This is a genomic window from Chryseobacterium sp. W4I1 (assembly GCF_030816115.1).
Classification (GTDB): Bacteria; Bacteroidota; Bacteroidia; order Flavobacteriales; family Weeksellaceae; genus Chryseobacterium.
The window spans coordinates 1,672,476-1,730,146 of sequence record NZ_JAUSXQ010000001.1 but is presented as its reverse complement, the minus strand read 5'-3'; the positions used below and the strand labels follow the sequence as shown (position 1 = coordinate 1,730,146).

At 37.2% G+C, this 57,671-nt stretch carries 58 protein-coding genes (2 of these 58 cut by a window edge); 24 read left to right on the top strand and 34 right to left on the bottom strand.

Translation table 11 applies throughout. The annotated features are described in order from the left end of the window. The 3 genes from QF044_RS07975 to pdeM all read left to right on the top strand — a co-directional run. Positions 1-671 carry the 3' end of an ATP-dependent DNA ligase gene (locus tag QF044_RS07975; RefSeq protein WP_307265735.1) on the top strand. 910 nt of this gene lie to the left of the window's left edge, so the window shows 671 of its 1,581 coding nt (coding positions 911-1,581); its start codon lies off the left edge, out of view; it ends in the stop codon at positions 669-671. Between the two features lies 1 nt (position 672). Continuing rightward, positions 673-3,123 carry a ligase-associated DNA damage response DEXH box helicase gene (locus QF044_RS07970; protein ID WP_307265734.1) on the top strand — a complete coding sequence of 817 codons (2,451 nt, stop codon included), beginning with the start codon at positions 673-675 and terminating at the stop codon, positions 3,121-3,123. Positions 3,124-3,409: 286 nt separating this feature from the next. Continuing rightward, the gene (gene pdeM / locus QF044_RS07965; protein ID WP_307265733.1) at positions 3,410-4,054 is read left to right on the top strand and encodes a ligase-associated DNA damage response endonuclease PdeM; all 645 of its coding nucleotides are present in this window, start codon (positions 3,410-3,412) and stop codon (positions 4,052-4,054) included. An 85-nt stretch (positions 4,055-4,139) separates the two neighbouring features. Here the strand turns inward: pdeM and QF044_RS07960 are convergent, their stop codons facing one another. From QF044_RS07960 to QF044_RS07950, 3 genes are all read right to left on the bottom strand, one after another. Next, positions 4,140-4,556, bottom strand: coding sequence for a darcynin family protein (locus tag QF044_RS07960; RefSeq protein WP_307265732.1), 417 nt, complete (start codon positions 4,554-4,556; stop codon positions 4,140-4,142). A gap of 67 nt (positions 4,557-4,623) precedes the next feature. After that, the gene (locus QF044_RS07955; protein WP_307265731.1) at positions 4,624-5,199 is read right to left on the bottom strand and encodes a Crp/Fnr family transcriptional regulator; all 576 of its coding nucleotides are present in this window, start codon (positions 5,197-5,199) and stop codon (positions 4,624-4,626) included. 49 nt (positions 5,200-5,248) lie between these two features. Further along, positions 5,249-6,463, bottom strand: coding sequence for an MFS transporter (locus QF044_RS07950; RefSeq protein ID WP_307265730.1), 1,215 nt, complete (start codon positions 6,461-6,463; stop codon positions 5,249-5,251). A gap of 150 nt (positions 6,464-6,613) precedes the next feature. Here QF044_RS07950 and QF044_RS07945 point away from each other — a divergent pair, with 150 nt between their 5' ends. Beyond that, on the top strand, positions 6,614-7,204 hold the full coding sequence (locus QF044_RS07945) for a TetR/AcrR family transcriptional regulator (protein ID WP_307265728.1): 591 nt from the start codon (positions 6,614-6,616) through the stop codon (positions 7,202-7,204). Positions 7,205-7,272: 68 nt separating this feature from the next. Then, positions 7,273-8,037, top strand: coding sequence for a DUF3817 domain-containing protein (locus QF044_RS07940; RefSeq protein WP_307265727.1), 765 nt, complete (start codon positions 7,273-7,275; stop codon positions 8,035-8,037). 60 nt (positions 8,038-8,097) lie between these two features. Here the strand turns inward: QF044_RS07940 and QF044_RS07935 are convergent, their stop codons facing one another. From QF044_RS07935 to QF044_RS07925, 3 genes are read right to left on the bottom strand one after another with little or no spacing between them, the layout of a single operon-like run. Further along, entirely contained in the window at positions 8,098-9,045 is a 948-nt protein-coding gene (locus tag QF044_RS07935) for a nitrilase family protein (RefSeq protein ID WP_307265726.1), read from the bottom strand. A gap of 58 nt (positions 9,046-9,103) precedes the next feature. After that, positions 9,104-9,904 (bottom strand): helix-turn-helix domain-containing protein, encoded by an 801-nt coding sequence (locus QF044_RS07930; protein ID WP_307265725.1) that lies wholly within the window; start codon positions 9,902-9,904, stop codon positions 9,104-9,106. A 2-nt stretch (positions 9,905-9,906) separates the two neighbouring features. Beyond that, positions 9,907-11,145, bottom strand: coding sequence for a Na+/H+ antiporter (locus tag QF044_RS07925; protein ID WP_307265724.1), 1,239 nt, complete (start codon positions 11,143-11,145; stop codon positions 9,907-9,909). Between the two features lie 245 nt (positions 11,146-11,390). Here QF044_RS07925 and QF044_RS07920 point away from each other — a divergent pair, with 245 nt between their 5' ends. After that, positions 11,391-11,897, top strand: a complete 507-nt coding sequence (locus QF044_RS07920; protein WP_307265723.1) for a pyridoxamine 5'-phosphate oxidase family protein — start codon at positions 11,391-11,393, stop codon at positions 11,895-11,897. Positions 11,898-12,149: 252 nt separating this feature from the next. Here QF044_RS07920 and QF044_RS07915 read toward each other — a convergent pair whose 3' ends face one another. Beyond that, positions 12,150-13,298, bottom strand: coding sequence for an Atu1372/SO_1960 family protein (locus QF044_RS07915; protein ID WP_307265721.1), 1,149 nt, complete (start codon positions 13,296-13,298; stop codon positions 12,150-12,152). A gap of 68 nt (positions 13,299-13,366) precedes the next feature. Here QF044_RS07915 and QF044_RS07910 point away from each other — a divergent pair, with 68 nt between their 5' ends. After that, positions 13,367-14,173, top strand: a complete 807-nt coding sequence (locus QF044_RS07910; protein ID WP_307265720.1) for an AraC family transcriptional regulator — start codon at positions 13,367-13,369, stop codon at positions 14,171-14,173. On the opposite strand, the gene QF044_RS07905 is transcribed toward QF044_RS07910, so the two are convergent. The 10 genes from QF044_RS07905 to QF044_RS07860 all read right to left on the bottom strand — a co-directional run bounded on the left by QF044_RS07905 (position 14,170) and on the right by QF044_RS07860 (position 22,349). Continuing rightward, positions 14,170-14,826, bottom strand: coding sequence for a DUF6766 family protein (locus QF044_RS07905; protein ID WP_307265719.1), 657 nt, complete (start codon positions 14,824-14,826; stop codon positions 14,170-14,172). The genes QF044_RS07910 and QF044_RS07905 overlap by 4 nt on opposite strands. A 54-nt stretch (positions 14,827-14,880) precedes the next feature. Further along, on the bottom strand, positions 14,881-15,627 hold the full coding sequence (locus QF044_RS07900) for an SDR family oxidoreductase (RefSeq protein WP_307265718.1): 747 nt from the start codon (positions 15,625-15,627) through the stop codon (positions 14,881-14,883). Positions 15,628-15,635: 8 nt separating this feature from the next. Further along, positions 15,636-16,142: a CinA family protein gene (locus tag QF044_RS07895; RefSeq protein WP_307265716.1), complete on the bottom strand. Its 507-nt coding sequence runs from the start codon at positions 16,140-16,142 to the stop codon at positions 15,636-15,638. Between the two features lie 234 nt (positions 16,143-16,376). Beyond that, on the bottom strand, positions 16,377-18,512 hold the full coding sequence (locus QF044_RS07890) for a catalase (RefSeq protein WP_307265714.1): 2,136 nt from the start codon (positions 18,510-18,512) through the stop codon (positions 16,377-16,379). Positions 18,513-18,543: 31 nt separating this feature from the next. After that, positions 18,544-18,945 carry a hypothetical protein gene (locus tag QF044_RS07885; protein ID WP_307265713.1) on the bottom strand — a complete coding sequence of 134 codons (402 nt, stop codon included), beginning with the start codon at positions 18,943-18,945 and terminating at the stop codon, positions 18,544-18,546. A gap of 14 nt (positions 18,946-18,959) precedes the next feature. Next, entirely contained in the window at positions 18,960-19,262 is a 303-nt protein-coding gene (locus tag QF044_RS07880; protein WP_307265712.1) for a hypothetical protein, read from the bottom strand. Between the two features lie 315 nt (positions 19,263-19,577). Then, positions 19,578-20,192, bottom strand: coding sequence for a Crp/Fnr family transcriptional regulator (locus tag QF044_RS07875; RefSeq protein ID WP_307265711.1), 615 nt, complete (start codon positions 20,190-20,192; stop codon positions 19,578-19,580). A 57-nt stretch (positions 20,193-20,249) separates the two neighbouring features. Next, positions 20,250-20,846, bottom strand: coding sequence for a Crp/Fnr family transcriptional regulator (locus QF044_RS07870; RefSeq protein WP_307265710.1), 597 nt, complete (start codon positions 20,844-20,846; stop codon positions 20,250-20,252). Positions 20,847-21,171: 325 nt separating this feature from the next. Further along, positions 21,172-21,381 (bottom strand): hypothetical protein, encoded by a 210-nt coding sequence (locus QF044_RS07865; protein ID WP_307265709.1) that lies wholly within the window; start codon positions 21,379-21,381, stop codon positions 21,172-21,174. 83 nt (positions 21,382-21,464) lie between these two features. Next, positions 21,465-22,349, bottom strand: coding sequence for a DMT family transporter (locus QF044_RS07860; RefSeq protein WP_307265708.1), 885 nt, complete (start codon positions 22,347-22,349; stop codon positions 21,465-21,467). A gap of 94 nt (positions 22,350-22,443) precedes the next feature. On the opposite strand from QF044_RS07860, the gene QF044_RS07855 reads away from it, so the two are divergent. After that, positions 22,444-23,856 carry a PLP-dependent aminotransferase family protein gene (locus QF044_RS07855; protein ID WP_307265707.1) on the top strand — a complete coding sequence of 471 codons (1,413 nt, stop codon included), beginning with the start codon at positions 22,444-22,446 and terminating at the stop codon, positions 23,854-23,856. Here the strand turns inward: QF044_RS07855 and QF044_RS07850 are convergent, their stop codons facing one another. The 5 genes from QF044_RS07850 to QF044_RS07830 form a co-directional block, all read right to left on the bottom strand. Further along, the gene (locus tag QF044_RS07850; protein ID WP_307265706.1) at positions 23,857-24,450 is read right to left on the bottom strand and encodes a Crp/Fnr family transcriptional regulator; all 594 of its coding nucleotides are present in this window, start codon (positions 24,448-24,450) and stop codon (positions 23,857-23,859) included. It lies immediately after the preceding gene. Beyond that, positions 24,447-24,827, bottom strand: a complete 381-nt coding sequence (ytxJ, locus tag QF044_RS07845) for a bacillithiol system redox-active protein YtxJ (RefSeq protein ID WP_307265704.1) — start codon at positions 24,825-24,827, stop codon at positions 24,447-24,449. Before ytxJ ends, QF044_RS07850 begins: the two co-directional genes overlap by 4 nt. Next, complete coding sequence (locus QF044_RS07840) at positions 24,824-25,285, bottom strand: DUF1569 domain-containing protein (protein ID WP_307265702.1); 462 nt, start codon at positions 25,283-25,285, stop codon at positions 24,824-24,826. The genes ytxJ and QF044_RS07840 overlap by 4 nt, the downstream gene beginning before the upstream one ends. Further along, positions 25,279-25,815: a YfiT family bacillithiol transferase gene (locus QF044_RS07835; RefSeq protein ID WP_307265700.1), complete on the bottom strand. Its 537-nt coding sequence runs from the start codon at positions 25,813-25,815 to the stop codon at positions 25,279-25,281. Before QF044_RS07835 ends, QF044_RS07840 begins: the two co-directional genes overlap by 7 nt. 133 nt (positions 25,816-25,948) lie before the next feature. After that, entirely contained in the window at positions 25,949-27,091 is a 1,143-nt protein-coding gene (locus tag QF044_RS07830; protein ID WP_307265698.1) for a DEAD/DEAH box helicase, read from the bottom strand. 173 nt (positions 27,092-27,264) lie between these two features. Between QF044_RS07830 and pncA the strand changes: the two genes are divergently transcribed. Beyond that, complete coding sequence (pncA, locus tag QF044_RS07825; RefSeq protein ID WP_307265696.1) at positions 27,265-27,870, top strand: bifunctional nicotinamidase/pyrazinamidase; 606 nt, start codon at positions 27,265-27,267, stop codon at positions 27,868-27,870. Positions 27,871-27,986: 116 nt separating this feature from the next. Here pncA and QF044_RS07820 read toward each other — a convergent pair whose 3' ends face one another. After that, positions 27,987-29,171, bottom strand: a complete 1,185-nt coding sequence (locus QF044_RS07820) for a pseudouridine synthase (RefSeq protein ID WP_307265694.1) — start codon at positions 29,169-29,171, stop codon at positions 27,987-27,989. Positions 29,172-29,272: 101 nt separating this feature from the next. Here QF044_RS07820 and aroB point away from each other — a divergent pair, with 101 nt between their 5' ends. From aroB to QF044_RS07800, 4 genes are all read left to right on the top strand, one after another. Next, positions 29,273-30,319, top strand: a complete 1,047-nt coding sequence (gene aroB / locus QF044_RS07815) for a 3-dehydroquinate synthase (RefSeq protein WP_307265692.1) — start codon at positions 29,273-29,275, stop codon at positions 30,317-30,319. 281 nt (positions 30,320-30,600) lie between these two features. Next, on the top strand, positions 30,601-31,236 hold the full coding sequence (locus tag QF044_RS07810) for a porin family protein (RefSeq protein WP_307265690.1): 636 nt from the start codon (positions 30,601-30,603) through the stop codon (positions 31,234-31,236). Positions 31,237-31,556: 320 nt separating this feature from the next. Then, positions 31,557-32,240, top strand: coding sequence for a porin family protein (locus tag QF044_RS07805; RefSeq protein ID WP_307265688.1), 684 nt, complete (start codon positions 31,557-31,559; stop codon positions 32,238-32,240). Positions 32,241-32,738: 498 nt separating this feature from the next. Further along, positions 32,739-33,449, top strand: coding sequence for a porin family protein (locus tag QF044_RS07800; protein WP_307265686.1), 711 nt, complete (start codon positions 32,739-32,741; stop codon positions 33,447-33,449). 231 nt (positions 33,450-33,680) lie between these two features. On the opposite strand, the gene QF044_RS07795 is transcribed toward QF044_RS07800, so the two are convergent. The 6 genes from QF044_RS07795 to QF044_RS07770 all read right to left on the bottom strand — a co-directional run bounded on the left by QF044_RS07795 (position 33,681) and on the right by QF044_RS07770 (position 40,556). After that, the gene (locus QF044_RS07795; protein WP_307265685.1) at positions 33,681-34,610 is read right to left on the bottom strand and encodes a glycerophosphodiester phosphodiesterase family protein; all 930 of its coding nucleotides are present in this window, start codon (positions 34,608-34,610) and stop codon (positions 33,681-33,683) included. Between the two features lie 162 nt (positions 34,611-34,772). Next, entirely contained in the window at positions 34,773-36,272 is a 1,500-nt protein-coding gene (gene purF, locus QF044_RS07790; RefSeq protein WP_307265683.1) for an amidophosphoribosyltransferase, read from the bottom strand. 106 nt (positions 36,273-36,378) lie between these two features. Next, on the bottom strand, positions 36,379-37,098 hold the full coding sequence (gene purC / locus QF044_RS07785) for a phosphoribosylaminoimidazolesuccinocarboxamide synthase (protein WP_307265680.1): 720 nt from the start codon (positions 37,096-37,098) through the stop codon (positions 36,379-36,381). A 35-nt stretch (positions 37,099-37,133) separates the two neighbouring features. Further along, positions 37,134-37,829 carry a DUF3307 domain-containing protein gene (locus QF044_RS07780; protein ID WP_307265678.1) on the bottom strand — a complete coding sequence of 232 codons (696 nt, stop codon included), beginning with the start codon at positions 37,827-37,829 and terminating at the stop codon, positions 37,134-37,136. A gap of 2 nt (positions 37,830-37,831) precedes the next feature. Further along, on the bottom strand, positions 37,832-38,437 hold the full coding sequence (locus tag QF044_RS07775; protein ID WP_307265676.1) for a SatD family protein: 606 nt from the start codon (positions 38,435-38,437) through the stop codon (positions 37,832-37,834). A 253-nt stretch (positions 38,438-38,690) separates the two neighbouring features. Then, complete coding sequence (locus QF044_RS07770; RefSeq protein WP_307265674.1) at positions 38,691-40,556, bottom strand: endonuclease; 1,866 nt, start codon at positions 40,554-40,556, stop codon at positions 38,691-38,693. A 193-nt stretch (positions 40,557-40,749) separates the two neighbouring features. Between QF044_RS07770 and QF044_RS07765 the strand changes: the two genes are divergently transcribed. The 9 genes from QF044_RS07765 to QF044_RS07725 all read left to right on the top strand — a co-directional run bounded on the left by QF044_RS07765 (position 40,750) and on the right by QF044_RS07725 (position 49,076). Then, positions 40,750-41,889 (top strand): acyl-CoA dehydrogenase family protein, encoded by a 1,140-nt coding sequence (locus QF044_RS07765; RefSeq protein ID WP_073330856.1) that lies wholly within the window; start codon positions 40,750-40,752, stop codon positions 41,887-41,889. Positions 41,890-41,907: 18 nt separating this feature from the next. Continuing rightward, the gene (locus tag QF044_RS07760) at positions 41,908-42,405 is read left to right on the top strand and encodes a DinB family protein (protein WP_307265671.1); all 498 of its coding nucleotides are present in this window, start codon (positions 41,908-41,910) and stop codon (positions 42,403-42,405) included. A 201-nt stretch (positions 42,406-42,606) separates the two neighbouring features. Next, positions 42,607-45,534, top strand: a complete 2,928-nt coding sequence (locus QF044_RS07755; protein ID WP_307265670.1) for a zinc-dependent metalloprotease — start codon at positions 42,607-42,609, stop codon at positions 45,532-45,534. Between the two features lie 378 nt (positions 45,535-45,912). Beyond that, on the top strand, positions 45,913-46,626 hold the full coding sequence (locus QF044_RS07750; RefSeq protein WP_307265669.1) for a glycohydrolase toxin TNT-related protein: 714 nt from the start codon (positions 45,913-45,915) through the stop codon (positions 46,624-46,626). A gap of 10 nt (positions 46,627-46,636) precedes the next feature. Further along, a complete protein-coding gene (locus QF044_RS07745; protein ID WP_307265668.1) occupies positions 46,637-47,056 on the top strand; it encodes a hypothetical protein in 420 nt (139 codons plus the stop codon). A 178-nt stretch (positions 47,057-47,234) separates the two neighbouring features. Next, on the top strand, positions 47,235-47,702 hold the full coding sequence (locus QF044_RS07740) for a nucleoside triphosphate pyrophosphohydrolase family protein (RefSeq protein WP_307265667.1): 468 nt from the start codon (positions 47,235-47,237) through the stop codon (positions 47,700-47,702). Position 47,703: 1 nt separating this feature from the next. Further along, complete coding sequence (locus tag QF044_RS07735) at positions 47,704-48,270, top strand: thioredoxin family protein (protein WP_307265666.1); 567 nt, start codon at positions 47,704-47,706, stop codon at positions 48,268-48,270. Positions 48,271-48,272: 2 nt separating this feature from the next. Continuing rightward, complete coding sequence (locus tag QF044_RS07730) at positions 48,273-48,878, top strand: DUF4230 domain-containing protein (protein WP_307265665.1); 606 nt, start codon at positions 48,273-48,275, stop codon at positions 48,876-48,878. 12 nt (positions 48,879-48,890) lie between these two features. Further along, positions 48,891-49,076, top strand: a complete 186-nt coding sequence (locus tag QF044_RS07725) for a hypothetical protein (RefSeq protein ID WP_307265664.1) — start codon at positions 48,891-48,893, stop codon at positions 49,074-49,076. 239 nt (positions 49,077-49,315) lie between these two features. Here the strand turns inward: QF044_RS07725 and leuB are convergent, their stop codons facing one another. The 4 genes from leuB to QF044_RS07705 are packed head-to-tail and all read right to left on the bottom strand — an operon-like array spanning position 49,316 to position 53,624. Beyond that, on the bottom strand, positions 49,316-50,440 hold the full coding sequence (gene leuB / locus QF044_RS07720; protein ID WP_307265663.1) for a 3-isopropylmalate dehydrogenase: 1,125 nt from the start codon (positions 50,438-50,440) through the stop codon (positions 49,316-49,318). Then, positions 50,421-51,026 carry a 3-isopropylmalate dehydratase small subunit gene (gene leuD / locus QF044_RS07715; RefSeq protein WP_307265662.1) on the bottom strand — a complete coding sequence of 202 codons (606 nt, stop codon included), beginning with the start codon at positions 51,024-51,026 and terminating at the stop codon, positions 50,421-50,423. The genes leuB and leuD overlap by 20 nt, the downstream gene beginning before the upstream one ends. 16 nt (positions 51,027-51,042) lie before the next feature. Next, the gene (leuC, locus tag QF044_RS07710) at positions 51,043-52,431 is read right to left on the bottom strand and encodes a 3-isopropylmalate dehydratase large subunit (protein ID WP_307265661.1); all 1,389 of its coding nucleotides are present in this window, start codon (positions 52,429-52,431) and stop codon (positions 51,043-51,045) included. 29 nt (positions 52,432-52,460) lie between these two features. Beyond that, complete coding sequence (locus QF044_RS07705; RefSeq protein ID WP_307265660.1) at positions 52,461-53,624, bottom strand: 2-isopropylmalate synthase; 1,164 nt, start codon at positions 53,622-53,624, stop codon at positions 52,461-52,463. A 146-nt stretch (positions 53,625-53,770) separates the two neighbouring features. Here QF044_RS07705 and QF044_RS07700 point away from each other — a divergent pair, with 146 nt between their 5' ends. After that, positions 53,771-55,315 carry a hypothetical protein gene (locus tag QF044_RS07700; RefSeq protein ID WP_307265659.1) on the top strand — a complete coding sequence of 515 codons (1,545 nt, stop codon included), beginning with the start codon at positions 53,771-53,773 and terminating at the stop codon, positions 55,313-55,315. Between the two features lie 60 nt (positions 55,316-55,375). Here QF044_RS07700 and QF044_RS07695 read toward each other — a convergent pair whose 3' ends face one another. Next, positions 55,376-56,350, bottom strand: coding sequence for a dipeptidase (locus QF044_RS07695; protein WP_307265658.1), 975 nt, complete (start codon positions 56,348-56,350; stop codon positions 55,376-55,378). A gap of 241 nt (positions 56,351-56,591) precedes the next feature. Between QF044_RS07695 and thrS the strand changes: the two genes are divergently transcribed. Continuing rightward, positions 56,592-57,671: the 5' portion of a threonine--tRNA ligase gene (gene thrS, locus QF044_RS07690; protein WP_307265657.1), read on the top strand. 840 nt of this gene lie beyond the right edge of the window; 1,080 of the gene's 1,920 nt are visible here — the first part of the coding sequence; it begins with the start codon at positions 56,592-56,594; the stop codon falls past the right edge of the window.

Here is a 57,671-nt window from a genome sequence, read left to right as displayed (position 1 = left end):
TGCTGACGGATATTCCGATCCAGGTTTTTGTTTATGACCTTTTGGAGCTTGAAGGAACCGACCTTCGGGAAAAACCAATTGCAGCCAGACGGGCCATGCTTGAAGAATTACTGTTGAATGAAACTCCCGAAAATATTAAACTTTCCAAGGTCATTGACTTTGAAAAATGGGAAGACCTGAATTTAATAAGAGAAGAATCCAGGGAAATCAACAGTGAAGGACTAATGCTCAAACAGAAAAATTCGGTTTATCATTCCGGAAGAAAAAAAGGCGACTGGTGGAAATGGAAAGTAAGTCCGTTAACCATTGATGCCGTCTTGATTTATGCCCAAAAAGGAAGCGGAAGAAGAAGCGCCTACTACACCGATTATACATTTGCCGTGAAAAACGGCGATGTTCTTGTCACCATCGCAAAAGCCTATTCCGGATTGACCGATAAAGAAATCATGGAAGTCAGCAAATTTGTCAATAAAAATGCTATAGAAAAATTCGGACCTGTACGAACAGTAAAGGCTGAGCTTGTTTTTGAGATTGCTTTTGAAGGTATAGGATTCAGCAGCAGGCATAAAAGCGGTGTTGCTTTAAGGTTTCCAAGAATCGTAAGATGGCGGAAAGACAAAACAGTGGCAGAAATTGATGAACTTGAAGAAATAAAAAAACTCATCCAATAATTTGAAAACATTCGAAGATACCAATGGATTTAAGGTCATTCAGCAATGGATGGCTGATAAAGGTATTGCCCCCTTTAAATTTCAGACCGATACATGGCAGAAATTTGGAAACGGATACAGTGGAATGGTTGTGGCACCAACAGGTTTTGGGAAAACTTTTTCCGTTTTCCTGGCTTTAGTTTCAGATTTTATGAACCATCCTGAAAAGTACAAAAAAGGATTAAAAATGATCTGGATCACTCCATTGCGTTCTCTATCAAAGGATATTGCCAAAGCCATGCAGGAAGCTATGGATGAGATTGGTCTCGATTGGACAGTTGGCGTAAGAAATGGAGATACCGAACAAAAGGTAAAACAGCAGCAGCTCAGAAGTATGCCTGAAATTCTGGTAGTCACTCCAGAAAGTCTGCACCTGCTTTTAGGACAGAAAAATCATGCCCGGTTCTTTCAGGACACCAAATGTGTTGCTGTGGATGAATGGCATGAATTACTAGGCTCAAAACGTGGTGTAATGGTCGAACTTGGTATTTCACAGCTGAGAAAATATGTTCCCAAAATAAAAATCTGGGGAATCACAGCAACCATTGGAAATTTAGACGAAGCCATGGATGTTTTAATCCCTTACGATATAAAAAAAACGAAGATCACTGCTAAAGAACATAAGAAAATAGAGATTCTTCCTGTTTTTCCTGATGAAATTGAAATTCTTCCGTGGGCTGGACATTTAGGAGCAAAACTGGCAGACAAAATTGTCCCTATCATTCTCAATTCAAAATCTACCATTGTTTTTACGAATACCCGGAGCCAAAGTGAAATGTGGTATCAGCTGTTGCTTAGTGCTTACCCGGATTTTGCGGGCCAGATCGCCATTCACCACAGTTCTATTGATGCTCATCTCCGGATCTGGATTGAAGAAAATCTAAGTTCCGGAAAGCTGAAAGCGGTAGTATCAACATCATCTTTAGATCTTGGAATAGATTTTAAACCTGTAGATACCGTCATCCAGATTGGCTCAGCAAAGGGAGTTGCAAGATTTCTGCAGCGGGCCGGACGAAGCGGACACTCCCCTTTTGAAACCTCTAAAATCTATTGCGTTCCCACCCATTCTCTTGAACTGATTGAAGTCGCCGCCCTTAAAGAAGCCGTTAAGCAGAAAGTGATAGAACCCCGTGATCCGCAAGTTCTGTGTTTTGATGTGCTGGTTCAGTTTCTGATGACCCTGGCAGTAGGTGACGGTTTTTATCCCGAAGAAACATTTGAAAGGATTAAAAAAACATTTGCTTTCCAGGAAATAATGGAACAGGAATGGAAAAGTATTTTGGATTTCCTGACCATTGGCGGAAGCGTTTTAAAAAGTTATGAAGAATTTCATAAGATCGTCATTATGGAGGATGGCCTCTATAAAGTAACCTCACGTAAGATCGCTATGCTTCACCGGATGAATATGGGGGTCATTGTAAGCGATGCCATGCTGAAAGTAAAATTTATTTCCGGCGGCTACATCGGAATGGTAGAAGAATATTTTATTTCAAAATTAAAAAAAGAAGAAAAATTTATCCTGGCTGGCCGAACGCTGGAAGTGGCCATGATCAAAGATATGACCGTTTATGTCCGTGCAGCTAAAGGAAAAGCGATGGCCCCAAGTTATCTGGGCGGTAGACTACCTTTAAGCTCAAATTTAGGGCACTTTTTAAGAGAAAAATTATCCGGAGCCTTAAACCCGAAAGCTTCTGAAAAGGAATTGAAATTTCTACATCCATTATTGGCCAACCAGGAAAAAAATTCACACATTCCTAAAGATGATGAATTCCTTGTAGAACTCATCAAAAACCGGGAAGGCTACCATTTGTTTATGTATCCTTTTGAAGGTCGGCTGGTGCACGAAGTAATGGCAGCTCTGATTGCCTACCGAATTTCAAAACTGGCACCGATATCTTTCTCTATGGCGATGAATGATTATGGTTTTGAACTCTTCAGCGATAAGGAAATTCCTCTGAATGAGGATAATCTCAATAAAATCCTGACCCGGGACAACCTGATGAATGATGTGATTGCCAGCATCAATTCTGCAGAAATGGCCCGAAGAAAATTCCGCGATATTGCTGTAATCTCCGGAATGGTGATCCAGAATTATGCAGGAAAGCAACGCTCCAATAAATCTTTACAAAGCTCCGCAGGACTTATTTTTAAAGTACTGGAAGACCACGATCCTGATCATTTTCTGGTAAGGCAGGCCTATACCGAAGTTTTCAATATGCAGCTTCAGGAGCCACGACTCGTGGAAGCTTTTAAAAGAATCGAAAAGTCAAAGATCATTTTAAAATATTCCCATACCTTTACTCCTTTAAGTTTTCCGATAAAAGTGGACAGCTTACGGCAGACATTATCAAGCGAAAGCCTGGATGCGAGGATCAGGAAAATGGTGGAACAGGCGAGGAAGAGAGGGTTTTAGAGTTTTAGAGTTTTAGAGTCAAAAATATAAATTACAAGTGGTAACATCAGTTTGGATTCTGAAATTAAAAATCATTTAAAAAATGGATGTACAACAAATAGATGTTGAACCTCATTCTCTTCTCAAAGGGCGGATTTTTGCAAAGTAAAAAGACGGTAGTTAAATTAAAAAACTTCTTTTGGAATTTATACTCACTACAAAACTTCCCTTTTCCCATCTTCAGACCTCCAGCCTCTAATTTAAAAAATCATTCATACATTTGACATCACACATTCTACAGAAAAAATTGAACATCGCCGTAAAAAATATCATCATCAACAACGAAGTTTTTACTTTAACCAATCAACGTGCAGCGTTCTGGAAAAATGAAAAAGCATTAATCTTATCTGATCTCCACATTGGTAAGACTGCCCATTTCCGGAAAAACGGAATAGCCCTGGCCAATCATATCATGAAAAGTGACCTGGAAAGACTTTCCGTTTTGATCGAGTATTTTCAACCGGAGAAATTCATTGTAGTCGGAGACTTGCTTCATGCCGGAGACAATTCCGATGTAGATGAATTCTGCAGTTGGAGAAACCAGTATCCGGATCTCCAGTTTTATCTTATTAAAGGAAATCATGACCGCTTATCTGCAGCATTAGAAAAGAAATTATGCTTAAATTTTAAATCCGAAATTCTGACCATCAATGAATTTACCTTTATTCATGATTTTGACAAAACATTGCCGGATTTTCAGATCACAGGACATATTCACCCCGGAGTTGTACTGGATTCTTCCGTAAAAAAAATAAGACTTCCCTGTTTTGTACAAACTGAAAATCAGCTTCTTCTTCCGGCCTTCAGTGAGTTTACCGGGCTGGATACTAAAAATATTCCTAAAAATGGGAAGTTCTATGTATTTACAGATTCAGAAATTCATGAGATCTAGCGACTATATTTTATTTAAATAATTAAACCCGTCTCTTGTAAAACGGATTCTATTAATTCATCTGCTTTTTGAATAGATTTCTAATTTATTTTTTTAATTTTTCATTGAAATCTTCAAACAGATTTTCCTGGCCTACAATAATATCGACGATATCAAAATAAGGCTCTCCGTAAATTTTGGAATCCCTTAAAAGCTCTATCAATAGCTTATAGTCTTCCAGATTGGTCGTAGTGATCATCATAAAGTCAGAAGTTTTTGAGTGGAAATATTCAGAATCATAAAGTTTTACTTTCGTAGTCTTTCCAACCTTTTCAAATATTGGTGTTACGTTGCTTTCAAAGAAGGTACTTCTTTCTTCCCTTGATAATGAGAGCCATTTTGATGTTGCGTTCATCAATACCAGAATAGTGTAAGGTTTTGTATTGTTCATAAGGTTTCTTGTCTGTGCATTGGAAGTTCCAACTACCAATACCGTTAATAATGTAAATAAGATTGTTTTCATTTTGTTGTTTATTGAAATACAAATTTCAGTATTGACAAAATGAAATCCATTTACATAGGTAAAGAAATTACCTGCCTAAACGTTTTCTTCTGATTCTGCTTAATTGTGTTGGCGTGACACCTAAATACGAAGCAATATGATATTGTGGAATCTGCTGTTCCAACTGGGGAAATTGTTTTTGAAAAAGTAAGTAACGCCTATCAGCATCCAGCAATACAATTTCAATTTCCCGTTGTTCTTTTTGTACGAAAAAAATTTCTGCTAATTTTCTTGCTACCCTTTCAATATCCGGGTGGTCCTTGTAAAGATCTGTAAAGTTTGAAAAATTAGCCGTTAATATTTTACAATCCGATAACGCTTGTTGGATGATTTGATTGGGTGCTCCGGTAATTAAAGAAGCATATCCGCCAATAAAACAGGGTGAAACAAAGAAATGTTTATTATATTCTACTCCTTCTCTGCTTCTATAAAAAGCTCGGATGATTCCTTCCTGCAAAAAACCAATTTGAGTTGCCACCTGATTTTCCTCTATAAAAAATTCCCCTTTTAAAAGTGTTTTTTCAGAAAAAATTGGATGTAATGCTTCCCAGCCAATCTCCGAAACTGGATTTAAACTGTTGATATATTTTTTTAAATCTGTCAAAAGACTAATATATATTTCAAATGTACAATTTTGAATAAAATTTTCGGATTTATTTTTTATTTAATCGAATACTGTAAAGTGTGATCAGTACCGTAGCTAATAAAAACAATGCTCCAATCAAAGGTGTACTGGCCAGTCCCAAAGAAGAAGTTACAATCAATCCTCCTGTAAAAGAGCCAATAGCAATTCCTATATTGAATGCTGCAATATTAACTCCTGATGATACATCTTCTGTTCCCGGAAGCTCTTTTTCAGCAATCTGTACTACCAAGAGCTGAAGTCCCGGTACCGTAGCAAATGACAGACCTCCTAAAAGAAAAAGTGTGATAATACTTAAGATTTGATTACCTGCCGTAAAATAAAAAGTCAACAATATCAACCCTTGTCCTGCAAACATCCACAGAAGTGCTTTTAGAGGGTTTTTATTCGCCACTTTTCCACCCAACAAGTTTCCTAAAGCAATGGCAATTCCATAGATAAGAAGAATCAAAGTAACGGTAGATTCCTGAAATCCTGTGATTTGTTGTAAGATGGGTGAAAGATAAGTAAACACGACAAATGTTCCTCCGTATCCCATTGCAGTCATTAAAAATGCAAAGAGCAGACGTCTGTTTCCCAGTACTTCGGGCAAACTTTTTAATGAGGCTGTTTTACCGCTTTTAAGATGGTTCGGCACCAGTAAAAGACTGACAATTAAACCTATAATTCCTAATATAGAAACCCCTATAAAAGTTGCTCTCCATCCGAAATGCTGCCCAATAAAAGTTCCCAGTGGAACTCCAGTTACAATGGCAAGTGTAAGTCCTGCAAACATAATTGAAATAGCAGTTGCTCTTTTCTCCTCTGGAACCAGCGATGCTGCAATGGTTGAGCCGATAGAAAAGTAAACCCCGTGAGCAAATCCCGTAAGAACTCTGGCCATGATCAGCGTGATAAATCCGGGAGCGATTGAAGCAAGTCCGTTTCCTATCACAAATAATATCATAATGGAAACCAACAAGGTTTTTCGCGGTATTTTCCCCGTTAATGCTGTCAGTACAGGAGCTCCGATCGCTACTCCAATCGCATATAGACTTACCAGTAGTCCTGCTGATGGAATGCTGATTCCAAGATCCCCTGCCACGGTAGGAAGAAGCCCAACAATAACGAATTCTGTAGTTCCTATTCCAAATGCACTGATAGTTAATGCCCATAATGCTGCCGGAAGACCTTTACTTTTTAAAGCAGTCTCCGCTTTTACCTGTATTTCCTTTTGATAATTCATTGCGTTATAATTTTGTTGAATTGACTATGCAAATTTCCGATGAATTATTGTATTATAAAAATTATTTAAATTGTATAGTAGTATCATAATTATAATAGCTTGTTTTCTTGAACAAAAATTCCGTTCCTTTGCATAAAACCAGCTTATTTAATGAAAAAATCAGAAGTTACCCGCCTGAATATTCTTCAGAAAGCCTTTGAGCTCATCTACACAAAGGGTTATCAAACGACCAGCATTGATGAGATTATCGCTACAACCCAGGTGACGAAAGGAGCGTTCTATTATCATTTTAAAACCAAAGATGAAATGGGACTGGCGATCATTAATGAACTTTTGAAAAACAGTTTTAAAAGCACTTTTATTGAACCTCTTCAAAATACTGATCATCCACTGGAGAGTATTTATCATTTGGTATACGGTATTCTAATGGAAAACGATTTTCTAAAGGTTGAATACGGTTGCCCTGCCTCCAATTTCACCCAGGAGATGGCTCCCTGGCATATAGATTTTACAAAAGCTCTTAATGAACTTTCTTCAAGATGGGAAAACGCTATAATCACCTGTATTGAAGAAGGCAAGAAAAAAGGTTCTGTAAAAGAGGATATTAATGCCAAAGAAATTGCTGTTTTTGTAATGTCCGGTTATTGGGGTGTCCGGAATTTAGGCAAACTGGAAAATTCAAAATCGGTGTATCTGGTTTATTTAAAAGGTCTTAAAGCTTATTTCAAGTCTTTGGAATAATTTTTTCCTCAAAAACATACTAATCAGTATGTTTTTTATTATATCTTTGGATCACTAAAAAAATACTGATGTACCAAAGTATTACATTTCTCCATTCCCTCTTCAGATGGGTTGTTTTATTAAGTCTTATTTATGCGATCTGGATCTCTTTTAAAGGATTTTATCATCGTAAACAATTTTCTAAAACGGATAATGCAGCCAGGCACTGGACCGCCACCTTTGCTCATGTACAATTGGTCCTGGGAATTATTTTATATTCTAAAAGTCCTATTGTAAAATATTTCTGGAAAAACTTCGGCGAGGCTAAAGCATCTTTAGATCTGGTATTCTTCGGAATGATTCATATTCTGATGATGATCACGGCTATTATCCTGATCACCGCAGGTTCAGCTTTAGCGAAAAGAAAAGAAACGGACAGAGAAAAATTTCAAGACGATGCTGGTCTGGTTCACTATTGCTTTAGCTGTCATTTTCATTGCCATTCCGTGGCCATTCTCTCCTCTTGCCAACAGACCCTATTTCAGATAATTATGATACATTTATTAAAAACAAAAATCGGCCGCCTGAGAATTCTGGCTATCCTGGAAGGAATCTCTCTATTGACTTTAGTTTTCATTGCCGTTCCTATGAAGTATTGGCTTGATAATCCTGCCTTGGTAAGGATGATAGGACCCATTCATGGAACATTATTTCTACTTTTCCTGTTTAATACTTTAAGTGTAGGTGTTGAGCAAAACTGGAAATTTAAAGAAATCACCTGGAAAGTGATTCTGGCATGTTTTATCCCTTTCGGAACATTCTACATTGATAAAAAGATCCTCAGTAGATTATGAAAAAGTATTGAGAAAAACCCTTGTCAAGTTTTAAACCCTGACAAGGATATCTTCCAATTCTTAATTTTTCAGCCAGACTACTTTCTGTTCAGAATGATGCTCCATTCCAATAATATGCCTGTACAATTCCGGACGTCTTGCTTTTATATATCTGTTTCCTCCGGCTTGAGTAAGTTTTTCAGGAGTAATAACAGCGGTTTCAAAGCTGTCTTCAAACGAGCGACATTCTGTGATAATATCTCCAAAAGGATCAATGACCATGGAGCAGCCATTTTTAAGCTGGTCATCATCCATCCCGACAGGATTGGAAAAAACAACATAGATTCCGTTATCATACGCTCTTGCAGGCAGCCATTTCATGAGCCAGTCTCTTCCTTTCATCCCATCAAATTCTAAACGAAGTGATGTAGGATCGGTTTCCCTGTTCTGCCATAATTCCGGATCTACAAATCCTGCTCCCGGTCTTGTAGAAGAGGTGCACATCGTGACGTGCGGCATAAAGATAATATTGGCTCCCAAAAGTCTCGTCGTTCTCACATTTTCGATAATATTATTGTCATAGCAGATCAGAATACCACATTTCCAGCCTTCAATATCAAAAATACAGTATTGATTTCCGGGAGTCAGGTGAGGATTGATAAATGGGTGGAGCTTTCGGTACCTGGCTTTCAGTCCGGTTTTATCAACACAAACATACGCTTTGAAAAGGTTGTCATGCTCATCTTTTTCAAATAATCCGGCAAGAATAGTAATATTGTATCGAGCTGCAATATTCTGTAATCTTTGAATGCTTTTTCCCTCAGGTATAAGTTCTGCTATATCAATCATCTGCTCTCTGGAAAGCTTTCTCGCAAAAGTATATCCTGTAATTGAACATTCATGGAAAGCAATAACCTGAGAACCTTTGGCTGCTGCTTCTGCTGCTAATTTCTCTATAACCGAGAGATTGTAGTCTTTGTCACCACTTTTATTTTCAAATTGTGCTGTAGAAATTTTGAGATTGTTCATACTTTTTTCAGCAAAATTAGGCAGCCTGATCTTTCAGAAATTGTAAAAAACCGACATTCTAATGGTATGGAAGTTCTATGAAATTTACGGCCAGCTTATTTTCTGTTTTCAGATATTGGTTAGGAGTCAGCCCAATTGTGTTTTTAAATTCTCTGATCAGATGAGACTGGTCAAAATATCCTGCTTCATAAGAAATACCGGTCATGGTTTGATAATCAGTATTATTTTTCATCAGGCTTAAAAAATGATGAAGCCTGAGAATTGTATTGTATTTTTTAGGTGATATTCCGATATGATCTTCAAACTTTCGTTCAATATGCCGTTCAGAATACCCTGTAAAATGTTCAAGCTCTTTCAAAGACAAGGCACCTTTGTTTTGAAGCATATATTGCTGGGCTTGTATCAACCATGAATCCTGATTTCTTTTCTTTGAAATAAGCTGAAAAAAGTAAGCATTTAATGCCATTATGATAGATTGGGGATCTTCTTTTTTATAAAGGCTCTCCTGAAAAGGCATCAGCTGTTCCTTCACAATATCTGAAGCCGAAATGATCTCATTTTTAATTTCTTTGGCAGATACATCAAAAAGCAGGTTGAAAAAATAAGGCTGAAATACAACCGCTAATAAAGAAAATGTCCCTTTTGTAGTCAGATTTTTATACTGCGTAGGCTGTCCATAAAAAAAAGATAGCGGAAGGTATTGATCTGAATCATCCTGCATATGGATATCAGAAGAAATGATTAAACCAGTGTTACCATCTGCAAACAGGCGTAATTTCTTAACAGCATCTTTGCTATTCTCTAAAAATATATAATGTTTGATATAGCATGCCAGCTGCTTGGGAGGAGCTATTTGCATGATTATAACTTCAGTTTTTTTATGATCCATGGTAAGGTAAGTCCCTGTCCTAAAAGTGAGATTAAGACAACTGCTATGGACAGGAAGATCATTTCATTACGTAAGGGGAAAGGCTCGCCGTCGTTTAATGTCGCGGGAAGTCCCAGAGCAATTGCTAAAGATACAATTCCACGCATTCCGGACCAGGTGATGACAAAACTGGTTTTTGAATCAAATAATGCTTCCTCACTGATTTTCCTTTTACCCTGAAAAGCTTTCTGAAGATTGAACTGTTGCAAATATACCCTTGCCATCCTGATCAGCAGGGTGACCAAAACAATCACAGCTGCATAACCTGCATAAGTCCATATCTGAATATGGGGTATTTTTTTTAGGATAATTGGAAATTCAAGGCCAATTAATAAGAAGATAAGTCCATTGAGCAGGAAAATAATAATGTCCCAGAAATTCCTGGACTGTTCTTTCACACGATCCGGAAATTTATTTCTGCTGAGCCTGGACATTCCCAAACCGAGAACAACTACAGCAATAACCCCGGAAACATTGAAATGCTCTGCAATAAGATAAGTGACGAAAGGCATTAAAAGGATGAGACTGTTGACCACCATTGCATCGCTTCGGAAAAATCCGATCGTGAGTGCTAATGTTTTAAAAATAATCCAGCCAATAAGAAATCCGCCCCCCAACACAACAAAAAATTCCAATGATGCTTTCCAGGTGACAAAACTTATTCCGGTAACAGCAGCCACAGCAAAGCGATAGGCAACCAAAGCTGAAGCATCATTGATGAGGCTCTCCCCTTCCAATATAGTCATTGTTTTATGGGAAAGACCCAATCCTTTTGTAACCCCTACTGCTGCTACAGCGTCCGTAGCTGACAGGATAGAACCCAGCACAAAAGCCAGTGGCCAGGTCATTCCCGGAATGACATAATATGCGATAACGGCAATACCTGCCGTGGTTAAGAACACTAATCCTATCGCTAATGTTCCAATGGTATTGATATTGGTTTTAAACTGCTGAAAAGAAATATTGAATGCGGCATCATACAATAATGGCGGCAGAAACAACAGCATAATAATCTCTGGATTGATCTCAATTTCAGGCATAGCCGGGACAAAACCTATTAAAATACCTGCAATTAACAGCAGCATAGGGACAGGGATTTTTATTTTTCCTGCCAGGCCAGATATTCCGATCATTAAGGCCATAATCACTAAAATGACAGCATAGTTTTCCATCAGGTTATATCGTATTCAGATTGTTGAATTCTTTTGTAAAAGAATTATTTAACAAAAGTAATTATTTCTGAGCACTATGCTCATTTTCAGTTTTATCATCTATCAATAAAAATAATTTAAAACAAAGGTCTTTTATAGAAAAATATTGAAATTATTTCGTTTTTGGTTAGATTTTTGAATTATGCCTGCTACACTGAATGATACATTCACTCTTTATTCTAAATCAATCACTAAAATATTATATTATGTCAACACAAAATTTAGCTCACCTCGAAGCCATTAAAAAGATTAAGGAACTTTCTGAAAAAGCAAGAATATGTATGTTCTGTACTGAACTTGAAACCATTCCCGTAAATTCTCGTCCTATGACTCTGCAGGAAACAGATGAAAGCGGAAATTTATGGTTTATCAGCAGTGGAACAAGCAATAAAAATTTTGAAATAAAAGAAGACCGCCGGGTACAGCTATTCTTTATGAATAACAGTGATTCTCAGTATCTTTCTGTTTACGGGCAGGCATCTGTCTATAAAGACAAAGCTACCATCGAAGAAAAATGGTCGCCAATGGCGAAGGCATGGTTTGATGGAAAAGATGATCCGGATGTTACCATTATCCGTGTAGAACCTAAAGAAACCTACTATTGGGATACCAAAGCAGGGAAACTAGTTAGTTTATTAAGTTTTGTGGCTTCCGCAGTGACAGGAATTAAAACTAATAATTCTGACGGCGTGGAAGGAAATGCCGTTGTATAAAATAAAATTCGGCTTCGAGAATCGAAGCCGAATTTTTATAACATAAATATTAAAATAATCCTGGTAGATCTGAGATGCTCAGATACCAGGATTTTTAGTTTTTCATATCCTAGTGGACATCCTGAAACTCAATTTAGAAAAATAGGTAAAGATAAAAAACTACTCAATCTGTAAATCTAAGTGTTTAACTAACTTCAATTTACCTTCTCACAAACCCGATAAATAAAACAGATCTGCATAATTTGGAACGACCTACTCCACTTCAAATATGGCCTGTATTTCTACAGAAGAATTCACAGGAATAGATGAAGCTCCTAAAGTGGCTCTCGCATGTTTTCCTTTCTCTCCAAAAACTTCTACAGTAAGGTCTGATGCAATGTTCATCAGCTCAGCATGTTTAGTGTAGTCCTCTTTTGTGTTGAAAATTCCGGTCAGCTGTACACATTGTTTAACTTTGCTGAGATCCCCACCTACCGCTTCTTTTAAAACCGCTATAACGTTAAGCATTGTGGCTTTCGTAGCCTCTTTTACCTGCTGTTCATTTACATCCACTCCTAATTTTCCGGGATTTAAAATTTCTCCTTCTTTCAAAGCCACCTGATTGATGAATACCAAATTTCCGGAACGTACAAACGGTTTATAATTTCCTGCCGGTTTTGGAACCTGTGGAAGAACAAGATTTTTCTGTTTTAAAGTCGCTTCAATATCTTTTGGATTTTGTTCTTCCAGTACAGGTACAGTTTCTTTTTTAGTGAATGTTCCTTTAAGCGCCAAAGCCGTTTTCGCAAAGTTTCTTCCCTGCAGTTCTGCCAATGTACGCTCATCTTTTGTGGGCCTTTCCACATCTTTCAGTGAAGCCATACTGGTTACGCCTAAAACCGTATTTCCCTGAGGAATTGTTTTGTTGATACTTTCGGTTCCTCTGATTCCGTTTGATACCAGAACCATTCCGTGAACGGCTAAGGAATTCCAGAATGCATTAAGAGCAAGCTCTTTACCAGCACCGCTTCCCGCAGACATAAAAACGGTTGCAGGCATTCCTTCCAGCGCATGATTGGTCCATAAATTAACGGTTTTAGATAAAAATTCGCTCATTCCGGTACTTATATTTCCGAAATAGACGGGTGATCCAAAAGCTATTCCATCATAAGAAGGCAGTTCATCTACTGAAGCTACGGGAATGTTCTTTAGTTTTGGGCTTTGGGATTGTTTGACCTGTTTAATGATGGCTGTAGCATTTTTATTGCTTTCGATGCCGGATGCTATTTCTTTAGCCAGTTCATAGGTTCCTCCATTATCTGAATGAATGAGGACCAGTATTTTAGCTTTGTTGTCCTGTGCCATGATTGTGGTGATTTTTAATAATAAAATTAATACAAAAAATGTACTTAGTTTTTTCATTTTTGATAGATAAATAATTACAATACAAAATTAGTATTGTCGTTTTTATTAAATTTGCCAAAAACTCTATGCAAAACGACATCATGAAATGTGGTTTAACGGAAAAAACAGACAGCCGGTTTGTAGACACGATTGAAAAGGAGGCTTATGTCTGGTGTGAAAAAGACTGGAAGCATGATGATCACGAGCATGCCCACCAACGGGCGCAGCTTACTTTTGTGGAAGAAGGCTACCAGTATTTCCATATCGACCGGAAAATTTATATTGTGCCACAGCATCATGTTATTTGGATCCCTTCCGGTAAAGCGCACAGGATAACATCAGAAGCGAAAACAGTCAGTTTAATGGTTTTCTTATTTAAAACTCTTTTTAGTGATGATTTTTACAAGAATGTACAGGTTTTTGCGGCTCCCTCTGTTTTGAAAGAAATGCTTCTGTATGCCTCAAAATGGAATCAATCGGTAGTGGAAGATGAAGAGCAGGATCTTTTTTTTAGAGCCATTTTAAAAAGTCTTCCTAATTTCTGCAAAGAAAGCAGTTATCTGGAAATCCCGGTCCCTTCGGATACAAGACTTATACCTGTCTGCACCTATATCAATTCCAATTTCAAGTATAGCCTGAATGCTGATGAGTTGGCCGGAAAAGCACAAATGTCTGTACGGAGCCTGCAAAGGATCTTCAAAAGTGAAACAGGCATTACGCTTCAGAAATACCTGCAGCTTGTAAGAATTTTAAAAAGCATAGAACTTATTGATGCCGGACAGCTTACTTTAAGCCAGATAGCTTATAAAGTAGGTTATCAGAGTTTATCTGCATTCACCTCTTCCTACTATATGATTATGAAGTCTAAACCAAAAGTAAAAAAGATCAGTTAAGGCGTTTCATCATGAGGCATATCCACGGGCTTGGATTCCGGAGAGCCTTTTTCACGAAGCCAAATGGACAGGATCACAATGGAGGCCACAGCAAGAAATTCACTTTGCCAGTTCTGAAAAGATTCAAACCAGAATCTGGATTCTGAAATATATTGTTTTGCTGTAACGGTAGGTTTTTTCTTTGAAATTTGCTCTTCATTATAATCTTTAAGGCTGCCATAAAAATGCATTCCAAAACTTCCCAGGAATAAAAGAGCAAAAGCCAGGGACAGAGAGTGTTTGTAGACAGCAAGCCAAATTCCGCCTTTTTTCACGGGCCACGGAGCTTTTGCGTGCGGTTTTGGTTCATTATCCACCTCTTCTTTTTCATCTAAAGATTTGGATTCACTGGAACCTTTCTGCCTAAGCGAAACAGTAAGTACAATATACAGCATCATTTGAAGAAATTCACTTTCCCAGTTTTCAAAGGTTGCTTGTATGAAATGTCCGCTGTGAATATATGCTCCTAAACTGAGCAAAGTACTTCCGTTTTCTTCCAGTTCTTTATTAAATGTTTTCCAACCTGTTAAAAACTGGCCAAAAAGACAAATAAACATTAATAAAAGTATAACAATGCTTAGGCTGTTACGGTAAAAGAAACTTTTTTTAGACATAATAACAGGTTTAAAATTTGATATCAATTAAATAGCTGATGCTATCCGATTATTCTATCCATTGACAATCAGTCCACCATTGGGATGAAGAACCTGGCCTGTAATCTGGGCAGCTCCATTACCCGCTAAAAACAAAAAGCTGGCTGCCACTTCTTCAGGAGTAGCGTTTCTCTCGAAAGGAGGTTTATTGGGATCGTCTTCCTGCTCTCCAAAAGTTTCTTTAGTAAGTGGTGTAGCTACAGGGCCTGGCGCAACTGCATTGACGCGTATTCCCTTAGGTTTTGCCTGCAGGGCGAGAGAACGGGTAAATGATACTATTGCACCTTTGGTTGCCGAATAATCCAACAACTCAGGATGTCCCTGGTAAGCGGTGGCCGAAGTGGTATTGATAATACTGCTTCCTTCTTTGAGATAAGGAAAGATTACTTTCGTGAGAAGAATCATTCCAATAATATTGGAATTAAAAGTCTTTCTGATATTTTCTTCTTCAAGATCGTTAATGTTTTCCGCGGGAAACTGCACACCGGCATTATTAATGAGTACATCAATTCTTCCAAATTCTGAAATCACTTTTTTCGCAGTTTCTTCACAGAATTCATAATCATTAATATCTCCTTTAAACAATATGCATTTTCTGCCAAGATCTTCAATAGCTTTTTTTGTTTTCCCGGCATCTTCATCATCTGTATGATAAATGACTGCAATATGAGCTCCTTCCTCTGCAAAAAGTAAAGCTACAGCTTTTCCTATTCCGCTGTCTGCGCCTGTAATAAGAACCAATCTATCTTTAAATCTTTCCATTTAAAAAATTATTTTAAAATCAGAAGTTGATTGATCTCGCTTTTAAAGCATCCAAGAATGAATTCGGTATAATATAGCTGAGCATTCAGAGCCTGTGTTTTAGGATGAAGCTCAAGTTTTTTGGTAAGAATGATCTCTCCTTTATAGGCAAAAGAGAAAAATGCAAAGATTTTATAAGCTGAATTTCTGATTGGCGTACTGTAGCCTGTTGTGGCGATGGACCAGTCGGAATCGAAAATTTTCGCCACATTCAGGGCCATCGTTTGCGCAATATTTTCTGATACACAGTCGCACTCTTCAGCTTCTTCCCTATCTACATGAAGCAATTTTACTTTTTGAGGAAGCGTATATGCGGTCATACCGCCTTTGAAAAATAAAGAGGCATTCGGCATCTGAGAAAAAGCCAGCTGCAGACATCCTGAAGTCACACTTTCAGCGATTGAAATAGTTTCATCTGCACTTATGAGTGACTGGCTTATATATTCTAAAAGATTTTTTTGAAAATTCCATAACATTAATTATTAAATGATTGGTTTATAGTATAAGACCTGAAGATTCCCAAGGATTTAAGACTACTTTTAAGTATCTATCCTGTTTTTATTGAAAATTTCATCTCCTTTGGAAACATCACCGAAAGACAGCTATTGTCTGACGGTGATGATAGTGAATAGCCGTTGCTGAATCCGATGTGTGGAATACTGCTGCTTTCATAATTTTAATATTTAGGTGTGAAGGTGCCTATGGCATAATCATGAATTTCTTTCCAACTCAAGATCCCAGACTCTGTGTCCGGCAATTGCGGATATAAATTCCTTTTCCGGGTTTTTATTTTCTGAGGTAATTATCGCACGATCTTCATGTTTTCTGAAAGCCGGGTTGCTGATATTATACAGCTCTTCTGTTCCTGCTCCAAAATAAATGGCTTTACAATGTTTATATGCTTCGTTGACGAAATTTAACGCATGATGTTTGTTTTGAGGTTCTACCAGTTCTTTAGTAGATTCCTCTCCTGCGCTGATGTATAAAGCATCAAAACATACACTGGCAATACTGGTAAGGGAATGCTTTGGAGTAAGTGACGAACCATCGTCTGTTTTAACCGGAGCTAGACTTGGAGCAATAATTTCTACTGTTGCACCTTCACCTTCCAGTTTTGTTTTTAATTCATTAAGGGCACTTCCATTGGCTCCATTGCCTACAATAAAGCCGATCTTTCTGCTTTTAATCGTATTTTTAATCGTATTCGCCATACTTAATGCTTCAGAGACTTTTGTTTTAGGTTCTCTTTCCTTACTCTGCAGTTCTTCCACATTAGCATCGGCGGGAATGCTTTGGTTGGGCTGATTAAGTTTTTTTACTTTAACTCCTATTTTATCTGCAACTTTTTGAGCAAGCAAATCATCAATAAAGGCTAGCTGTCCTGCCATTCTTTCCCTGATCTCCGGAATGGTCACTTTTGAGAGCTCAAAAATAAGTGCATTCTGAAGGTGTAACTTTTCCGGTTCTGACTGGCTGTTGTAGAATAATTTGGCCTGTGAATAATGATCTACAAAACTCTGGCTTCTTCTTCTTACTTTTTCTCCTGAAACTCTTTCTTCCTGGGAAGTAAATCCTCCTTCTGACATCATGGCCTGGAAAGGGCATCCTCCTCCTATGGAATTGGGTTCATAACTCGTTTTTCCTTTAGCGATCTGCTGTCTCATATGTCCGTCACGCTGATTGTTGTGAACGGTGTTTATAGATCTGTTAATAGGTATTTCGTGGAAATTGGGTGAACCTAATCTTGATAACTGGGTGTCGGTATATGAAAATAGTCTGCCCTGAAGTAACGGATCATTAGTAAAATCGATACCAGGTACAAGATGTCCGGGATGAAAGGCTACCTGTTCTGTTTCAGCAAAAAAGTTTTCAGGGTTTTTATTCAGAGTTAAGGTACCGACGATCTGTACGGGAACTTCTTCTTCTGGGATCAGTTTTGATGGATCCAGAAGATCAAAATCAAATTTATGCTCATCTTCTTCAGGGATTAGCTGAACTCCGAAATCCCACTCAGGGAATGCTCCTTTTTCAATAGCTTCCCAAAGATCTCGTTTATGAAAATCAGGATCTACACCGGAAATTCTCTGTGCTTCGTCCCAGGCTACGGAATGCACCCCTAGTTTGGGTTTAAAATGAAATTTAACGAAATGAACTTTTCCTTCCTCATTAATGAATTTAAAGGAATTGACACCAAAGCCTTCCATCATTCTCAGACTTCTTGGAATTGCCCTGTCGCTCATCAGCCACATGATCATATGCATACTTTCCGGCATCAGAGAAATAAAATCCCAAAATGTATCATGGGCAGAAGCCGCCTGAGGAATCTCATTGTCCGGCTCAGGTTTTACTGCATGAATAAGATCCGGAAACTTAATGGCATCCTGAATAAAAAAGACAGGCATATTGTTTCCCACAAGGTCATAGTTTCCTTCTTCAGTATAAAATTTTATAGCAAAACCTCTCACATCTCTCGCCAGATCTGTGCTTCCTTTACTCCCTGCTACGGTAGAAAATCTCAAAAAAACAGGCGTTTCTTTCCCTGTTTCTGTTAAAAATTTTGCCTTGGTATAGGCAGCAAGGCTTTTGTTCAGCTTAAAAACACCGTGCGCCCCTGAACCTCTGGCATGGACAACTCTTTCAGGAATTCTTTCATGATCGAAATGGGTAATCTTTTCTCTTAAAATAAAATCTTCCAGCAGTGTTGGCCCCCTGTCACCAGCTTTTAGAGAATCCTGGTTGTTATTGATCTTCAATCCCTGGTTGGTCGTCAGTTTTTCATTTTCATTTGAAGTGCTGTGTGCATCGAGCTGATCTAACTTCTTGTTGTTTTGCAAATTATTTTTCATATTAAAATATTTAGTATAAGTGGTGTGAAGGTTAAAAATTTGAAAAGTCTTTTGGTGTTTGTGCTGTATTCTCAAGAGTGTTCAACAGCTTATTGAGATACTCTTCTTCTTTTAAAACTTTATAATAAGCAGTTTTGGCGTATAGAGTAAAAGAAGAACTCTCAATTTGTATTTCTGTATTTCTATTGGGTACAGAAAGGGTCCTTTCACCGTGATATTCACGGATATTCAGAATATATTCTTTGATATAAGTATCAATTACATTTTTCAAAATATCACATTTCGCATTATTCTTTATCTTTTCCAATGATTTGATCAAAAAAGCGGTAACTCCATAGGAATTAATAACGCTGGGGAATAAAGATTCATTCTCTATCATATTGTTCTTATCATTCAGTCCGGAATATTTTAAGGTGTCATTTTCAAATATCATATTCTCAAAGGTTATTAGTTATCTGGCATTTTTAAATATTTTTCAAAATAATGGAGGTCTTCTGTGTCTTTAATGGAAAGATAAAACATAATCTGCTCAGGTTCTTTTAATCCAATACTGCTGAAGCTGTCAAAATGGGCGATCAATGCTTGGACATTTTTTATCTCTATATCTTTTAAGATAACAAATAACAAGAAAATATTATTTTTTATTTCTTTGACATAGATCGCTGCGCCGTCCTCAAACCAGTTCCCTTTGTTGGAAACTTTTATGAAATCTTTGTGCTTCAAGGTTTTTACTATTTTCTGACAATCCATATGTTGAGTACTTGGTTACTAAATCATGCAGAAGCAGTTCTATATAGTTTATAAGTCTCCTATCCGATATCAATTTCAGTGATTCTGAACCTCTTCAAACTCATTTTATTAATTTTTACTGATATTAGGATAATTTACAGCATGCCGGTATGTGCTTACGACAATAGTTAGGGCCTGATCATTCAAACCCGGATAAAGCATGAAGCTTTTCCTGCTGCCTTTACGGGGTCTTAAGAATTCTATTGAATCTTCCTATTTCAAATATACCCCTAAATAATTCACTTTTTTATGATCTCAATCACATTAGTGAATTGTTTAATAAATAATTTTTCTGTTTTCCAATGTAATATTCCCCTGCTTTTCCATTTTTTTCAGAGCCCGTATCACGGTTTCTACACGCAGCCCTAAAAGATTGGCGATTTGCTGTCTGGTAAGTTCTACATGAAAACAATTTCCACAACTGTCGTCATGATAGCTTTTCAGGTAATCTAAAAAACCCGTAAGTCTTGAAATGGGATTCAATGAGGCCATATTCTGCAGCATGATCGCTTTGAAATAAAGTCTTTGGGAAAGACAGGCATTCATTTCCAGAGAAAGATCAGGATCTTTCTTCATTAAATTCAGAAATTGCTCTTTCGGAACTTTTATAATTTCTGACGGAGCAATACATACAGCATTTGTTGGATAAAATTTATCTACAAAAAGCAGTGAATCACCAAAACTTTGTTTTCCTACGAAAATATTCTGTATAAATTCTTTTCCATCATCATCATAATTATTAAGTTTTACTTTTCCTTCTATAATCTGAAAATAATAAAGTGCATGCTGTCCTTCTCTGTATATCATTTCCCCTTTCTTATAAGTTTTAATCTCTCCTCCCGATGAATAAAGCTTGTTTTCGTCAATATTCATGCAGCTTATTGTCTTCATAATTTGGTCTTTAAATATTCAATAAAAAATAGTGATTTTTATTGAGAATCATTCTTTTTAATATAAAATTTTTCGGTCTCTAATTTTGACAATATTTTCCCTTTCCATATGTTTAATAGTTCTAATAGCAGTTTCTACACAAAGACCTGTATGATTGGCCATTTGTTGTCTCGTTAACGGAATTGTGTAAGAGTACGGACTTTCATCATGGTGAAAGCTTTTAAGATAATCCATTAACCCTCTCAGCCTGATTGCAGGATTTGGAGAGGAAATATTCTGCATCATAATGAATTTGTAATAAAGGCGCTGAGATAGAAAGCTGCTGATCTCACGGTATAATTTGGGAGTTTCATTCAGCAATCCTAAAAATGCATCTTTATGCAACCTTATAACGCTACATTCGGTAAGTGCTTCTGCATTCATAGGAAAAGGTCGGTCTATAAAAAGCACAGACTCACCGCAACTCTGTCCTGCTGACAGAATATTTTGGATAAACTCTTTACCATCCTCATTATAATTGTTTAGTTTTACCTCTCCTGTAATGATCTGATAATAATAATTAGGACGTTCTCCCTCAGTGAATAAGTATTCCGAGGGTTTATAAATTCTGATTTCAGCCCCCACTGAATATAATATATTTTCGTCAATAACCATATTATAGTTTTTTGTTATTAGTTAATCTTTTCACAATCTCTTAGTAAAATCCATTGGGGAAACTTAGGCCGTTAGGCTTATGCAAAAACTAAACCTTTATTATTCAATAAAAAGTTAAATAATGTTAATTAATAATTATAAATAGTAGCATATTAGATTACTGTTAAATAATTACCATTAAATTAATTGATTTATTTTTTATTATATAATTCAGGATAAACTAAGATAACCCTGTCAGCAGTCGTGAAGGGTTTTGTTGATTAACAAAAGTTTAAAAGACCCGCCTTACTTATAAAACGGGTTTCTAAAATCTATAACGGTAAAACTATTTTTCGATAACCTTCGCGGTATCCATTTTTTGGACTCCAGTTGCATCTGTATGCAAAGTATCTACAGGAACGGTTTTGACAATAGTGTCTGCAGGCACCTGATCAACAATGACGCTGTCCGATGTTTTGGTGGTTTCAATTTTTGTTTCTTTTTTACAGCTTAGTACGGTTAAGCCCAGAAGCATCAGTAAAATGGTAAATTTCATAATAGTTATTTTGTAGTGTACCCCAAAATTAGTCTATCACTGATGACTTAGTTTATGACTGTAGTCATAATGATGTTTTCAGGCTATTTAGCAAACTTTTTGGTTCCGGCAACACATAAAATAACACCGATAGTGACACCAAGCATCCCTACACTTACATGTTCATGAAGAAAATAAGCAGCAAGAGCAAGGCCGAAAAAAGGTTGTAACAACTGTAACTGACCCACCGTAGCAATACCGCCCTGTGCCAAACCCTTATACCAGAAAATAAATCCAATGAACATGCTGAAAAGTGAAATATAAGCCATGCCAAACCATCCATTAAAACTTATATTCTCAATATGATCCGGAAAATAAATAAAAAATAAGGGAATCATTACAGGCAATGCCAATACCAAAGCCCAGGAAATAACCTGCCATCCACCTAATGTTTTTGAGAGCTTGGCACCCTCAGCATACCCCATTCCACACAGAATTACCGCCAGAAGCATCAGAATATCGCCGATAGGTGAAGCTGAAATACCCTGAAAAGCCGCATATCCTATTACCAGAAGACTTCCGATTACCGAGAAAAGCCAAAATACAGGATGTGGCCTCTCTCCACCCCTGAAAACTCCAAATACCGCCGTAGCTAAGGGAAGTATTCCTAAAAATACAATAGAATGCGCCGAGGTCAGATATTGAAGTGCCAGCGCAGAAAGAAGCGGAAACCCGACTACGCAGCCAATAGAAACAATCAGTAACGGAAAGATCTGCTTTTTTTCAGGACGCTTTTCTTTATAGATCAGCAAAACAGAAAGGGCTAGTATCCCGGCAATAGCCGCACGGGCTATTGTTACAAAAATGGGACTCATTTCCATCACCGCCAATTTGGTGGCGGGCATTCCTCCACTGAACAGTACCACTCCTATAAAACCATTGATCCATCCATTTATGCTTTCATCTTTCGATATTTTTTCAGTCATCATTTTTCTTATTTTTTTTGATAATTCAAAATTAGAAAGGAAAAACAGATAAACACAGTCTCAGTTTTATATATTTGCATGAGCACAGTTTAACAAAATGAGTAAAGAATTTATCTACACAGAAATTGCAGACGGAATTGCTTCCCAAATTAGAAACGGACTACTGAAGACAGGTGACAAGCTTCCATCTGTTAGAAAGATGTGCCAGGAGCATCAGGTAAGTATGAATACGGCAAAGCGTGTTTTTCTGGAACTTGAATCCCAGTCTTTAATAGAATCCAAACCGCAGTCTGGTTATTTTGTCAGCAGCCTGATGTCTGTCAATCTTCCCTTGACTGCTGTAAGCCGCCCTTCTCTGATCGCCAATAATGATGAACCGGATGAGCTGATCAGCAAGGTGTATGAAAATATGGGTAAAAAGGAAATGACTTTTTTTTCCATTGGGATTCCTTCAGGAGATCTTCTGCCTCAGGCTAAATTGAAAAAAGAAATCATCAACGCAACCCGGGAATTAAAAGATGGCGGCACCGAATATGAAGAACTCCAGGGTAATCTAAAACTCCGGAGAATGATTGCCTTACGGTCAATCCAATGGGGCGGAAATTTTAATGAAAATGATCTGGTCACTACAAACGGTGGTATGAATGCGTTATCATTTTGTCTGATGGCTTTAGGAAAACCGGGAGATACAATAGCGATAGAAAGCCCATGCTATCCGGGAATATTACAGCTGGCCAACGGATTTGGTTTAAATGTTCTGGAACTGCCGACCCATCCAACCACCGGAATTGAAATAGAAGCTTTGCGGAAAGTAATTCCCCAGATTAATCTGTGTCTATTAATTCCAAATTTCAATTCTCCGCTTGGAAGTTGTATGCCGGATGAAAATAAAAAGGAGATCGTGAAACTTCTCTCGGAAAATAATATTCCTCTGATAGAAGATGATGTATACGGGGATCTTTATTTCGGATCCAGTCGTCCGAAATGTTGTAAATCTTTTGACAGGGACGGGAATGTACTGTACTGCAGTTCTATTTCAAAAACACTGGCTCCGGGCTACCGGGTAGGCTGGATTGCACCGGGAAAATATAAAGATAAAATCATGAAGCTTAAGCTGCTTCACTCCACATCCTCGATTTCTATCGTGAATGAAGCGGTTGCCAACTTTCTCAAATCCGGCAGGTATGAAAAACATCTTCAGCAGATGAGGAAAGCGCTTCAGAATAACTATCAGAATTATGTACAGACCATCGCAGAATATTTTCCCGAAGGAACAAGAACCAGCCGCCCACAGGGAGGACTTTCCCTTTGGGTAGAATTTGACAAAAAGATCCGAACTACCGAGCTGTATGACCTGGCGATCAAACAAAATATCAGCATCGCTCCCGGCAGGATGTTTACCCTGCAGGATCAGTTTGAAAACTGCATGCGCCTCTGCATTGGTCTTCCATGGACGGAAGAAACCAAATTATGCCTGCAGCAGGTCGGGAATCTTGCAAAAAAGATCTGATTATTTGTCCGGAACGAAGTTTTTTCTTGCGAGTTCTTTTCTTACACGGCTCAGGCTTTCAGGCGTGATACCAAGATAAGAAGCAATCATCCATTGTGAAACTCTCAGAAGAAGATCCGGATACATTTTAATAAACTTCATATATCTTTCTTCTGCTGTTTCGCCAAGCAAAGAATTAATTCTGTTTTGCAGACTTCTTATATGCTTTTGCAATAAGAAATCACTTCTTTCAATACTATTGGGAAACTGTTCTACAAGCTTATTAAAGAAATCGGGGTGGAGAAAAAGAACTTCTGTATCTTCTACCGCTTCTATATAGTAAATAGATTTTTCGTTAAAATAAAGACTGCTTCGGTCAGAAATCAGCCAGCTTTCCGGAGCAAATTGTATGATGTGCTCTTTGCCGTTCTTGTCTATAGAATACATCTTCAGCAACCCTTTTTCAACAAAGAAAATATGCCTGCAGATTTCACCATACTGTAAAAGAAATTGATTTTTAGGTATTTTCTTTACTTCATAGTGCAGGCTGCACATATTCACTTTTTCTATGGGAACATTGAGTACCTTAGCTAAATAAGTGTTGATATTCTTCATGATACGATCTGGCTTATGGATATATCTTCATGCGAGGAACTGTTGATCACCTTACCATCTTCTATAATGATCAGCTGGGGACTTTCATGCCTGATTCCTAAATCTTCAGATATTTTATTTGAAATAGCTCTATATGTCAGCAAATCTAGGTAATATAAATCCAGTTTATCATTTGAATTATCTATTTCTCTTTCAAAGTTTTTCAATACTGTTGTGCTGATAAAGCATCGTGTTGAATGTTTGAAAATGGCAATTCTATGGTGATAGGAATTCTCTAGTGCTTTAGCGAGGTCCTCTTCCGATTCTATGTTATTCCAAAAGGATTTACGTTCAGGATTGTTGTTTTTACTTCCGAATATTTTGTCAAAAAAACTCATACATTAAATTGTTTTAAATGATGATCAAGATGTTTGTATTCTAAAAATCCCCAGTCTTTTTCAGTCATTGTACCGAATAATCTGTGGTGGTCCGGAAGATCTTTATTTTCAGATGCAGTCCGGAACTCATTCAGCGTATTCAGCAGATTGGTTTTTGATTCATCAAAATCACACTCAAAATTAACGATTAGTTTTTGAAAAGTTGGCATGTTTGAGGGAATTCCATTATTAAATACCTGCATTTCTATTTTTGTGACCATTCCTATTGTTTTAAAGAGGATATTTATAGCAGGTAACTCCACTTTCCTCAAAGCAACCTTAAGAACAAGATCACAGTGCTTTAACATCTGGGAAGCAGTCATTTTTCCCCATTTTCGTGAGGAATTTTCAGTAAGCAAAGAAATCCTGTCAATGATTTCCTCAAAATAAACTGTATCGTGCAGACTCTTTTTTACCAACCTTTCTCTTTCTTAAGGTTTTCAATATGGGCAAAATGATGGTTGCAATGCCAAACATAGAGCGCCAGATAACTTCTCAGATCATAATTTTGGTTTTGTTCAGGGTGATGAAAGGTTCTTTCAAATTGTTTATTTGTAAGCGTTTTAAGCAAAGCTGCCCATCTTTGATGTGTTCCCTTTATCATTCTCATGGCAGGTTTTATTGGCATATTTACACTGTCCTGAAGTTCTGCCCATTTCGCCTCATCATAAGGTCGTATCGTCGGGTTATCTTCCGTTAATGCCAATTTTAAACGAATGAAACTATTGATATGGCTGTCGGCAATATGATTGATAAGTTGTCTTACCGTCCAACCCCCTTCTCTGTAAGGGGTGTCTAACTGATCATCAGAGAAGTCTTCTATTAAGCTTTTCAGCTTTTCAGGAAAGTTTTTGATGACCTTAATATATTCATCAAGTTTAATATCACAGATGTTCTCAGGCTGTTGGAACTGGCCGATAGGATATTTCTTTTGCTTTAAATTGTTCATCGTTAATTATCTGGTTAAATGTTTTATAAAATTACTTAGTTTTATTTATAAAGTAAAATGGGTGGATAAAAAAATACTTAAAAAAAGCCCCAATTCTATTAAATTGAAGCCATTCTTTTTTTAAATGTATACCTTAATATCCATGCAGATCAATACCTTCAGTTCTCTGCAAAGTCACTTTCTTACCCATTTTCTTCTGAATTACCCTGAAATGCTGCAATTCATCATCTGTAAGAATACTGATTGCGGTTCCTTTTTCGTTGGCACGGCCTGTTCTTCCAATACGGTGAATATAATCTAAAGGGGAACGTGGCAATTCGTAATTGATCACGCAAGGCAAAGATTCAATGTGAATACCACGGCCGATTAAGTCGGTTGCTACTAAAATCTGAGCTCCGTTTACTTTAAATTCTTCTAAATTATTTCTACGGGCACCCTGTGACTTCTGGCTGTGAATGGCTACAGCCTTAATTTTATTCTTTTTAAGTTTCTCTACTAAATTATCCGCAGATCTTGTAGATGAAACAAAGATCAAAGCCTTTTCAACTTTCTTTTCTTTAATCAGATATCGTAAAAAAGGGCCTTTATTTTCCGGAGAAACATGGTAAGCCAATTGTTCTATATTATCAATCTCAACTTCTTCCTTCTTGATTTCAATCATGACAGGATTGATGGATAAGCGTTCCTTCATTTCAGCCACTTTATCATTTAAGGTTGCTGAAAACAAAGTCGTCTGTTTTGCTACAGGCATTAAGGCGAAAAGTTTATTCATTTCCTCACCAAAACCCAACTGAAACATTTTATCCGCTTCATCAATTACCAAATACCGGATTTCTGAAATACTCAATGCATTATGATCAATCAGGTCCAGTAAACGTCCTGGTGTAGCAATAAGAACTTCTACTCCGAACATACCTTTCATCTGAGGGTTGATAGAAACACCACCATAAACAGCCATGGTACGGATCTCACGTTTCAGGTTCTCCGTAAAAGCCCTGAAAACTTCATCAATCTGAATGGCTAATTCACGGGTAGGTACCAAAATTAAAACCTGAACATTCCGGTCTTTCTTTACTTCTGAGTTTTGTAATTTCTCCAAAATAGGCATCACAAAACATGCAGTTTTTCCTGAACCGGTCTGTGCAATTCCCATCAGGTCTTTTCCCTGCAGAATAACAGGAATAGCCTGCTCCTGGATTGGGAACGGCTTCAGATAACCAAGTTTGTTGACAGAACGAATAATATTGTGTGATAATCCTAAAGACTCAAATGACATAAAATACTTATTTACTGCAAATATAAGCTATTGATATTTGGTTTTATCACCTAAGGCACGATACTGCCTGGAATTTATTTCTCTTCTTTAAATTTTATCTTGCCGATTTGTCCGATAATTCAGTTTTGGAAAGTTTTTTGAGTATTTTTATCCAAAATTCGAGAAATCTAAATATGAAAAAAGCGTTAATCATCGTAGATGTACAGAATGATTTCTGTGAAGGCGGCGCATTAGCAGTTCCGCAAGCCAACGAAGTGATTCCTTACATCAATCTTTTGATGGAAGAAAATGAATATGACCAGATCGTTCTTACCCAGGACTGGCATCCTGCCAACCATAAAAGTTTTGCCAGCAACAATGGCCGAAAAGTAGGTGAAAGCATTATCCTGAACGGGGTTCCGCAGTTTATGTGGCCGGATCACTGTGTGCAGGGAACTTATGGAGCAGAATTCCATAAAGACCTGAACAGAGACAAAGTAACCCATATTATCCAGAAAGGAAAAAATACTGAGATTGATGCTTACAGCGGATTTCAGGATAATAATCACTTTATGAAAACAGGACTTGATGATTTCTTAAAATATCATGACATCCAGCTTCTTGAAGTCGTAGGTCTTGCATTAGACTATTGTGTGAAATTTACCTGCACAGATGCTGTTGCCAACGGATATGTTACCTGTCTTCACTTTAACGGAACCCGTGCCGTAAACGTAAAACCGGACAACGGTAAAGATGCAATTTTTGAAATGCTTCAGAAAGGGGTAACCATTTTGGGGTAGTTTTACAGCATAATTTATATTGTAAAGAGGCTGCCCAAAAGATTTGGGCAGCCTCTTTTATTATTTTAAAAACTTTAAATCAAATTTGAGGAAATCATTATATTAATGATTCCTTATTAAAGCATTTTAAGATTATTCACTTCCTGTTCTGAAAGGATTCTCCAGTGTCCACGCTTGATATTCTTCTTTGTAAGACCAGAGAACATGACTCTGTCTAAAGCCTCCACTTCATATCCAAGTCTTTGGAAGATTCTTCTGATCACACGGTTCCATCCGATATGAATTTCAATTCCAACTTCATTTCTAGGTTTTCCTTCAATGAAAGAAATCTGGTCTACAACCGCTACTCCTTCATCCAGACGGATTCCCTCTACAATAAGCTTCATATCCTCATTGGTCAGTTTTTTATCTAAGGTCACATGATAGATCTTTTTGGCATCAAACGAAGGATGCGTCAGTTTCTTAGTCATGTGGCCGTCATTCGTTAAAAGAATAACCCCGGTAGTGGAACGGTCCAGTCTGCCTACAGGAAACAGACGGTAAGGAGATGCGTTGGCAACAAGGTCCATTACGGTTTTTCTCGCCTTATCATCTTTCGTTGTAGAAATATAACCTTTTGGTTTATTCAAAAGTACGTATACCGGCTTTTCAGGTGTGATTCCCTGTCCGTCAAAAACTACTTTATCTGTTTTCTGAACCTGGTACCCCATCTCATTTACCACTACTCCGTTTACTTCTACAAGTCCCTGAGTGATCAGTTCGTCAGCCTCTCTTCTGCTGCAGATCCCGGAATTTGCGATATACTTATTAAGACGGATCGTATCCTTATGAACATCTTTATCAATCTTATTTAACCTTCTTTTCTGTACAAAAGATCTTGCTTTATCTTCATTTTTGTCATCTCCATTAGACGGTCTTCTGCCATATTTCAGACTACCTCTCTCATATTTGTCTCTTGTATCAAAACTTTTTGCACCTCTCTTTGGAGCTGGTTTACCAAAAGTTTTTCTCTCACGCCCTTCACTTGAATTGGTGATGAAAGATCTGTCATCAGAATTTGAACTGCCATCTTCATTTCTGCTGCTCGAAGATGTTTCAGTTCTTTTAAAAGGTTTTGGTTCAAACTTAGAATTACTTCCTTTGTTGTCGAATTTTCTTTCGCCAGCTTTAGGAAAAGGTTTCTTAAAAGGTTTTGATCCTGAAGAATTTCCAGATCTAGAAGCACGAGAATCATCAGAACTTTGTCTTGTTGAAGTTCTTGGTCTTTTTGGCCTTTCTGAATTATTATTATCTCTGCTCATTCTAAAAATTTCTGCAAAGATAGTAATTTAGTTACGAGTTAAAAATTAAGAATCATAACTTTGCACAATAGTTTTATTTTAATTTTAAAGAAACTCCAGTAATGATAACAATATTAAACGATGATTTTTCTCAATTGAACAGCTTTTTGCACGGAAAATCTTTCAGTAAAATCTTTATTTTGGTTGATGAAAATACCCATGAATATTGTCTTCCGGTTCTTTTAGGCAACATGGAAACAGACTTGGGCTTTGAAATTTTAGAAGTGGAAGCTGGTGAAGAAATGAAAAATATCCAGACAGCCAACCAGCTATGGGAGATTCTTACCGAAATGCAGGCAGACAGAAAAGCACTGGTCATCAATCTTGGGGGCGGCGTGATCACAGATATGGGAGGATTTGTGGCTTCTACCTATAAAAGAGGAGTTCACTTCATCAATATTCCCACTACCCTCTTATCCATGTGTGATGCCTCCATTGGCGGAAAGACAGGAATTGATCTTATGCATTATAAGAATATGGTCGGAACTTTTGCATTTCCTGAACAGATCTTTATTTATCCTAAATTTTTAGAAACGCTTCCGTTTAAAGAATTAAGAAGCGGCTTTGCTGAAATGCTCAAACACGGACTTATTGCCGATAAATCTCACTGGGAAAGTCTTATCCAAATTCATAAACTTGATGTGGAAACTATAATCCCTCATATTCATACCTCTATGGATATTAAACAGGATGTGGTAGAAAAAGACTTTCATGAAAGAAATATCAGAAAGACATTAAACTTCGGGCATACCATTGGACATTCTGTGGAAAGCCTCTGCCTAAGCCAGGGAAATCCTATTCTCCATGGTGAAGCTGTAGCTATGGGTATGATTTGCGAAGCTCATCTGGCTTACCTTGAAGACCTTATTTCTAAACAGGATGCCGAAACGGTTATTGAAAACATTCAGAGGTATTATCCATACCTCGATATCAGTGATTTTACAGATGAAGCTATTACGGCACTCCTCCTTAATGATAAAAAGAATACCGATAGCAAGATCAATTTTTCTTTATTATCAGCAATAGGTGCATGTACGTACGACCATCAGTGCACTCAAAAAAATATCCTGGAATCATTGAATTTTTACAGAAAACTGAATAATGCTTAGCCTTTACTTGAGAAAATTCCTGTTAGAATTTGAGATCATTACACATCCTGTAATTTAGACTACTTCTAAACAATTCAATGAAAAAGTTTAATAATATACTGAAAATCAATATTTTAAATATTAAACAGCGTGTTTTGCACGCTGTTTTTTTTACTGACTTTTATCATGTTATTTGTTTTTGGCAAGCAATTTGAAAGATACTCCTCGTCAAACTCAGTAGTAAGGGTTGACAGTAGTAAAATTTAGAATTAAGAATAGTAAAATATTAAAAAATTAAAGTTATGAAAAAGTTAATTTTAGGATTAGCAGTAACTGCAAGTTCACTGGCATTCGCTCAACAAACTCCAACATCTTCTTCTAACCCCGTAACATTTGGTGTGAAAGGTGGAATGAACGTATCTTCTCTTTCTAAAGACGAAGGTTTGGATGATCAAAAATCTAAAATCGGTTTCAATGCGGGAGTATTTGCAAACATTCCAGTTGCAGAATCATTCAGCGTTCAGCCGGAAGTATTATACTCTCAATATGGTGCAAAATCAGATTACACTGTATTAGGGAATAAATATTCTTCTTCAACTAAGTTAGATTATATCGCAGTACCGGTAATGTTCCAGTACAATTTGATTCCTAACTTATATGTAGAAGCAGGTCCTGAGTTTGGATTCTTAGTAAGTGCCAAAAATAAGATCAAAAATGAAACTAATGGTAACTCATCTACTTCTGATAACTATAAGGATGATTTAAAAACATTCAACTTTGGTATCGGTCTTGGTGCGGGATATTATTTCACACAAAACTTTGGAATTACGGCTAGATACGTTGCAGGTTTAACAGATATAGCTAAAGACAGACCTAATGGTTCTGATTCTGTAAAAAACAATGTATTCCAAGTAGGATTAGCTTATAAATTCAAATAGGCTTCAACACATTCAGAAAACAAATTTTATATTTAATAGAAGAACCGGGTCATTCATTTGATCCGGTTTTTTGTTATGTTATTGTTAACTGATTATTTTTGGCAAGGAGTTTGCCTATATAAACAAACTGGCTGGATGACTTGATTTTTTTATCATACAGACAGCACAAAGTTTCTTCATATACAAATTGATTTCAATAGAAAAGGTCAGGTTTATTCATTAAATCTGACCTTTTCGCCTTTCACATGACTTTTATCACTTTATTCTCTTTGGCGGGAATTTTGCTGCAGTGTGGGTGAATAAAATTAAACTTTAAAATCATGAAAAAACTAATTTTAGGATTAGCAATCACAGGAAGCTTTTTAGCAACTGCACAAGAAAAAACTAAATCTGCTTCTCCGGTAACCTTTGGGGTAAAAGCTGGATTTAATGCTTCTACTCTGAGCAAAGCCGATCAGTACGATAACGATCAGAAACTGAAACCGGGCTTCAATGCCGGGATATTTGCTCATATTCCCGTGGCCGAAAAATTCAGCATTCAGCCTGAACTTCTTTTCAGCCAGTTGGGTTCTAAAACAGAGGAAAGAGAAGTGTATTACATCAATTCTGACCGATACAGCAGGGATTTAGATTATAAAAAAACATTAAATTACCTTACTTTACCGGTAATGGTTCAGTATAACATCCTTCCTCAACTTTATGTAGAAGCAGGACCTGAATTCGGGCTTCTTTTAGGCGGAAAAAACAAAGGTGATATTACGGTAGCCAGAAATTCCGGGAACACTACGACTACAGAAACCACAACTTTCTCAGAAGATATCGTTAAAGATCTGCATAACAAATTTAATTTTGGAATCGGAATTGGTGCCGGATATTATTTTACTCAAAACTTTGGAGTTACAGCAAGATTTACTGCAGGAATTACAGATATCTATAAGCATAATAGCGGAGATGCTATCAGAAATAATGCATTCCAGGTAGGTGTAGCATACAAATTCAACTAAAATAACAAGCTTAATACAGGAGATACCGTTAGAAATAACGCCTTTCAGGTTGGCTTAGCTTATAAATTTAATTAGAAATTTTATTAATTCCCAATCACAGCCGGGTTCATTAGAATCCGGCATTTATATTTTAATTAAACATTCAAAAAAAACCGGATTGGCCTTATAGTTTAATCTGGAATAATAATTAAACGTCCGTGATCTTCTTAAAACTTCAAATAAATACAAGAGCTTTCCTTAATTTCTTTTCAATTTTATAGCGATATTAAATCATCAGTTTTAAAGTTATTTTAACGAAAAATTATCTTTAAAATTGAATTTTTACCTGTCATTATTTTTATGATAAACGAATGATGATATAAAAAAAGCAACACCGAAATCTCTGTAAAGGCCCTGTAAATAAGGCTTTTCCGAGTTTGGCAAGCATTTTGCAAAATAAATCAAGTCTGATTGAAAAATCGGGTGAGAAGTAAAATAGTAAAATAAAAAAATAAAATTATGAAGAAGTTATTTTTAGGGTTGGCAGTTGCTGCCAGCGCAATGACATTTGCTCAGGAAACACAAACTACAGTAAACACAGACCCTATTAAAAAGGAAAAACAACCGATCAGATTCGGGATCAAAGCGGGAGGAAACTCAGCTTATTTCAGTGAGCAAAAATTAAGTCTTAATAACCAGAAAATAGGATTCCATGCCGGGGTTTTAGTTAATATTCCACTTTCTCAGAAATTCAGCTTGCAGCCAGAGGTTTTATACAACCAGTTGGGAGCAAGAAATGTAGTTTCATCTACGGATGTAACAACGGGTAACACTAACGTTAAAACGAAGAGCGAATACAAAACTACAATGAATTATATTTCAGTGCCTTTAATGGTACAGATGAGACCAACTGAAAGGTTTTATGTAGAGGCAGGTCCTGAGTTCAGTTATTTCATCAATGGTAAAAATTCCGGAGAAAGTTCTGTTGCTACTACTGTTGGCGGTGTAACAACGACACAGACTGTAACTAATTCTGATGACATTAATAAAGATAATGTGAATAAGTTTAATTTAGGTCTTGGTTTAGGTCTTGGATATGATATTACACAGAATCTTGGTATCAATGCAAGATATATCAACAGTCTTACGGATATGAGAAATCAAAAACCTGAAGGAACTGAGCCTCTTAATCACAGAGCATTTCAGCTAGGTCTGAACTATAAGTTCTAACAAAGACAATCAATTATTTAACCTATAGTAAAGTCCGGATTTAAATTTTTAAGTCCGGACTTTCGTTTTTGGTTAATTATGATTTCAGACACCAGATTTCAGATATTATTGCTGGTGGCTTTGAGTCCTCCAGCCACAACATATTTGTCATTCTATCAATATTTCTCAATGTATTAAGCTTTCGAACTCTAAGACACTCTGACATTCAAAAACGTACCCGCATAACCCAAATTATTCGAATATTCTTGGATCATCGCTGATCGCTCCATCTATTCTCATATCTTTTAATTCCTTTAATCTCTCTTTAGTATTGACCGTCCATGGTATCACTTTCATTCCCAATTGATGACATTCCTTTACAAGTTCTGGAGTGACAAGTGTATGATCAGGACTGTAAATGGTGGGAACAAAGCTTATAAATTTTAAATCTCCATCTACGCCGTTCAGATGATCGGGATATTGCCTGAATTTCTCCGCAGGTATATTTTTAAAATACGCCTGTTGCTGTGCCCGTTTTTTATCATCTACTTTTTCCACCAGTAAAGCCGTCATTATCTTTGGATACTCTTTATGAATGATTTCCAGTGTTCTTGGATCAAATGACTGAATAATGACGCGGTCCTGAATTCCTTTTTCTACAATAATTTTCATCATCAGATCTACAAATTCTTTTGGTTCCGGATGAAAGATATTATCAGAGAAAGGGCGTGTTTTAGTTTCTATATTATAAAAAGGTAAAGGTCTCTTCAGTTCACGGGAGTAAGCCTCACAAGCATCTATTACATCTGAGAATAAAGGTTTCTGAGCCTTCATTTTCTTTTGGTCAGGATAGTTTTGAAGTTTTTTTAAGCCAACATCAAATGTCCGGATCTTTGCATAAGGCATATCATAAATTTTGTAGTAAAACCCGGAATCTTTCGGAATATAAGTACCATCCGGCTTTGTTACCAATTCAGGGGAAAGAAAAGCATCATGGGAAAGGATTACTTTTTTATCTTTCGTGATCGCAAGGTCCATTTCTAATGTTGTAATGTTCATTTTCAAGGCGTTCTTCATCGCCGGAATTGTATTTTCCGGATACAAGGACTTTCCTCCCCGATGTGCCTGCTTATCGAAAGACTGTGAGGAATATATCTGGGCAAATGCCAGAAAAATTCCCATTAAAAACACTTTTTTCATATCCTTAAAGCTTAATAGGACAAAATTAGAATTTGCTCCGGTATTGTGTAATACAAGAATATTAAGCTTTTGATACATTTATAAAAACAAAAGAAGCCAGGTCATCAATGCCCTGGCTCCCATTTTATTTTAAATTGAGAACTATTAATTAAATAATTCTACCTCCTCTCCTTTTCCTACCGGATATTCTTCTGTAAAACATCCGAAACAGTGGTTGGCAGATCCTAAAATCTCTTTCAGGCTGTCTGTACTTAAAAATTCCAAAGAATCTACGCCCAGATAATTTCTAAGCTCTTCAGTAGTCATATTGGCGGAAATCAAGTCGTCTTTTGAAGGCGTATCAATTCCTAAATAACAAGGAGCAATAATTGGTGGAGAAACACTTCTGAAGTGAATCTCTTTTACGCCTGCATCCTTTAATATTTTAACCAATCTTTTAGAAGTAGTTCCCCTAACAATAGAATCATCGATGATCACTACTCTCTTATCCTTGATCTCAGAAATGATCGGGTTCAACTTAAGGTTCACTACTCTTTCTCTCATTTCCTGTGTAGGAACGATGAAGCTTCTTCCGATGTATCTGTTCTTGATCAGAACGGGGCGGAAAGGTATTCCGGAAGCTTTTGAGAAGCCTATGGCAGCCGGAACTCCTGAATCGGGAACTCCAATTACAATATCTGCTTCTACAGGTGCCTGTTCCCAGATCTTTTCACCTGACTTTTCTCTGATCTCATAAACGTTGATATTTTCTAAGGTAGAGTCAGGTCTTGCGAAATAGATGTACTCAAATGAACAAATTCTCTGTTTTCCTTTGCTTTCATCCACCATATAAGAATTAAGCTTTCCAGGCTCGTTTTCATTGGTATAAATGATCTCTCCCGGAAGAATATCACGTACATATTGCGCACCCACCGCATCCAAAGCAACGGATTCTGAAGCAACAACATACGTCTTTTCATCAACAGCACCCAAAACCAATGGACGGATCCCATTGAAATCCCTGAAAGCAAAGAATTTATTTCTCGTCATCCCTACTACGGAATAAGCGCCTTCTATTTTTTCCATGGTAGCTTTAATCGCTCCACGAAGCCCTAAGTCAAGATTTTTCTGGATCAATCTTAAGATCACCTCAGAATCGGAAGTGGCTCTGAAAACTACGCCTTCAGCTTCCAATTCATTTTTTAATTCTCTCGCATTGGTAAGATTACCGTTGTGCGCTATAGAAAGAATAATCTGGTCGTATTCGTTTTTTGCGAAGAACGGCTGAAAATTATACTTCTTTTTGTCTCCTGCAGTGGTATAACGGGTATGACCGATTGCAGAATTTCCCATAAAAGTCTCAGGGTCCTGAATTTCTTTATAAACATCCAAAACCAGTCCTTCATCTTTCATATTGGTGATCCTCCCGTCCTTTAAAACGGAAATACCACAGGCTTCCTGTCCTCTGTGTTGCAGGGCAAAAAGTCCGAACTGTGAAAGAGAAAACGTATCCAGATCATTATCAGAATACATTCCGAAGATCCCGCACTCCTCATTGGGGGCATCCAGCCTTTCTTCTTCCTGCGTTCTGAAAAGATTCCTTCCGTAGGTCTGGTCTTTAAACTGTTTTAAATATTCACTTTTATGAATGTCTAAACTTTTCATTTCTATTTTTTCTAATCTAGATTTTATTTTGATAGATTTTAATTAGATGAAAAATTAAATATTATGTTAAATACAAAAACTTAACATCTAATTTTTATCTAAAATCTTATTTCTGAAGAAGAGTTTTAAGACGATTGTAGATTTCTACATAAGCCTCGGTAACTTCTCCAAGATCTCTTCTGAATCTGTCTTTATCCAGTTTTTTCATGGTATCTTTGTCCCAAAGTCTGCATGTATCAGGAGAAATTTCGTCTGCAAGGATGATTTCCCCGTCTGAAGTTTTCCCTAATTCAATTTTGAAATCAACCAGTATAATGTTCATCTTATCAAAAAGATCGATCAGAATATCGTTGATATCAGAAGTTAGCTCATACATTTCATCAAGCTCTTCATATGTTGCTGCTCCTAAGAAAACGGCATGGTGGTCATTGATCAACGGATCTCCCAATTCGTCTTTTTTATAGCAGATATCGAAGATGGTAACCGGAGATTTTATTCCTTCTTCCACTCCTAATCTTTGAGCCATGCTTCCTGCAGAATAGTTTCTTACAACCATTTCCAAAGGAATAATGGATACTTTCTTTACCAATTGCTCTCTTTCGTCCAATTGTTTGATGAAATGAGTTTTAATCCCTTTTTCATTTAAATATTCAAAAATCAAAGTGGTGATGGCATTGTTCATTTCACCTTTCAGATCCACAGATCCTCTTTTTTGAGCATTAAATGCTGTAGCATCGTCTTTGAAACGTACGACTACTTGATCAGGATTATCGGTAGCAAATACTTGTTTTGCTTTACCTTCGTACAACATTTCTTTCTTTTCCATTTCTAAATTGTCTTATTAGTTAGATTTATTTTATATTACTTAATTAAAATTCCTGTTAAAACTGCCAGTCCAAAACTCAGTAATGTACCGATCAGTACGTATTCTGTAAGTTTTCTCTGCTTGGCCTGCGCCAGATCACTGAACCTGAAAACGGATTTGGCTGCTACCATAAAACCTACGCCTTCCCAATGGTTCACCATAATAAAAGTGAAAACCAGAAGACGTTCCAGTATTCCGATATATTTCCCTGCACTCGATAAAGAGTCAGTTTGTAAGCTGCTTTGAGTCTCCGGAACCGGGGTCCACGAAGACAATAATATTTTAATAAAAATTGAAGCAGGCGTTGTCAGAAACAATGCTGCCATTACTATTTTTAAAATTTCCTGATTGTTCAGAAAATCAAAACTAAATTCTTTAAAGTAAAATGAGATTCCTACAATCACAAGAATATGAAGCATCTGATCGATAAAAAACCATCTTTTTTTATTTTTTACATTCTGGAAGATGAGTTTTGAAGCATCAATAATAAGATGAGTAATCCCAACAAGGAGTGAAACCCACCACAGATCTGTATTCCATAGAAAAACAAAATTTAAAATGATGTGGATCAAAACATGAAGATACAAATAAGGGCTTTTCAGCTTACGGCGTTCTTTATCTGCAACCCAAGAATCTGGCTGAAGAATAAAATCTCCGAGTAGATGTGCCAATATGAGTTTAATAAAGATCATGCTTACAGTTCTGAGATTTTCTTTCTAAAGTATTGATTAGTTTCTACGATAAGTTCGTAGTTAGCACGTTTCAGCCTCTGACTTACGGAGGACTGTGAGATTGCAAACTTCCTGGCAAGATCTTCCTGTGTGAGATCTTCGTTCATGATCATTTCGTGGATGATCTCTGCTGTAGCTACCGTCCAGTTATCAAAATCTTTGGAAGACCATTTCAGCAGGATATTCAGATCACGGTCTACGGCTTCGTTCGAGGTTTTTATGGAAACGGTATGCCCGTCATTTTTAAGGTCATTCAGCAGCCTTCCGGAATGTACGTAAGCCGTTCCGTTGGACTCGGTAATTTTTTCAGAGGAAAAATTCTCTTCCCCGATGCCTATAGCAATCCTTACGTCTAAATTTTCCTGACTTCTTATAAGGGACTTAATGGCTAGGAAACGCCAGAATACTTCATCAATACTGCACTTGAACTGAAATTCGTCTCCTCTGTAGATTTCCCATGCGAGCGGTGAACTTCCCCAGTTTTCCAGGAGATTCTTGAGTCTGGTGATCCAAACTTCTGTGTCTGCATGCTGTGAATTTATAATATCACCGGTGATGACCGCTATCATTATGCAAATATAAGCATAATTACTTATATATAAAAAATATAAGCAGAAACACTTATAGATAATGATTATTAGTGAATCTGCTTATATCAATGATGTATTATTTATAAGGTTTTAGAGAACGTAATGAATGGCAATACGCAATTTTTAGTTCCGATGTTTATCCCTCTTTTCATACTTTATTATGTACGCAACAAATGCCTGTTTTTTTAACAACATGGGAATGAAATCGTCCGCAATGACAAATAATTATGCATTACTTTTTGATAAACCGATGTACCTTGTCATCAAGCTTCAGGAAATAGAATGCGGCAGGAAGAGCCTGCACGGAAATATTTTTCTTATTTTTAAACGGATTTTTTTCTGTAGAAATTACTTTTCCTGAAGCATCCAGTATCTGAGCAGTTCTGACATTCTGAGTCTCTCCATTTACAAAAATATCATCATCAACAGGGTTTGGATGTATTTTAAATTCTTCATTTGCTGTAATCAGATCAGTTGTAGATAGTGTTCCGCCAAGATTCTGACAGTAGTCTACAGGAAAAGAATCCCATTCACTGATATTAAAAGTGGTAGCCGGTTGGGTAACCGTATTTTTCCTGTAAAGGGAAATATCTCCATATGAATTACTTACAAACTTACTTCCTATAGCATCAATCGTAGTTGATTTATAGGCTAGTTCTACATATTGGGTTCCTTTAAAAGCTAAAGCATCACCCGCTGTAAGAAACCGTGCATCATTATTGGTGTAGCATGATAAAAAAGACTTAGGATTCAGAATAACAAAATTTTCATTATTGGGTATTTTACCTTCAAGCTCAAAACTGTTACCAAAATAATAAGAACCATTTGTATTATTATAATATTGTACCCGTATCCTGTAATTGTTTAAATCTACTTCATGACCTGTTCTGTTTACAATTTCCAGAGCTTTGTTATTATCTGTGCCTTCAATATATTTAATGATAAAAAGATCCCTGGAGTTTGTGTCAGCAGCTGATGTGGATACTGTAATTAAATTACTGTCAGCAGATTGAAGATAGCCTTCGTCATACGCTTTTACGGTAAACGAATAAGCGGTGGAAGGGGTCAGATGATCAATAACTATTGATGTAGATTTTGTGGCGGTTAAGAAAATACCATTCTGATAAATATTATACCCGATAACATCTGAACTTGTACTTGGAGACCACACCAGTTGAGTGTAGTAAGCTCCCGATTGGATGGAATTTAAATTTAAAGGAGCCTGTGGCACAACAGCATCAGGGGTCTGTGCCCAGATAGAATTCACCCATTGCGGGTTATCAATAAAGGGATTCCTGTTTTTCTGAATAATATAGATGGCGTTATTTCGGTCTATTTCCCTTTGAGATACTGGATCCTGAAGATGCCATTGAAGAAGCATTGAAATATAAGCAGGATCAAAAGCCCGTTCTGCAGTTCCATCAAAAGGAGACCGGTCTATCGCAGGATTAATATTGGTTGAATAATTAAATGACGACAGTTTATCTTCATATCTTACGGCAAAATAGAGCAACATCCTGGCGATATCTCCCTTAAATTCATCCAACGGCTCATAAACCCTATTCGTATAAACATAATTGGGAATAGCACTATCGGCAATTTTGGATGAGTTTGTAAATGTATGATGAACTGTGGAATTTCCAACACCATAAGGATAATTATTTCTAAGCTGATTGATTCTTGCATCTGTAGGGATCACAAAATGTAAATCAGAATACATTGGATAATTACTGTTAAAAGTACTCTGCGGCACAGCATGTTCCCTATTAAAACCTAAGCCTTCAGCTCCTGAAGTACTTATTAAGTCTGCCGAGGTATATTCATAAGCATCGGGACCTGCAGGAATCTCTGAATAAATATCTAGAAGATATTCCGTATTACTTGCATTATGGTCATAATATGTATCAAGATCAGTTTGATTGTAATAATTGGAAAGATCACCATAATGCCAGTTGATATTTTTTTTAGCAATAATATCACGCAGCTTAGACTTCAGCGCATAGCCTGTAAGTCCCACTGTTCCATTATAGTACCCTGCTGGCGCCTGAGCAGCAACAAGTGCCGAAATCAAAATTACAGGAAATAAAAGTTTTTTCATACTTAAAAATTGGGAGACTAAAATAGTAAAATAAAACACTTATAATTATGAAAATCCGATTAACTAATCATTAATTATACAAATATAAAAAACTGATTATTAAATTATTGCATACACAACACTATGAACTGAATAATTATTTTTGGCTTTCCGTCAATTTAATTATCTTTGGGAACTAACTATTTTTATCTATATGAACACAGAGACTATTGACAACATTAAAATGATAGCGGAAACAGCAAGAGAGTTTGCTGAAAAAAATATCAGACCGAATATTATGGAGTGGGATGAGAGCCAAACTTTTCCAAAAGACTTATTTCACCAGTTGGGAGAAATGGGATTCATGGGTATTGTGGTTCCTGAGCAGTACGGCGGTTCCGGTCTGGGTTATCATGAGTATGTTACTATTCTGGATGAGATCTCTCAGGTAGACCCATCTATAGGTCTTTCTGTGGCTGCACACAATTCACTATGTACCAATCATATTTATGAATTTGGAAATGAGGAGCAGAGAAACAAATGGCTTCCACAACTTGCGTCTGGAAAAGTAATCGGAGCATGGGGACTTACAGAACATAATACTGGTTCTGATTCAGGAGGGATGTCTACTACTGCTGTAAAAGATGGCGACGAATGGATCATCAACGGAGCTAAAAACTTTATTACTCACGCAATTTCTGGAGATATTGCTGTAGTAATGACAAGAACAGGCGAAATAGGAGCTAAAAATAACTCTACTGCTTTTGTTTTAGAAAAAGGAATGCCTGGTTTTACTTCCGGGAAGAAAGAAAATAAACTGGGAATGCGTGCTTCCGAAACTGCTGAACTTATTTTTGACAGTGTTCGTGTACCGGATTCACACCGTTTGGGTGAGGTTGGAGAAGGATTCAAGCAGGCTATGAAAATTTTGGACGGTGGGAGAATTTCTATCGCGGCTTTAAGTTTAGGAACAGCAAGAGGCGCTTACAAAGCGGCTTTAAAATATGCTAAAGAAAGACATCAGTTTGGAAAAGCAATCGCTGAATTCCAGGCCATCAACTTTATGCTTGCCGATATGGCAACAGAAATTGATGCGGCTGAACTGTTGATCCAAAGAGCTTCAACATTGAAAAATGCCAAGCAAAAAATGACCAAAGAAGGAGCAATGGCAAAATTGTATGCTTCTGAGGCATGTGTAAGGATTTCTAACAATGCAGTTCAGATCTTCGGAGGTTACGGATATACAAAGGACTTCCCTGCTGAGAAATTCTACAGAGATTCTAAATTATGTACAATAGGTGAAGGAACTTCAGAGATCCAGAGAATGGTCATTGGAAGAGATATTACAAAATAATTTATAAAAACAACACAAATGATTAAACAAGCTCTTTTAGGCGAATTTTTGTATGAAGCAGAAAATACCAGGAAAATTTTAAAAGCAATTCCCGACACTGCTTTAGACTGGAAACCTTCTGAAAAGAACTGGACTACTGGTCAGCTAGCCTCGCATATCGCTGAAGTTTACAACTGGTATGATCCCACATTCAACCGGGATGTATTTGATATGGGAAATTATCAATATGACAAAGGTGATATTTCCAAAGTTGAGAATATTGTTGCCAAGTTTGAAGAAAATGTTGCCAAAGCTCAGCAGGTTTTAGAAAACTCTGATGAAAATACTTATTTTAATGAATGGAAGATGGAAATGAACGGAAATGTTATTTTCCCTCCTGCTCAAAAAATACAGGTGATCAGAGGATTTTTATACAATCACTTGTATCATCACAGAGGAGAGCTTGTAGTATATCTTAGGTCAACAGGTAATAAAGTTCCCGGACTTTACGGGCCTACTGCTGACGATAAAATGTAATAGAATTATTCCTTAATAAACTCAATAGCATACGTATTTTGCGTATGCTATTTTCTTTTTTTGAGACTTTATGTTTTTTAACTATATTCAATGTATCGCATAATATATTATATGTATAGTCTAAATTTTTCTTAAAAAATTTTGTTTTTCGTAATATAATTTTTATTAGCTTTGATATACCTCAATCAAAATAATTATAATATGAAAAAACAATTATCCATGATCGGGATGCTTCTGATTACAGGCATTTCTTTCGCGCAGACTGACCGTCTTTGGAGTGAAGGTTCAAAAAAAGCACCTTCAGACATTTTTGAAAACAAAACCCGAATCAATAATCCGAAGATCTACAGTTTAGATTTTGCCGGATTAAAAAACGCCCTTGCAAAAGCTCCCAAAAAACTGGCTCCGGGAGAAAAGTCAGAAACCATTATTTCTTTTCCCAATTCCGAAGGAAAGATGGAGAATTTTAAAGTAAGGGAAAACTCCAACTTCGATCCTCAGCTTGCCGCGAAATATCCGGATATCAAATCGTACGTAGGCGAAGGCCTGAACGATCCCAACTCAACAGTCTATTTCAGTATTTCTCCTCTTGGACTGTCTTCAATGGAAATCTACGGTGACAAATCTGCAGTTTTCATTGAGCCATACGCCAAAGACCTTTCTTCTTATGTAGTCTACAGAAAATCAGATAAAAAAGATGATCTCAATAAATTTGAATGTACAGTTATCGATGTAGCTCAAAAAGGAGTATCCAACACCAATATTGCCGCAAGACCTAATGCTGATGATGCCAAGCTGAGAACTTTCAGACTTGCTTTATCCACAACAGGAGAATATACGGTATATTTCGGAGGAACAAAAGCCAATGCACTTGCAGCCATCAATAATACGATGACCCGCGTGAACGGCGTCTTTGAAAAAGATTTTGCTGCAAGAATGGTTCTGATTGCGAATAACGACGCTGTTATTTACACCAACGCTTCTACAGATCCTTATTCTGCAGCTTCAGGAATGAGCAGCTGGAATTCTCAGCTGCAAAGCACACTTACTTCAGTGATTGGAGAAGCTAATTATGACATCGGGCATTTATTCGGAGCTTCAGGCGGTGGCGGAAATGCAGGGTGCATCGGCTGTGTCTGTACAAACGGCTCAAAAGGTAGCGGATATACTTCTCCTGCAGATGCCATTCCTTCAGGAGATAATTTCGATATTGATTATGTAGCTCACGAAATGGGACATCAGTTTGGAGGAAATCACACCTTCTCAATGAACAATGAAGGAACAGGAGCCAATATGGAGCCAGGTTCGGGATCAACCATTATGGGCTATGCAGGAATTACTGCTCAGGATATTCAGCCCCATTCAGATGCATTTTTCCACGCAATAAGCATCCAGCAGATCACCAATAATATTAAAGCTAAAACCTGCCCGGTAAGCACCTCTACAGGAAATTCCATTCCTACTGCCAATGCCGGCCTTGATTATACCATTCCAAAAGGAACTCCTTTTGTTCTTACAGGAACCGGAACCGATGCCAATGGAGATTCACTCACTTATATCTGGGAGCAAATGGACAACGCTTCATCATCCCAGACAGGAGCCAGTTCAGCTGCAAGTGCAACAAAAGCTTCAGGCCCAACTTTCAGATCATGGACCCCTACAGCTTCTCCGGTAAGGTATTTCCCTAGAATGGCATCTATACTAACCGGTGGAACCACTACTGCAGGTTCAGAAATTACAGTTGAAGCCCTGTCTAATGTAGCAAGATCACTAAATTTCAGATTTACCGTACGTGACAACCGTGCCGGAGGCTCCGGAAATAATTCTGACGATGCTTTAATTACCGTAAACGCAACAGCAGGACCATTCACCGTAAGTTCACAAAACTCAGCGACGTCTTATGCTGGAGGCAGCTCTCAGACGGTAACATGGAACGTGGCAGGAACCACTGCCAATGGCGTAAACGCAGCTAATGTAGATATTTTATGGTCAACAGACAGTGGAAATACCTGGACGACCCTTCTTGCCGGAACGCCAAATGACGGAACCCAGGCTGTGACCATTCCAAATGTATCCACCACAACGGGAAGAATTATGGTAAAAGGCTCCAATCACATCTTCTTTGATGTGAACAATGCTAATATTACCGTGAATGCAGGTTCTGGTTCAGATACCGTAGCACCTACAGCTCCTACCCTTGCAGCATCCGGAACTACTTCTACTACTACAAACCTTTCATGGAGCGGAGCTACCGACAATGTAGGAGTTACAGGATATGATGTATATATGAACGGATCAGTAATCGGCAATACAGCTTCTACAACATACACCGTAACAAGCTTAACCCCGGCAACTACTTACAGCTTCACTGTTAAAGCTAAAGATGCTGCTGGAAACACATCTCCTTCAAGCAATACCGTAAGCGTTACTACACTTACCGGAGGCACGGTTACTTATTGCTCTTCTTCTGCCAGCAATACAGCGGATGAAAGAATCGGAAATGTGAAATTCGGAACTATCAATAATACCTCTACCGGAACTGCAGGTTATGAAAACTTCACTTCCGTTTCTACTAATGTGACCAGAGGAAGCGCTTATACTATCTCAGTAACTCCAACCTGGACTTCAACGGTTTACAGTGAAGCTTACGCAGTGTATATTGACTATAACGGTGACGGCGACTTTACAGACAGCGGAGAATTGGCATGGTCTAAAGCAGGATCTACAACAACTCCTGTCACTGGAAGCATTACCATTCCTGCAACAGCAACCGTAGGATCTACAAGAATGAGAGTCATGATGAAGTACAGTTCTGTGCCTACTTCTTCATGTGAAGCTTATACTTACGGACAGGTTGAGGATTATACCTTGAATATCGTTTCTTCAGGAAGAGGAGAACTCCCTGATACTAAAAACTTGATTACTGATATCAAGCTGTATCCGAACCCTGTAGAAAATATATTATATATTTCAAATACGTTATCTGAAGATTATAAGATCTTCGATATGGGTGGAAAACTAATCAATTCAGGAAAACTAGAAAGAGGCAGTGTCAATGTAAGCGGACTTATTAAAGGAGCTTACATGATCCAGATTGGAGAAGCTGCCAAGAGATTCATTAAAAATTAATAACCGCTAAGTAAACACTATGAAGACTGCCCATTCGGCAGTCTTTTTTTTTGAACTTAATTTTTTAAAGTCTATCGTTGATAAAGCCAGATTAGATATTGATTTAAAATAAATAGTTTTATAAAACACCAATTCAGAACATATTATATTTAATCATAATATTTTATTATTAAAAATTCACCACTATTTGAAATTTTGAATTAAATTTATCCCTCAAATTCCTTTGTACCCTTACCCGATCAGATTTGAGCTAAATTCTGATATGTTTCTTTGTTTTACAACGAACAGTATTCTATTCTGAACTTAATTTCAATAATGAATGATATCGCAAATCAAAACCAGATTTTATAAAAAATAATAACCATAAAAACTTTTACCATGAAACATTTATTTAAGTATGTCTTTTTTATAACAGCCGTATTCTTTTCAGCCGCCTGTAGTTCGGATAATGAAGAAACTGATAACCCAACGGGAGTTGTTACCCATGTATTCTACAAAAACGCTGATGAGTTTGCTCTAACCTATGATAAAGCCGGAACCGTAAGCCAAGCCATCAGAAACCAGGCATTTGATTTATACAGACTTGGCAAATGGAGTGACTTGGAGGTACTTTTCACGGCCAATACTCTAAATGGTGGATGGCCTCCTGCGAATGGTGGCTATAATATTGTAGATGATGTTCCGTTCCAGGCCGGACAAAAATTCGACAGGTACAGCGGAGCGGTCGGTAGCTATGACGGAACGGGAATTCCTACGCTTGGTGGTAGCTTTACAAGTCCTATTATCAATGGATATGTGTATACTTTTTCTCAGAGAGCATTAAATGAGCCGGAAAACAAATATGATTTCTATTATGAGATTGATGTTTTGAATAATTTATTACCTTTCAAATCTCAAATAGCCGATGTGATCCCGTGGTTCAATCAGTCTGGCGGCGGTAAGCAGACCATGTGGAAAATTCCGATTGATATTACAACAGGATACCAGAAAACATGGAATAAACTGGCTGAGGAAGGTTACATAAAAATCACCATAAAAAGAAGTCCAAGCGGGAAATACAATAACCTGGCAGGCACAGTTATTCAGCAATAAATAAGTTCAGATGTATTCAATATCAAAAAAAATAAGCATTATAAAACATGTTTCTGTAGTGAAAAATAATTTCATCAATGATGATATTATTCCGTGTGCAACAACGCAGTTTACCTGTTGTGATTGTGGCCATCAGAATACCATTGAAATATTTCCCTATAAATCGGGGTTTCCTATCTTTCAGATCTATAATGAAGATAAAGTAATCTCTAAAAATGAATTATTAAAAAACAAAATCGTTACCGGGACTTCACCGCAAATGTTTCATTTTGGAGAATTAACGTTCAATGATCTGCCTACATTATATTTTGGAACCGGGTGTGAATCCTGTCATTCAAAATATTTTTGTGTATTCAGTTATGGAGAAAAACAGCCGGGACTTACCGTCTTAAGTATTTCAGGGATCTGGAAATATGAAGAATTGGAGTAATCGTATGTTAGATTAAAAAATGAATGATCTTAAATATCCTTAAATTTTAAAGCAATTCAGAAAAATTTCAAAACAAAAAAATCCACCGTTTTTAAGCTGTGGATTTTTAGTAAAACATAGATGCGCATTATAAATTTTCCAAAATCGTTTTCTATCTTTGCTGTAAATAATAAAATTCATGGATAAAATTGACAGTCTGAACCAGGTAGCAGAATTCCACACCACTTTTAAAGCCCCTATTTTAGATACCCCACAGATTCCTTCGCCAGAAAGATGCAACCTTAGAGTTGAGCTTTTACAGGAAGAACTGAATGAGCTGAAACAGGCGATTGCAGACAATGATATCGTGGAGATTGCTGATGCGCTGTGTGATCTGCAGTATGTTTTAAGCGGTGCGGTTCTGGAATTCGGACTTGGCAGTAAATTTGTAGAACTATTTAACGAAGTACAGCGTTCCAATATGTCTAAAGCCTGCGATAATGAGCAACAAGCAGAGGAAACTGTAGCATTCTATAAAGAAAAAGGAGTAGAATCTTTTTACGAAAAATCAGGAGAAAAATTTAATGTGTACAGAAAAGCAGATCATAAAGTCCTTAAAAACAAGTACTACTCCCCTGCAGATCTGAAAACAATTATCGAAAAATAATATGAAAAAATTTATTACCAATATTGTTGCCGTTTCAAGCATTATGTTAGCTTCCCAACAGCTATCTGCCCAGAAAGTGGTGATGAACCGTGAAGTGGAAACCCAGAATGACGGCAAAATGCTTTTGGGAAATCAGTTTAAAGAACAGTTCCTTAAGGCTCCCTATGCAGACTGGTACGTGAAAGAGCATGATGAATATGCTATTGACCAAAAAGCAATAACTGAGCTGAGAAAAGCTAAGTTTACCAGCTATTCTCTTGTTGTTTTTATGGGAACCTGGTGCGAAGACAGCCACAGGGATTTCCCGAGACTGATGAAAATTCTGGAGGAATTAAAGTATCCTGATAATAAGGTGACCATTATTGCGGTGAACCGTAAAAAGGAATCTCCTACCGGGGATGAAGTTCGTTACAACATCCAGAAAGTCCCTACCATTATCGTAGAAAAATACGGGAAGGAGATCGGAAGGATCATAGAAATGCCTACTTCCGGATATATCGAAAGAGATCTGGTTGAGATTGTGAAAAAAGATGACGGTTCTGTAATCAAAGAAATTTTTGGCAAATAGTGTTGAAAAATTATAAAGTAATCATATCATTTGTAGCGGGAATTGTGGTAATGCTGATCCTGTTCTTTGGGCTTAAATCTTGTTTAAATCTTGGCGGAAAAACGGAAAAATCAGATTATTATATTCTGACCAACCAGATTTCCAGAATGAATAAGATGGTAGTCATGGAACAGAATATTTCCAGCATGCAAAAAACCAAAATGGGCTACGAAGTGTTTGGAAAAGAAGTTTCAAACAATAGCATTATTACGTATACCAAAACCAATGCGCAGGTTTCCTATGATTTAAATAAAATGAAGATGGAAGTAGATTCTATCAACAAAAAACTGATCATTACCGAGCTTCCTGATGCAGACATAAGAATAACGCCAAGTGTGGAGATTCAGTCTTTGGATGATTCTTTTTTCAACAGGATTTCAGAAAAAGACATTAAAAATGTGAGCCAGAAAGCTAAAGAAACTGCGATTAAGTCTATCGATCAAAACCAGTTGAGAACAGAAGGCCGCAAACAATTAATGGAAAATCTTGACCATATTTTCGTTTTGGCAAAAGCTTTGAATTATACTATAGAAGACAAAACCGGTAAAATCGGTGTTTTAGGACTCTAAAAATATAAAGCTATGGATTCAAAAGGAGATAACAAAAAGAAAGAATCTGCAAATTCGGCAGAAACCAAAAAGCAGAACGAAGATTTTCAAAATATTCCTGCTTCATCGGACAAGACCAACCCGCCTGATATAGATAAAGAAGATGTTCAGAAGTCTTCCAAAAATAAATCAGGAAAAACGGATAATACAAAAAAATAAGCAGAAGGTTTCACTCATTGGGTGGAACCTTTTGGTTAGGTCTCCAAGCGTTATTCTTGACCAGGATCTATTACCACTTCCAGTTTCAAATGTAGAATATTAATATTCTTAATCCGGACTCTGGTTAAATAATTTTGAATTTTAAGATTTGATCAGGATACTAAGGCACAACGAAAAGGCCCTGCTCAAGCTGAGACAGGACCTTCCTTTCTACTTATTATTATATGGACTGATTTTATTTATACGATCGTAGATTTACCGATCTTGATATTTTCAAAATTGTAATATGATTTTTCAGAATATTTAATGTAATCTGCGATAAAATTTCCTACTTCACTTGTTGAATAATGCTGTTGAGAATTAAGATCTACCGTAACATATTTGTTTTCTATAGCATGCTCCACTGCCCTTCTCAGTTTATCAGCAGCTTCATGAAGTTCAAGATAATCAAGCATCATAGCCGTACTCAGGATAGATGCTACAGGATTGGCAATACCTTTCCCCTTAGCCTGAGGATAAGATCCGTGAATAGGCTCAAATAAAGCATTCTCTTCACCTATCGATGCAGAAGGAAGAAGTCCGATAGATCCACCGATCACACTGGCTTCATCAGAAATAATATCCCCGAACATATTCTCAGTCAGAATGACGTCAAACTGTTTTGGATTAAGAACCAGCTGCATGGCTGCATTATCTACAAATATATAATCCAGCTTTACATCAGGATATTGAGGGGCAATCTCCTGGCAGGTTTTTCTCCAGAGTCTGGAAGTATCCAAAACATTGGCCTTATCAATTAATGTAAGCTTCTTTTTCCTTTTTTCAGCTTCTTTAAAAGCCATGTGCGCAATGGGAATAATATCTTCTTTACTGTATTTGCACACATCATAAGCGTATTTTCCATCCGGATCTGTAAATTTTTCACCGAAATAAATACCGCTCACCAGTTCTCTGAAAATCTGAATATCTGTTCCCTCGATGATTTCTCTTTTCAAAGGACTTTTTTCAATCAGTGAAGGATAAGTTTTAAGAGGTCTGATATTCGCATAAAGTCCCAGCTCCTTGCGCAGCTTCAGAAGTCCCTGTTCAGGTCTTACTTTAGCATCCGGATTGTTATCAAAAAAAGGATCTCCAATGGCACCGAACAGAACAGCATCAGAATCTTTGCAGATTCTCAGGGTTTCATCAGGCAGCGGATCTCCTGTTTTAAAGATCGCTTCAGCGCCCATTAATCCATAGGAATATTGAAACCTGCAGCTAAAAACTTCGGACACTGCATCCAATACCTTCAAACTTTCATTGACAACCTCCGGGCCGATCCCGTCTCCGGAAAGAACCGCTATTTTAAAATAACTGCTGCTCATACTTTTGTGTTTTTTGTTCAAATTGTTTTATTGCCTGTTTTCTGCTGATTAAAAAATCAATATCATCATAACCGTTGATCAGACATATTTTTTTATAAGAATCCAGCTCAAATGTTTCTGTGAATCCGTTAAAGGTTACCGTCTGCTGTTCCACATCTACAACAATTTCAGAATCCGGTTTTTTCGTAATATTTTCCAGAATTTCTTTTAAAAAGTTATCCGAAACTTTGACAGGAAGCAGCCCGTTATTCAGAGCATTTCCTTTAAAAATATCCGCGAAATAGCTTGAAATGATCACTTTAAAACCATAATCCGTCAAAGACCAGGCTGCATGTTCCCTGCTGCTGCCACATCCGAAATTATTTCCGGCAACCAGGATTTCACCGCTGTATTCGGCATGGTTAAGAACAAAATCCGGATTGGGTTCTCCTGTATGAATATTAAACCTCCAGTCTCTGAAAAGATTTTCCCCAAACCCTTTTCTGTCTATACTTTTCAGGAATCTTGCGGGAATGATCTGGTCTGTGTCTATATTTTCTGCCGGCAATGGTACTGCACGGGATTTTATAAGCGTTAATTTTTGCATTTGTTTTGTGATCTCTTTAGTTTAAATTTTCAAAAGCTGAAATTCTTCCTTCAATGGCTGCTTTCGCCGCGGTGAGCGGACTGGCAAGAATAGTTCTCGCACCCTGTCCCTGCCTGCCTTCAAAATTCCTGTTTGAAGTGGAAACACAATATTCTCCCTCTGGAATTTTGTCATCATTCATGGCGAGACAAGCGGAACATCCGGGCTGACGAATCTGGAACCCTGCATCATTGAAAATTTTATCCAGTCCCTCTTCATAGATTTGTTTTACGACCTGCTGTGATCCCGGAACGATCAAGGCATTCACATTGTCAGACTTGTTTTTTCCTTTGATATACTGTGCTGCAGTTCGGAAATCTTCTATCCTTCCATTCGTACAGCTTCCGATAAATACATGATTTACTTTCACATCAGAAACTCCCTGTCCGGCTTCCAGTCCCATATACTGAAGAGCTTTTGTTTCAGATTCATTCTGAGGAACAGGAATACTTTCACGGACTGAAATTCCCATTCCGGGATTGGTTCCATAGGTAATCATAGGAAAAATCTCTGAGGCATCAAACTCCAGTTCTTTATCAAAAACAGCCCCTTCATCTGTTTTCAGAGTTTTCCAGTAGGCCAGCTTATTTTCCCATTCTTCTCCCTGTGGGGCGAAGATTTTACCTTTTACATAGTCAAATGTTGTGGTATCAGGAGCAATCATTCCGCCTCGGGCACCCATCTCAATGCTCATATTACAGACCGTCATCCTGCCTTCCATCGACATCTCTTCAAATACACTGCCTGCATATTCACAGAAATAACCTGTTCCGCCATCAGTCCCAATTTTTGAAATAATGTATAGGATTACATCTTTGGACTGAACGTTCTCATTTAGTTTTCCATTGACCGTAATTCTCATAGACTTAGGTTTATTCAGTAAAAGACATTGGCTTGCAAAAACCTGTGCCACCTGGCTGGTTCCAATACCAAATGCTATCGCTCCAAATGCTCCGTGTGTAGAGGTATGGCTGTCTCCGCATACAATACTCATTCCCGGCTGAGTAATTCCCAATTCTGGGGCAATAATATGTACGATCCCCTGATACTGATGGCCTAATCCAAATAATTCAATATTATTTTTTTTACAGTTTTCTGTAAGCTGCTCGACTTGATTTCTTGACAATTCATCACGGATCGGCAGTTCCTGATTGATAGTAGGGACATTATGATCTGCCGTGGCAACGATCTGATTTGGCCTGAAAACTTCAAGATTTCTTGCTTCAAGTTCCGCAAAAGCCTGAGGGCTGGTCACCTCATGAATTAAGTGTTTATCTATATAAATGATCTGCGGCCCGTCGGGAATAGTTTCCACAACATGGGCATCCCAGACTTTATCAAAAAGTGTCTTTTTATTATTATCCATATTCAATTTTCCCTGATTTAAATCAATTACTATCCTATTTTTCTACTGTACGTTTCCATCATCATGTAGAGATCATCATTGACCACTTCTTTTTTCCTGTCAGCGATCTTTAAAAACTCCTGATAAAGGAAATCCAGTTCATTTTTGGTGATTTCGTAGCCGATATGTTTGAAACGGTAAGCCAAAGCAGAGCGTCCGCTCCTAGCTGTCAGGATAATAGATGAAGCATTTACTCCCACTTCTTCAGGATCAATAATTTCATAAGTCTCCCTGTTTTTGATAACGCCATCCTGGTGAATCCCTGAGCTGTGAGCAAAAGCATTGGCTCCTACAATCGCTTTGTTAGGCTGTACAGGCATTCCCATCAGATCTGAAACCATAAGACTCATCTCATTCAGCATTTTAGAATTGATATCAGTATGTAAGTTGAGATCCTTATGCTGTTTTAAAATCATGACGACTTCTTCTAAGGCCGTATTTCCGGCTCTTTCCCCCAATCCGTTAATCGTGCATTCGATCTGGCGGGCTCCGTTGATGACCCCTGCAATAGAATTGGCTGTGGCCAATCCAAGATCATTATGGCAATGGCATGAGAGAATGGCTTTTTCAATACCTTTTACATTTTCTTTGAGGTATTTTATTTTCTGTCCGTATTCCTCAGGAAGGCAATACCCTGTAGTATCAGGGATATTAAGAACAGTTGCACCAGCTTTTATCACTTCCTCGCAGACCTTTGCCAGGTACGCATTATCTGTTCTTCCTGCATCTTCTGCATAAAATTCCACATCTTCCACATACCGCTTTGCATATTTTACGGCTTCCACAGCACGTTCCAGAATATCTTCCCTTGTTGAGTTGAATTTATATTGAATGTGGGAATCAGAAGTTCCGATCCCGGTATGAATTCGAGGTCTTTTTGCATATTTAAGGGCTTCAGCAGCCGTATCAATGTCTTTTTTATTGGCTCTTGTCAATCCGCAAACGGTTGCATTCCTTACCAATTTTGAAATTTCTGAAACGGATTCAAAATCTCCGGGACTGGAAATCGGAAAACCAGCTTCAATTACGTCAATCCCTAGTTTATCAAGCCTTTCAGCTATAATAAGTTTTTGCTTTGTATTCAGTTTACATCCGGGGACCTGTTCCCCATCCCTCAGCGTCGTATCAAAAATTTCGATTTTTTCGGAATTCATAATGAAGTTTTTTACTTAATTTTGATCAAAACTACCGCTTACAATATTTTTACGTTTTCATTTTTTCTGAAAATTACAATATTCAACAGCTGATATGATAGCCGCAATCACTTAATAATCAATATTTTAAATTTTATAAATTTACAATGGCAGAACTGCAGAAAGATTTTTTGTTTATACTGATTAAGTCATTAACCACTTCAGAAAAGCGTCAGTTTAAACTGTATGTGAATCGTCTCGGAATTAATGTCGATGCTAAATTTCTGCTCCTTTTTTCGGAACTGGATAAGATGAAAGAGTACGATGAAAATATTATTATTGATAAAAAGATTTCAACGAAACAGCAACTTTCCAATCTGAAAGCTCATTTATATAAACAGATCCTCGTAAGCCTCCGAATGAATCCGAGCAATCAGAATTACAGGATACAGCTTCGTGAACAACTTGATTTTTCTATTATCCTTTATCAGAAAGGGCTTTATAAGCAGGCTTTAAAAATATTGGATAAAGCTAAACAGGCTGCTCTGGAATTAGATGAAAAAAGCATTGCTTCAGAAATCATCAATCTGGAAAAAGTCATTGAATCACAATTCATTACCCGAAGTATCGAAGGACGTGCAGATGAGCTCATAGAACAGTCTACAGAGATCAACCGACAAAATCATTATGCTACAGAACTTTCTAATCTTTCCCTGAAGCTGTACAGTGAAATGCTGATTCATGGTTATGTAAAAAATGATACTGACCGGGAAAAGGTTTTGCAAATTTTCAATGCCCAGATCAAGAAAATACCGTTAAATAAGCTGAACTTCACAGAAAAGTTGTGGTATTACAAAGCCCATGTATGGAAAAACCAACTGCTACAGGATTATAAGTATACCCTGAAATATGCCTATCAATGGGTAGATCTCTTTCATAAAAAGCCAGAAATGATCATCAGTCATCCGGTATGGTATATCAAGGGAAACACGTATCTGCTGAAAACTTTATTCCTTTATGGAAACATTGATATCCTGGAGGAGAACTTTAAAAATTTCAACACGATGGTAAATTCCCAGAATTTTGTACAGAACGAAAACCTGCAGGCACTTATCTTCCTCACCCATTACAATACCCTCATGAATATTCATTTTGTAAAAGGTGAATTCTTCACAGGGACAAAGCTTATTCCTGAAATTGAACTGAAGATGGAAAGGCTGAGGGAAAAGATTGATGAACATCACTTTATGATCCTTTATCTGAAAATGGCTGCCATGTTTTTCGGAAGCAAAAACTTTAAGAAATCAATAGAATATTCTATGAAGGTTGTGGAGTGTAAAGGAAATGTCCAGGAGGATCTTTTATTCCATACCAGAATCCTGATTTTAATGGCGAAATATGAGTCCGGAAATGATGAAGATTATGATGAATTTATCAATTCAACGTTAAAATTTACCCGGAAAATGAAAAAGCCGGAAGCCTTTCATTTTGAAAGTATTGAATTCTTTAAAAACATCAACAATCTGGTTTTAAATGACAAACAAAAGTCATTTGAAGCTTTTAATGAAATACTGGAAGGCTTTGCTAAAAATGAATATTACAGAAGATCATTGTTCTATATCGATATTCATGGCTGGGTAAAATCTAAGGTAAAAAATGTGGATGTAATAGAAATTATCAAGCAGAAAGTAAGATATAAGAGAAAGAACTGAAACAAGCTGGTGGCTTCTAAAACTTAGTCACCAGCTTGTTTTTATTCCTAAAATAGTTATCTAAAGTTTAATTCTTTCCATAAAGTCCAACACATTTTTGTGGCTTATCTTCTCCATAATTTCAGGAGAAAATTCCTTTTCAATCTTACTGTTAACAGAGTTGAAAGCAGAAGCATCATCATATCCTTCAAAGAAAATGGGATGGCGGGATTTATCCGGATGATTTTTGCAAAAGAAGAAGTCTGCACCGTAAGCAACAGCATTTTCTCCTCCCAGATCCAATCCGTACCGGATATGTTCATATAATAGTTCAGGATTTTTGTCATCTACACAGTTTCTGATAAAATTGACTCCTATCAAGCCTTTTCGTCTGATCACTTCTTTGGCCAGCTCATCGGGAAGATTTCTGTTTTTATCATGAATATTCCTGTAGTTGGAGTGGCTTGCAATAATCGGTATGTTGTAGTTTCTCTGGTCTACATAATTAAGAATTCCGTATGCCAGCTGGTCACTGGTGTGGGCAAGGTCAATCGGTATATTTTTATCTGAAATATAATCAAGCAGGACTTTTCCGTCTTCTTTCAGTCCGGCTGTGGAATTGTTTCCCCCTCCAAAGCGATTTTCAGTGTGATGTGTTATTCCTAAATAAAAGATCTTCTGTGTTTTTTCAATAATCGCTTCCAGTTTTTTGAATCCTGAATCCAGAGTGTCCTCTTCTCCACAAAAACCGGATGCATTTTCAATAGAAGCAATAATTCCTACCCTGTTTTCATTTTCAGGATTTTTATAGTTTTCGCCTTCAAATAAAAAGAAATTCTCATTTTTTAATAAATCTGCAAACAGTTCACTCTGCATTGCTCCATCTGATGTACTGTTACCGCCTGTCGCTGAGTATATAGCCATCACCTGCAGCTTGACATTTCCTTCTTTTAAAAAAGGAAGCGAACATCCCAATTCATTATCATCAATTTTTGCAGCCGGGTCCAATAAATAGCATAAAAGATCACAGTGCAGGTCAATATTAAAGTTCTTCATATCATTATACATATTATCATGTCTTTCTTTGAATTATTGTAGAAAAAACAGTCTCTTTTCACAGCATTTCACTGTAAAAATTTCATTTTTATTAAAAAAAACAGGAGTAAAAACGAATTTATTTAAAATCACAAATCTCATTTTCAAGATTCAACAGTAATTCTTATTTCAAATATACTTTAAAAATAGCATACTAACTAAAAAATGCGTATTTTTGCATCTTAAAATTTCTTAGTAAACAATGATAAAAATTACACTTCCAGACAATAGTGTCAGAGAATTTGAAGGAGAAGTTACTCCTTTAGATGTGGCGAAATCTATCAGTGAGGGATTGGCTAGAAATACCATTTCCGCAGTTGTAAACGGCAAACAAGTAGAAACCACCACACCTATAACCACAGATTCAACGGTACAATTGCTGACCTGGAATGATGATCTTGGAAAGAAAGCCTTCTGGCACTCTTCTGCCCACCTGTTGGCGCAGGCTATCCTGGATTTTTATCCTAATGCTAAACTGACAATAGGACCTGCTATTGAAAGCGGATTTTATTATGATGTAGATTTCGGGGACGAAAATATATCCGAAAAAGATTTTGAGAAAATTGAAAAGAAAGTGTTGGAAAATGCGAAGAAAGCTTCAACATTCTCATTATACCCTGTTTCTAAAGAAGAAGCTTTAAAAACATATGCAGATAATCCTTACAAAGTAGAGCTTATCTCTAATCTGAATGATGGAGAGATCACTTTTGTAACCCATGATAACTTCACCGATCTATGTCGTGGAGGCCATATTCCTAACACAGGAATTGTGAAAGCTGTGAAGATCTTAAATGCAGCGGGTGCTTACTGGAGAGGAAATGAAAAAAATCCTCAGCTGACAAGAGTTTACGGTATTTCTTTCCCTAAACAGAAGGATCTTACCGAATATCTTGAAAGACTGGAAGAAGCAAAAAGAAGAGATCACAGAAAACTGGGTAAGGAACTTGGAATTTTTGCATTCTCTGAAAAAGTTGGTGCAGGTTTACCACTTTGGTTACCTAAAGGAACTGCTTTGAGAAGAAAACTGGAGAATTTCCTAAGTGATGCCCAGAAAAAAGGAGGTTACGAATTTGTTATGTCGCCACATATCGGTTCAAAAGAATTGTATGTGACCTCGGGACACTGGGATAAATATGGAGCAGACAGCTTCCAGCCGATCAAAACACCAAATGAAGGTGAAGAATTCATGCTGAAGCCAATGAACTGTCCGCACCACTGTGAAATCTACAAAACTTCACAATGGAGCTACAGAGATCTTCCAAAAAGGTACGCAGAATTTGGA

Coding starts and splice junctions, on each gene's coding strand:
- QF044_RS07940 (WP_307265727.1), top strand. CDS start 7,273: ATGTACCAAAGTATTACATTTCTCCATTCCCTCTTCAGATGGGTTGTT.
- QF044_RS07700 (WP_307265659.1), top strand. CDS start 53,771: ATGGCAGAACTGCAGAAAGATTTTTTGTTTATACTGATTAAGTCATTA.
- QF044_RS07835 (WP_307265700.1), bottom strand. CDS start 25,815: ATGAACAATTTAAAGCAAAAGAAATATCCTATCGGCCAGTTCCAACAG.
- QF044_RS07945 (WP_307265728.1), top strand. CDS start 6,614: ATGAAAAAATCAGAAGTTACCCGCCTGAATATTCTTCAGAAAGCCTTT.
- QF044_RS07740 (WP_307265667.1), top strand. CDS start 47,235: ATGGATAAAATTGACAGTCTGAACCAGGTAGCAGAATTCCACACCACT.
- QF044_RS07780 (WP_307265678.1), bottom strand. CDS start 37,829: ATGATCTTTATTAAACTCATATTGGCACATCTACTCGGAGATTTTATT.
- QF044_RS07770 (WP_307265674.1), bottom strand. CDS start 40,556: ATGAAAAAACTTTTATTTCCTGTAATTTTGATTTCGGCACTTGTTGCT.
- purC (WP_307265680.1), bottom strand. CDS start 37,098: ATGGAAAAGAAAGAAATGTTGTACGAAGGTAAAGCAAAACAAGTATTT.
- QF044_RS07950 (WP_307265730.1), bottom strand. CDS start 6,463: ATGAATTATCAAAAGGAAATACAGGTAAAAGCGGAGACTGCTTTAAAA.
- QF044_RS07920 (WP_307265723.1), top strand. CDS start 11,391: ATGTCAACACAAAATTTAGCTCACCTCGAAGCCATTAAAAAGATTAAG.
- QF044_RS07860 (WP_307265708.1), bottom strand. CDS start 22,349: ATGATGACTGAAAAAATATCGAAAGATGAAAGCATAAATGGATGGATC.
- QF044_RS07775 (WP_307265676.1), bottom strand. CDS start 38,437: ATGATAGCGGTCATCACCGGTGATATTATAAATTCACAGCATGCAGAC.
- QF044_RS07725 (WP_307265664.1), top strand. CDS start 48,891: ATGGATTCAAAAGGAGATAACAAAAAGAAAGAATCTGCAAATTCGGCA.
- QF044_RS07935 (WP_307265726.1), bottom strand. CDS start 9,045: ATGAACAATCTCAAAATTTCTACAGCACAATTTGAAAATAAAAGTGGT.
- QF044_RS07735 (WP_307265666.1), top strand. CDS start 47,704: ATGAAAAAATTTATTACCAATATTGTTGCCGTTTCAAGCATTATGTTA.
- QF044_RS07795 (WP_307265685.1), bottom strand. CDS start 34,610: ATGGGAATTTTTCTGGCATTTGCCCAGATATATTCCTCACAGTCTTTC.
- QF044_RS07880 (WP_307265712.1), bottom strand. CDS start 19,262: ATGGATTGTCAGAAAATAGTAAAAACCTTGAAGCACAAAGATTTCATA.
- QF044_RS07865 (WP_307265709.1), bottom strand. CDS start 21,381: ATGAAATTTACCATTTTACTGATGCTTCTGGGCTTAACCGTACTAAGC.
- QF044_RS07830 (WP_307265698.1), bottom strand. CDS start 27,091: ATGTCATTTGAGTCTTTAGGATTATCACACAATATTATTCGTTCTGTC.
- aroB (WP_307265692.1), top strand. CDS start 29,273: ATGATAACAATATTAAACGATGATTTTTCTCAATTGAACAGCTTTTTG.
- QF044_RS07855 (WP_307265707.1), top strand. CDS start 22,444: ATGAGTAAAGAATTTATCTACACAGAAATTGCAGACGGAATTGCTTCC.
- purF (WP_307265683.1), bottom strand. CDS start 36,272: ATGAAAAGTTTAGACATTCATAAAAGTGAATATTTAAAACAGTTTAAA.
- QF044_RS07870 (WP_307265710.1), bottom strand. CDS start 20,846: ATGGTTATTGACGAAAATATATTATATTCAGTGGGGGCTGAAATCAGA.
- QF044_RS07905 (WP_307265719.1), bottom strand. CDS start 14,826: ATGTCTAAAAAAAGTTTCTTTTACCGTAACAGCCTAAGCATTGTTATA.
- QF044_RS07805 (WP_307265688.1), top strand. CDS start 31,557: ATGAAAAAACTAATTTTAGGATTAGCAATCACAGGAAGCTTTTTAGCA.
- QF044_RS07875 (WP_307265711.1), bottom strand. CDS start 20,192: ATGAAGACAATAAGCTGCATGAATATTGACGAAAACAAGCTTTATTCA.
- QF044_RS07820 (WP_307265694.1), bottom strand. CDS start 29,171: ATGAGCAGAGATAATAATAATTCAGAAAGGCCAAAAAGACCAAGAACT.
- QF044_RS07810 (WP_307265690.1), top strand. CDS start 30,601: ATGAAAAAGTTAATTTTAGGATTAGCAGTAACTGCAAGTTCACTGGCA.
- QF044_RS07760 (WP_307265671.1), top strand. CDS start 41,908: ATGATTAAACAAGCTCTTTTAGGCGAATTTTTGTATGAAGCAGAAAAT.
- QF044_RS07910 (WP_307265720.1), top strand. CDS start 13,367: ATGCAAAACGACATCATGAAATGTGGTTTAACGGAAAAAACAGACAGC.
- QF044_RS07745 (WP_307265668.1), top strand. CDS start 46,637: ATGTATTCAATATCAAAAAAAATAAGCATTATAAAACATGTTTCTGTA.
- QF044_RS07705 (WP_307265660.1), bottom strand. CDS start 53,624: ATGAATTCCGAAAAAATCGAAATTTTTGATACGACGCTGAGGGATGGG.
- QF044_RS07695 (WP_307265658.1), bottom strand. CDS start 56,350: ATGAAGAACTTTAATATTGACCTGCACTGTGATCTTTTATGCTATTTA.
- QF044_RS07925 (WP_307265724.1), bottom strand. CDS start 11,145: ATGGAAAACTATGCTGTCATTTTAGTGATTATGGCCTTAATGATCGGA.
- QF044_RS07885 (WP_307265713.1), bottom strand. CDS start 18,945: ATGATATTTGAAAATGACACCTTAAAATATTCCGGACTGAATGATAAG.
- QF044_RS07755 (WP_307265670.1), top strand. CDS start 42,607: ATGAAAAAACAATTATCCATGATCGGGATGCTTCTGATTACAGGCATT.
- QF044_RS07800 (WP_307265686.1), top strand. CDS start 32,739: ATGAAGAAGTTATTTTTAGGGTTGGCAGTTGCTGCCAGCGCAATGACA.
- leuC (WP_307265661.1), bottom strand. CDS start 52,431: ATGGATAATAATAAAAAGACACTTTTTGATAAAGTCTGGGATGCCCAT.
- QF044_RS07750 (WP_307265669.1), top strand. CDS start 45,913: ATGAAACATTTATTTAAGTATGTCTTTTTTATAACAGCCGTATTCTTT.
- ytxJ (WP_307265704.1), bottom strand. CDS start 24,827: ATGAGTTTTTTTGACAAAATATTCGGAAGTAAAAACAACAATCCTGAA.
- QF044_RS07930 (WP_307265725.1), bottom strand. CDS start 9,904: ATGCAAATAGCTCCTCCCAAGCAGCTGGCATGCTATATCAAACATTAT.
- QF044_RS07960 (WP_307265732.1), bottom strand. CDS start 4,556: ATGAAAACAATCTTATTTACATTATTAACGGTATTGGTAGTTGGAACT.
- QF044_RS07915 (WP_307265721.1), bottom strand. CDS start 13,298: ATGAAAAAACTAAGTACATTTTTTGTATTAATTTTATTATTAAAAATC.
- QF044_RS07765 (WP_073330856.1), top strand. CDS start 40,750: ATGAACACAGAGACTATTGACAACATTAAAATGATAGCGGAAACAGCA.
- QF044_RS07900 (WP_307265718.1), bottom strand. CDS start 15,627: ATGGAAAGATTTAAAGATAGATTGGTTCTTATTACAGGCGCAGACAGC.
- QF044_RS07850 (WP_307265706.1), bottom strand. CDS start 24,450: ATGAAGAATATCAACACTTATTTAGCTAAGGTACTCAATGTTCCCATA.
- leuB (WP_307265663.1), bottom strand. CDS start 50,440: ATGAGCAGCAGTTATTTTAAAATAGCGGTTCTTTCCGGAGACGGGATC.
- QF044_RS07895 (WP_307265716.1), bottom strand. CDS start 16,142: ATGTTATGGAATTTTCAAAAAAATCTTTTAGAATATATAAGCCAGTCA.
- QF044_RS07890 (WP_307265714.1), bottom strand. CDS start 18,512: ATGAAAAATAATTTGCAAAACAACAAGAAGTTAGATCAGCTCGATGCA.
- pncA (WP_307265696.1), top strand. CDS start 27,265: ATGAAAAAAGCGTTAATCATCGTAGATGTACAGAATGATTTCTGTGAA.
- leuD (WP_307265662.1), bottom strand. CDS start 51,026: ATGCAAAAATTAACGCTTATAAAATCCCGTGCAGTACCATTGCCGGCA.